Consider the following 57,671-nt stretch of genomic DNA (forward strand, 5'->3'; position numbering starts at 1 on the left):
TGGATGTTATGGCGGACAGACGAGGGCGTCTGTCCCTACTTTGTTGTGCTACATTCCACAGAACAAATAACCAGTCTACTTGTTAACCCGTCAACCCGTCAACTCGAAGTAATCATAATTTTGAATTTTGAATGATGATTTTTGAATTATCAGAAGAGCCTTTTTATACCAAAACTTCCGCTATTTTCAGATCGAAGGGAGTAGTGATTTTGATGTTCTCACGATTCCCTTCCACCATAGTGACAGCCTGTCCAATGCTTTCAACAACGCTGGCATCATCGGTAAAGCTGGTACTCTCGGGTTGGTTATATGCTTTTTTGAGGAGTTGGATATCAAATACTTGTGGAGTCTGAACCACTCTGTAATCACTTCGCAACACATTCCTTCCCTTATCGGAATCGCCCACAAAGCGCAAGGTGTCTGTTACGGGCAATACAGGAATTACTGCCTTCTCTCTCTCTGCAGTGTCATAACAACGTGAGATAGCCTCGTTTGAGACGAAAGGACGCACACCATCGTGAATACCAACGAGCCCTTCTGTATCATTGGGTATCATTGATAAGCCATTACGGCACGACTGGAAGCGACTGGCACCACCATCCGCAAGCTGGTAATCTTCGGTGAAATGATATTCTTCACAGAGCTGATTCCAATAATCCTGTTGCTCTTTTGGAAGAACGAGGATGACTTTTAAGTGCTCATCATAGGCGTGAAACCTACTGATAGTGTGCATCAGAACAGGCTTACCAGCAATGGGAAGGAATTGTTTCGGCACCTCCGTTCCCATTCGCAAGCCCTTTCCTCCAGCAACGATAATAGCGTATCTTGTCATCTTCTGACGATGTTTTAATGCAGAGCAATGAGTTCGTTGATCAACATACCCTCCCTGATTTCATTTGCTTTCTCAACTGATACGAGTTGTTCTAAGAGCTTGAAACCATAAACGAAAGCAGCAGCAGGGCCTTTACCTGTTGTTACATTGCCATCAATAGTGCATAATTCCTTGGTGTATTCTGCACCAGTAAGAAACTTCTCAAAGCCTGGATAGCATGTAGCACGCTTGCCCTTGAGGATTCCCAAAGCACCGAGAACCATCGGTCCAGCACAGATTGCGCCCACACGTTTACCACTCTCCACCTGATGAAGCAGTGCTTTTCCAACACGCGCATCGTCCTTCAAGTTCTGTGCACCAGGCATTCCACCAGGTATCAAGAGCATATCTGCATCATCAATAACGCCTAAGTCTTCTATTTGTAAGTCGGCTTTCACCATCACCCCATGCGATGATTCAACGAACGGGGAGCCCGTTATGCTCACAGTCTTAACCTCCACGCCACCTCGACGTAGGATATCTACAGGTGCTAATGCCTCTACCTCTTCGAAACCATTAGCCAGAAACTCATACACTTTAGCCATAATTTATTTCGTATTTAAGTCTACAAATCCAATTAAAAACCTTACTTTTGCAGAAGTAAAGTACTTGCAAATATACTAATTATTCGTCGTTTAGTACCGTTTGCAAGGCTAAAAGATATTTAAAAGGTATGTTTTTATGACTGAGAGGAAACTGAGCTTTGCCGTTTTTGGTAGTGCTTCTAAAGCTTTAGAGTCTATTCGGATAAACGAAATGTTGGGCTATTTGGCTCAACACGAGGCTGATATTTATATAGAGCAAGGCTTCTTTCATGCTTTAGAGAATAAACTCCAGGAGGATTTAAAGATAGCTGGTGTCTTTGAGGGGGTGAACTTTGATGTTGATTATGTTATCTCTCTTGGAGGCGATGGGACGTTTTTAAAGGCGGCAAGTAAGGTTGGTCCGAAGCGAACACCTATCATTGGAGTGAACATGGGACGCTTGGGATTCCTTGCAAATGTGGTTCCTGATGAGGCTCGATCTATCTTAGATGATGTCTTTGCAGGTGATGTTGAGATAGAGGAACGTGCCGTTATGCAATTAGAAGCACTTGGCGAACCATTGGAGGGATGCCCATACGCACTGAATGATATTGCGATCTTGAAAAGAGATAACGCTGCGATGATTTCTATTAAGGCAACTGTTAATGGTGAATACCTCACCACTTATCTTGCAGATGGGCTTGTTATCAGTACGCCAACAGGCTCGACAGCTTACTCATTGTCCGTCGGTGGACCTATTATAGTCCCTCAATCGGACATCTTTAGCATGACACCTGTTGCGCCACACAGCCTTAATATTCGTCCAATCGTTATCAGCGACAATTCCGAGATAACCTTAGAAGTAGAGAGCCGAAGCCATAACTTCTTGGCAGCAGTTGATGGTCGGTCAGAGAAACTATGTGAGGGTGTAACGCTAAAGATAAGTAAAGCCTCTCATAAGGTGCGTATCGTAAAGCGAAAGGAACAGCATTTCTTCTCTACACTACGCGAGAAGCTCATGTGGGGAGCAGATGCTCGTAAGTTCTAGATGAGGCTTGGCTGTAAGAGAATACCACAGCATTTGCTCCAGTAAAGATTACTAGATTAATCACAGCAAACGAAAGATAATGTAATGATTGATACGATAAGAAGACTCTTCCAGATACCCAATACACATTATACCACTAAAGAGATATTCAGGTGGCTATGGATCGCTTGGCGTGGAAATCGACGTCAGGCAGTACTCAATGCGGTGATTGGTCTGCTCAGTGTGGGCGTTTCTTTGGCTACAGTATGGGCTGTCCAAAATGCCATTGATGTTGCTTCACATGTCAAGCCGGGCAGCATTTACGTCGCAGTTAGTATTATGGGAGCCTTGATACTATGCGATTTTGGATTAAACATTGCCTCTGTCTGGGTGCGTAACCTGCTGGGAATAAAGGCGCAGAATAGGATGCAACAGAACATGTTAGACCGTATCTTGCATTCAGAGTGGCATGGTCGGGAGCGTCATCACAGTGGGGATGTGTTGAACCGGTTGGAGTTTGACGTTGCTAATGTCGTCACTTTCCTCACCGAAACGATCCCTAGTTCCATCTCAACATTGGCTATGTTCCTCGGAGCTTTCTGTTACCTCTTAACGATGGATTGGCGACTTGCACTCTTGATTGTCGTCATCATACCATTGTTTGTATTGGTTAGTAAGGTCTATGTTCGTCAAATGAGACGACTCACAAGGGAGGTTCGTAACTCTGATTCTAAGGTACAAAGTGTACTCCAAGAGACCATCCAACACCGCATGTTAATTAAGACTCTTGAGAGCGACGAGATGATAGTTGGCAAGTTAGAAGGTACACAGAAAGAACTGCGACAAAAGGTTATTAGCAAGACAAAGTTCTCTGTTTTCTCTAACTTAGTATTGAACTTTGGTTTCGCATTTGGGTATCTTGTCGCCTTCACATGGGCGGCTATTCGTATGTCACTTCATACATTGTCATTTGGCGGAATGACGGCTTTCTTGCAGTTAGTGAATAAGATTCAAAGCCCTGCCCGACAACTAACAAAGCTTGTCCCAGCCTTTGTCTCTGTCTTTACAGCAGCCGAACGACTGATGGAACTAGAGGAGAATCCACTCGAAGAACAGGGCAATCCGATAGAGTTATCATCGCCTTGCGGCATCCGATTGAAGGGTATTAACTATCGTTACGAGGATGGTGATCGAGAGATACTAAGGGACTTGAACTTCGATTTCTACCCTTGTTCGTGTACCGCCATATTAGGTGAAACGGGAGCAGGAAAGACTACTCTCATCAGGATGTTACTAGCATTATTGAAGCCAACAAAGGGCAAGGTCGAGATTTATAATGCGCAGGAAAGTAGAGAACTATCCCCTCTCATGCGTACAAACTTCGTCTATGTACCACAGGGGAACACGCTCTTGAGTGGTACAATACGTGAGAACCTCCTACTTGGAAAGGTAGATGCTACACAAGAAGAGATGGAAGAAGTGTTATGCAAGAGTTGTGCTGATTTCGTGTTCCACTTGCCTCTTGGACTTGATACTCCATGCTCCGAGCAAGGCGGCGGATTGAGTGAAGGACAGGCACAACGCATTGCCATTGCCCGTTCCCTACTGCGTAATCGAAGTATAATGATATTCGATGAGGCCACTTCGGCACTAGACCCTGAGACTGAAAAGAAGCTCCTTAAGAACATACTCTCTACACATGATAAGACGGTGATATTCATCACGCACCGTCCAGCAGTTGTGGAGTATTGCGACCAAACACTGACAATTGAAAAAATACAATAGGTCTTGTGTTATTGAAAATAAGATAGTATATTTGCAACATAACCAACAGAACTAATACAAATAACGTGAAGTAAGAAAACAGCAAGTAGATAAGTAACGATATGAAAAAGATTTTCCTAACAGCTGCATGTGCGTTCTTTATGGCGGTTCCAGCTGCTCTCGCACAAACAAATGATACCATTCAAGCTGCAATAGACTTGGATGCAAAGTATGCAACTAACATGTTGAAGCCGGGTACGAAAGCCCCAGAGTTTACCTTGAGAACCTATGATGGTAGGGATATCAAGCTGAGCCAGTACCGAGGAAGTTATGTTGTTTTAGACTTCTGGGCGAGTTGGTGCCCTGATTGTCGGCGTGATATTCCAGCCATGAAAGCACTTTATGAGCAGTTCCGCGACTATGGTGTGCAATTCGTTGGTATCTCTTTTGATACCGACCGAGAGGCTTGGGCAAAGACATACTGGAATCGTTATCAGATGAATTGGACGCAGGTGAGCGAACTGAAGAAGTTTAGGAAGAATACAGTTATCGACAAGTTATATAAGATTGATTGGATTCCTTCGATGTACCTCATCGACCCTAACGGCAAAGTAGTTATGGGAACGGTAGAGATCAACAAGTTAAAAGCGAAGCTGGAGTCCATCAACTTGCAACCAAAAGTTAGTAAGGCGGATGTTCTCCCGACGTTTGAAGGAGGGCAGGAAGCCATCGCCAACTATTTTGCACGTAATCAGCACCACAACATTCAGGCTATTCGTTCGAAGGTACATGCCGAAATGACCGTCTTATTTAACGTCGAAATGGATGGTTCCGTGACGGGTGCTCGTGTCGTAGATGTTAAGAATGTGCAGGGTACAAGTAAGCATTTTATGAAGTTGGATGCGGCTAAGCAGAAGCAAGTACTTGCTAATTGCGTAGAGTTCTACAAGGAACAAGCGATCCGATTAACCAATCGCATGGTGGGATGGAAGCCCGCTATGCAGGACGACCGCCCTATACAAGCACGCGTAACTGTGCCTATCATCTTTCAACCCTAACGGCTTTTCAATTCAAGATACAAGCCTCACCCCAAGCTCCTCGCCTACAGAGAGGGGCTTTTTTTACCCTTATCTCACCAGTTAAAAGGCGTAGAGTAAGGATTAATAAAAATCATTTTCTATTCTTACTAATACTCATCTCGTATCTTCTTAACCACAATCTTGGTCTTTAAAAGAGCCTTTTTGGAATCTTCCTGAAGTCTTACAGAAATATTACAAAGGGCTTGTAATACTATTACAGAAGCCTTGGAGAAGTATTACAGAAGCCTTGTAATAATCCTGGAGAGCATTCAGTGCCTCAAAGATTGTCGTGAACCCTGATGGAGCTATCGCTTAATAGCAACTTAAAGGACGATTATTTGGAGGCAAACACATTATTGTGTATCTTTGCAACAGAGGTTACATCAAGCATTTCCGCTATATTCCTAACCTCGAAGTTATTAATTGGATGGATAGGTAACTGCCGTTATTAATAGAATAAAACAGATGAGGAAGCCCGTTTATTTATGTATTGTAATAGCCTTGATAGGCATTAGCTGTTCCAAAGGAAACCGAGTGTTGACGGCGAAGAATACGTCAGAAGCGTATGACTCCGTCGTTATTGAGTCACTTCCAGGCTTTGTTTCCAATCCTAAATACATTGCTTGGATAGTCGATAAACAGGGTCGTTCGTGTAAGTATATACAACATCATGTATCGGGAGAGGGCAAGGTGATAAACACAACAGACATAGTTCAGGTTAGTGACGAGCGCAGTTTCCGAGTCAAAGAACTCGTGGATGACATGTACGTCACAGGCTCTGCTAAGGATGTGATAGCCGTTAAGAATAACGATTTTTGTACTGATAAAGGGAGCTTATTTGTGACTATCTATTATCCAGGAAAGAATATTCGTCATGAGTACGAATGGGGTAAGACGGGTGTAAAATACTCCCCCGAGTTCAAAGAATTAGTACAGTTAATAGGTCTGCAAAAGTTTGAGTCGAACAAAGAAGATAAATAAACAAACAGCGAGAAGAGCTTGATTGCCTTCTCGCTGTTTATTGTTTATGGGTTTAGAAACTGAGTATCATCGTCTGACGATGCCCCAGTGGAATGTCCTTTGTGAGGTCGATTGTCTTGCCAGTTGTGATGTCTGTGGCTGTAGTATGTCGACCTATCACTTCTGCATAACGTGCTACCTCCACCTTATTATCAGCCTTCTTGCCATTGAGAATGGTGAGAACAGTCTTGCCATCAAGCTGTCTTGCGAGCACATAAACACCATGCCAAGGGATGAATTGGGTTTGTTTTCCCTTGCTAATCACCTCATTGTTTTGTCGCCAATGTAGTATTCTTGAAGTCCAATCGAACATGGCGTTCTCTGCAGTTGTGCGCCCTTCACGTGTGAACTTATCGACTTTATCACCTGGAAAACCACCTGGGAAGTCCTTACGAACATTGCCATCTGTAATCTCCTTCGTACCATTCATGAGTACTTCCGTACCATAGTAAAGTTGCGGAATACGGTTCATTGTGAGCAACAAAGCGTAAGCCTGCTTCAGAGCCGTTGTGTCCTTGCCATTGCCAAGGAACCTGTCTGTATCGTGATTCTCGATGAATGCCATCACAGAAGATGGGTTTGTATAGAGGTAATCATAGCACAATGAGTTGTAAATACGGTTCAGTCCCTTCCACCAATCATCGGTTTCTTCGTTCTTCGCAAGCGTTAGCTTATCAAAGAAAGAGAAGTCCATCACCGTCTTCAGATGGCTGTTAATATCAGAGAGCTTGCTATCCTTCTGCCAAGCAGCTGTGTAAGCAGGTTCTGTAACCCATATTTCTCCAACGGTATTGAAGTTTGGGTATTCCGCATCCAATGCCTTCATCCATTCAGCCATAGCCTTTCGATCAGCGTAAGGATAGGTATCCATGCGTATTCCATCTATACCCACTGTCTCTATCCACCACATTGAGTTCTGGATAAGATACTTGATAACGTGAGGGTTGCGTTGGTTCAGATCGGGCATGGAAGCGACAAACCAGCCATCAACAGTCTCCCTCATGTCCACCTTACTAGCGTATGGATCGAGCACAGGAGTTAACTTATAGCTTGTTTGCAAACCATAGTTTGGATAATTAAACCAGTCCTTTGAGGGCATATCTCGATTCCATGTGTGATAGTCACCACAATGGTTAAAGATCATATCCATGACTACTTTCAGTCCTTTCTGATGACATTCAGCAATGAGTTTCTTGTACTCATCGTTTGTACCAAAGCGTGGATCCACCTTATAATAATCGGTTGTTGCATAGCCATGATACGTACTATTCTTCCCGTTATCGGCTGGTCTATCGTTCTCCAAAACGGGTGTGAACCATAGAGCTGTTACTCCTAAACGAGTGAAATAATCGAGATGCTGACGTATACCTTCTAGGTCTCCTCCATGTCTGAGGCTCGGTTCGTTGCGGTCGCAAAGTTGGTCTTGCATACCCTTAACAACGTCATTCTTCGGATTACCATTTGCGAATCTGTCAGGCATGAGCATATAGAGAACATCCGAGTTATCGAATCCCTTGTGGTCAGCACTAGCCATAGAACGAGCCAAAAGTTGGTACTTTCGTTTGATAACTTTACCATCCTTGCCCTTAAATGATAGCGTCATCTCACCTGGTTTAGCGTCTTTTAGATTGAGATAAACCAGTAAGTAATTAGGCGAATCAAGTCTAACAAGTGAGTCAATGCGCACGTTCTGATAATCAGTCGATACGTCAGAGAACTTGATACCCTTACCATAAACCATCAACTGAAGTGTTGGATCTTTCATACCGACAAACCAGTTCTCTGGTTCAATACGTGTGATATCCACTTTCGATACCGATTGACTTTTAGGTACGGATGTACTGTTATGAGCTGTCATAGCTGTTGGAACGATGAATAAAGAGAATAAGAATAAGCTGCTCCATAGCCTTCTTGCGGAACAAAGAGCTGCTTTGTTGATTGTTTGTTTTAGGTTCATTGTTATTCGGAAAGCTCCCCAATCCATTGGAAGGATGGGGAGACTTGTTGAAAAGTTATACTTTTACTTCTTCTTACTAGCCTCTTTTTGCTATCTATTTAACCCTTGTAAGGAAGGGAGGAGACGCGTTTAATCATGTAAGATCAAGGCCGATTGCGCATCAACCATTACTTCTCCGCCTTCCATCTGACCAAGTCCTGCTTCGTTGATATCGCCATTTGCACATACAATCGTGTAGTTCCCTTTAGGGATGTTGACGGTTCTTAGACTTGGATTAGCATTGAGTATGACGTAAATATTGTTCCACTTATCACCACCGGCATGGTCTTTTAGACGGAAAGCAACCAGGCAGTCCTGTACTGGAAGGAACTCCAAATGCTTGCGAACAAGGTCTGCATTGCCTAAACGGAAGGCTGGGTGGTTCTTACGAAGTCGGATGAGACGACTGTAATATTGGAACACTTGTGGGTAAGCAGTTAGGTTATTCCAATCCAAGTGATTGATACTGTCAGGTGAATTAAACGAATTGTGGACACCCTTCTTATCGCGTAACATCTCCTCACCAGATAGCATGAAAGGTACGCCTTGAGATGTGAATACAGCCGTTTGAGCCAATTCGTCCAATCTAATTAACGCATCCTTATCATATACCACTTCGGGTATTGAGGCCTTTAAACGGTCTACTAAGCACAAGTCGTCATGGCAGCTTACGTAAGAGATCATCTGTGTTGGCTCTATTGCGTATGGTTTCTTCGAATAGTTCACCTTGTTGTAATCAACCTGCGGGTGGGCTATCATACCTGCAATACCAGCCTTTATGCTCTCTTCCAAACCTTTCACACCACCCAAGAAGCCTGCTTGGTGATCATCAGAGAATGGTCCGCGCAAAGCGTCGCGGATATCATCAGAGAACGCTGCAATGCCTGGCATTTGTGGAATAGCAGCCTTCATCGCCAGCTTGTCATGCGGATAAGCACAAGTTCCAGCACTCCATCCCTCGCCATAAACGAATATCTCGGGGTCAATAGCATTGAGTTCTTGACGGATATCATTCATAGTTTGAATGTCATGAACGCCCATGAGGTCTACACGGAAGCCATCGATGTGATACTCTTTGACCCAGTATTTCATTGACTCAAGCATAAACTCGTGCATAAGTGACTTCTCACTTGCCGTCTCGTTACCACAACCTGAACCATCCGAAGGCGTTCCGTCAGCCTTATAACGATAGTAGGCTTTAGGGAAGGTACGCTCGAAGTTGCTGTTAGCAAGGTCGTAAGTGTGATTATAAACAACGTCAAGTATCACCCTAATACCGGCTTTGTGCAATGCTTGTACCATCTGTTTGAACTCCATGATACGACGAGTTGGCAGACTGGCATCGTATGAGTAACTCCCTTCGGGGACGTTATAATTCAACGGATCATAGCCCCAGTTGTATTGAGGAACATCTGGTTTCGACTCGTCAATAGAGGCAAAGTCGAAGGAAGGAAGAATGTGAATAGCATTCACACCCAACTTCTTTAGATAGTCAATAGCCTTTTGCTCCGTCAGAGCAAGGTACTTCCCTTTGTTTACAAGACCAGATGACTTATCTATAGAAAAGTCCCGATGATGTAGCTCATATATAATAAGGTCGGCTGGACTCTTCGTCGGAACGCGTCTATCCGAGTCCCATCCAACAGGGTTAGTGTCCCTCATGTCCACCACAGCTCCACGACTACCATTGCATCCAACAGCCTTTGCGAAGACACCAGGAGTTTCTCCCTTACCAATATCAAAGGTATAGAATTTCCCTTTTAAGTCGCCTTTCACGACCACTGACCATGTATTATCACCACTCTGCGTGAGCTTCAACTTCTTATAAGCCTTACCACCAAGTCCCTCATCATATAGCCTTAGTACAGGTTTTGATGGTGCATTGAGACGGAAGGTTGTAGCCGATGGTGTGTAAGACACCTCATCGAATCTCTCTTGTGCAGCTGCACCTTGTGAGAGTATTAAGGCAGCGATAGAAGCAGCCAAATAATACTTTATCTTCATTGTTATGTTAGTCTTCTTAATGAATAGTTATAGATGGTTTTATTGATAATAGGCGATTATAACCACTTGTCAAAGCATCATAATCGCCTAATAGAATTATCTTCCAGCTTGGTTAATCAAGTCAATTACTTGTCCATTAAAGTCCTTGTTCTTCATTAACTCTTCGATACTTACATGCATACGATAGCGCCAGTAGTGCTTAGGATTAGCCGGGATGTTAATGCGTTCGGCGTCAGGATCAGCCAACCGGAGCGTTTCATCAATACTCATCCAGTCTTGAATGCCTAAGATGCAGAGCATACTTGGTGATGTCAAATGGCGACTAACGATGTCACGAGCAAGCCATCCAGGTAATGGGTGAGGTGCTGGTCCACCACGATGAAGCATACTATTGAAGTAATCCTGCGCCCTTGCCCAGTCTTCATCCCACCATTGTCGAAGTGTAGCCATGTCATGTGTGGAGATAGTACTTACACTTCTGTAGGGGTTCTGACCCAAGTGTCCGAATCGAACATGCGGGTCTTTCGGCATACTCTGTATCTCCAAACTAAGGATACGAAGCTCATTCATTACCCAGGCAACGCAATCAGGCACCATACCTAAGTCTTCGGCACATACCAACATACGTGTTGCATTCACCAACTTAGGCAACTTCTTCATTGCTTCCTGATACCAGAACTGGTTATTGCGACGATAATAATAATCATTATAAAGCCTGTTGAATACTGCTTTATCACTATCGTAAAGACTCTCATAGATGAATGCGAACTGCACACTAATGCGTGGATGGAAGCGGTTAGGATCCTTATGATCACGCACAAAGAGCACATCGCTAATCAGAGAATACAGACCGTCACGTATCCAAACATCAGTATCTGAGGTCTTACCAGCAAATGCCTTTTCTACCTTACGTTGCGTATCGAAGGCTGGACGCATCTTGTATCTGTCACCCCAAATATGCTCAACATACTTTTGACGAACCTCATCTGCATGCTCTCTAAATACACGATCTAATATCCAATCAGTGATGAATGGCTCGGTAAATAACTCCTCTTGCCAGTGTAAACCATAGCCCTCAATCTCCTCACGACTCATGCCGAGCGATGGAGCAAACTGTCCTAACAAACCATGAACAGAGCTTATTGGAATCTCCCATATACGGAAGAAGCCTAAGACATGATCGATTCGGTAAGCATCAAAATACTTCGACATGTTCTGGAAGCGACGTATCCACCACTTGCAGCCATCGCTTATCATCTCCTCCCAGTTGTATGTTGGAAAGCCCCAATTCTGCCCATTTACAGAGAAATCATCAGGTGGCGCGCCTGCCTGACCATTAAGGTTGAAGTATCGAGGTTGCGCCCACACGTCACATCCGTAACGGTTTACTCCGATAGGAATATCGCCTTTCAGGATCACTTTATGCGCCTGTGCATACTCGTGGACAGCCTTTAGTTGACTGCTAAGGATATATTGTACGTAATAGAAGAAAGCAACCTCCTTGTATGCTTTCTCCTTTGGTGATGATAGCTGTTTACGCTCTGCTTCATCCCATTGGTTATGGTCGGACCAACGTGAGAAGTCAGCTGTTCCATTCTTATCACGCATGTAGCAATATTGAGCATACGGCACTAACCAGCTCTCTGTTTCGATGAAGAAGGCTTTAAAAGCATCACTCGTGAGCACCTTCTGACCCTCTTGTTCGAATAGTAAACGTAGATATTCTGTCTTCGCGTCATTGACTCTTTCATAGTCAATCTGCGGTAAGGCGTTAAGTTCTTTACGCAAGGCTTCGAACTTATCACGCTGCTCTTTATCCTTTAAAGCAGGTAAGGCGTTGAGATCAACATACTGCGGATGAAGTGCAAAGATGGATATACAGCTATAAGGATAGGAATCCGTCCATGTGTGAGTGATGGTTGTATCGTTGATCGGAAGAATCTGTAGCGCACGTTGTTGCGTCAGACTTACCCAGTCAATCATCTTCTTTAGGTCGCCAAAGTCGCCTATTCCGAAGCTATACTCCGAACGAAGAGAGAAGACAGGGACTAATGTTCCGGCTATGCGAACGGCTGGAAGTGGGAAAAAAGCCTCATCCAACTCATAGACCATGACGTCTCCTTCATCCATAGGGGGCAACTCCACAACGCGATTATCGCTGTATTCCCATACGATAGCATCGTTATCTGCTTTGTTTTTAATGAAGAACTTCACTTCTAAATGGCTGCTTGCCAACTTTGCACCATCAATAGTTACCATCCACTCATTGATGTTGTGCTGTGTCATCTTCAGTGCTTTCTTTTCGTTCCAAGCGCCTAATGCTGGTTCAGCACCAATGAGATAGAGTTGATCATCAGCCCTCAACTGTGGTGCACGCACCTTGAGTGTGACCGATTTATTGAAGTTGTTGAGCTTAACCTTCTCTTGTTTCTTGCCAACAACACAATCAGCAATAGCAGAAGAGTATAGGTATGCATCCTCTGGAATATCACTCCAGTGGTCATAAACACAATAGTTTAAACCGCGTTCAGCATCGAAGTTCAATTGATGACACATGACGCTCCATTCCTTTCGCTCCTCGTTATCGCCACGAAGAACACTATAGAAGTAATCAATCTGCGTCCCCGGCTTCACGTCCTTACGCACTTCTACGCTCCAATGATAGCCGTCTAAGGTGTGCATCCTGTACTGTGAGGTCTCATTCACCCCGTTATGTCTCCCTGTAATTATGCTCAAGACAAGTTCTTGACCATAGTAGGTTTGATAGTTTATGTTAAACTGTATGTTCATAGAGTTGGGTAGTTATTTTTCGTCAAAGTTAATAATAATAATGTGAATAAGCAATAGCTCTTTGCATGATTTATATCAATTTGTGCGTAATCGTTTGCATTCTGCATACGAGGGAATGCTTAAGTTAATCAGAAGTAATAATAATCTTGAATTGAGAAGGTGCTTTCTTTGATTTAAAGAGGGCGTTTCTTCACCTCAAAGAGAGCCTCTCTTCACATCAAGGAAAGGCTCTCTTTGTTTGTAAACGATACTATCTACTCCCCTTTTCATTCGAAGAGGGGTTTGTTATGAGGCTGTTTGTGGTTTGTTGTGAGGCATTTACTAAGGTCTGTTCCTATGCTTTCTGTCTTAAAGGAATATTATTGTGGAAGCGGAGGTAAGGGCTAATACAAAGTAAAAAGGCATATCGGAATGCTTTCCGATACACCTTTTTGATTTAGAGAGAGTTATAAAAAAGTAATGTATTTGTTATTCACTTGCACGATGCTCTTTGATGACTGTCACCGAGAGAGCACCTAAGACTAAGGCAACTCCTGCTACAATCATCATGTGACTCTGCTCAGAGCCAACCATGTGAAGCAATAAGCCGCCCACTGCGGCAGCGATGATTTGAGGAATGCAGATCGTTCCGTTAAACAGACCTAAGTATGCGCCCATGTGTCCATAACCCTCCAGTGCGTTTGTAACAAAGGTGAATGGCATAGCAAGCATTGCTGCCCATGCACATCCAATGAGGATGAATGGGATGAACATAACGTACTGGTTGTGTATATAAGCAGCCATGACGAAACCGATACCACCGAGTATGAGCGATAAAGCATACGCCAATTTGCGGTTCTTGAATTGTGGGAGTACAGTTGCCCAAACGACTGATCCAATGGCTTGGATCGCGAAGAGGATGCCCACCCAATTACCTGCTTCCTGATAGCCAGCTGTTGTTGTGGCATCATGTGCAAGCATATCGACGTTCCAGCAGTTTGCTGCTACAGTGCCATTGGTGTATGTCCACATGTACATAAAGGCGAACCAACAGAAGAATTGAACCAATCCAACCTTCCAAAAGGTGGCTGGTGCGTTCTTTAATAAGGTTATCCAGCCCGCTTTCTGTTCGTTTTCTGGATTCTTCAAACTATGATATTCGGCATATTCCTCCGGTGGCATCTCCTTGACTTTGGCTGTTGTATAGATGACACAAAGGATGAGTATGGCTGCACCAATATAGAAGGAGTAGACAACGGAATCGGGGATTACACCCAAAGGAGCCTGATTTGAGATACCAAGGAATGTGAATAAGAAAGGGAAAACATAGCCAGCTATGGAGCCAGCGTTGCATAAGAAGGATTGAATAGAGTAGGCGAGTGTCTTTTGCTTCTCGTTTACCATGTCACCAACAAGCATCTTGAAAGGTTGCATTGCCATGTTGATACTTGTGTCAAGGAACATCAATGAGAGTAGACCAAAGACCATTGCAGTGGATACCGCCATACCCAATGAACCTGCATTAGGCAATAGACACATTACTAAGACGGCTACAGCTGCACCAATGAAGAGGTATGGAATGCGGCGTCCGAAGCGTGTCCATGTCTTGTCGGATAAGGTTCCAACGATGGGCTGAACGATGATTCCCATCAGAGGAGGGAGTATCCAAAAGTAGCTGAGCTTATGTGGATCAGCTCCAAGTGTAGCAAAGATACGAGAGATGTTAGCACTCTGAAGGGCGTAGGCAATCTGTACTCCAAAGAAACCGAAGCTCAGATTCCATAGCTGCCAGAAACTTAAATTAGGTTTTTGTTTCATTACTTATATTCTTTATTAAGCCTCCTTAATAGCTCCAAGGGAGTTTCCTGTAGAGGCAGACCTTGTTTTCTTATTTCGTAGTACCTCTTACTATTAACCTTGTACGTACCACCCTCTTCTCTATGCGGCTCTTGGGTATAACCCCTTCTACCTGATCAATGAGGATATTTGCAGCCTCTTCGCCTACACGCATACCGCGTTGTTCCACTGTTGTTAACATCGGATCGCAAGCAATGGCACGCTCTCCATTGGTAAAACCACAGATAGATATATCTTCTGGAATACGATACCCCATGCGTTTGCAAGAGTAGAGTATGCCAATGGCTGTATCATCATTGACAGCGAAGAAAGCATCAGGAGGATTGGATAAAGACATTACGTCAGGTGTTATAGACTCTGCATCAGCACGATTGTCACAAGTTCTTATCAAGTGTTCATCAGGCTTCATTCCATGCTTCAAGAGGGCATCTTTATAACCATTATATCGGTTTTTTCCAATCTCCATGGTTAGCGATGTCCCATAATAAGCAATGTGTTTACAACCTGTATCTATAAGGTGTGACACGGCAGCGTATGCCCCCATGTAATCGTCAACGACAACTCTACTGGCATTGACACCCGTGCAGATGCGATCGAAGAAGACGAGAGGTAGACCTTGGCTGATGAGCTTTTGGAAGTGATCATACTTCAATGTGTTCTTCGCTTGAGACACGATAATACCGCAAACCTTATTCTCGTGGAAGGCTTTACATATCCTTACCTCGTTCTCATACTTCTCTTTACTTTGTGCAACCATCAATTGGTAACCTCTTGCAGAGGCTTCCTCTTCGATGCCGGAAAGGATAGATGAGAAATAGAAGTGGGATAATTGAGGGATAATAACACCTATTATCTTTAGTGGTTGAACCTTGCTTTTGCGCAAGCTCTCGGCTATGATGTTTGGAAAAAAGTTGTGTTCGCGAGCATAAGCCTTAATCTCTTCGCGCTTCTCAGCCGATATCCTTGGGCTGTCTTTGAGGGCGCGAGAGACAGTAGCAACCGATACTCCTAAGTCTCGGGCTATATCTTTCATTGTTATGCTGGGCAGATTGTTCATCTGAATTAATAGATGTTCTTGATCCTTATAGATTTACTTCTGTAGCGCAAATATACATATTTTTCACAATTCCTTTGACCTATATCAATTTATTTATAGCCTTTTTATGTGCGCAAACGTTTGCGCAGTTTAAATAACATATTTAATACCCAAAAAGTGTGAAAGTCGTCTTTCTCGTTTAACTTTGCACTTACTAAATCTTCAGAATCGGCTATTAACCGACCTTGATGACGCTGAACATATATACTTTAATCAATTTATAACACTTTAATTAACAAAAAGATGAAGCAGGTAAAATGCAAGTTTCCTGTTAAGGTAATGGGGCTCTTCGCTGGTCTCTGCCTTTCAGTTAGTGCTTTTGCACAGTCTACTACTGTCACAGGACAGGTGAAAGATGCTTCAGGTGAGCCTGTTATTGGTGCCTCTGTTCTTATTAATGGAACTACAAATGGTACTGTAACGGATCTTGATGGTAACTTCTCTGTCAATGTGCAACCTGGTGCTACACTTACAATCTCTTACATTGGTTATCAAAAGCAGCAGGTTGCTGCATCCAATGGAATGGTCATTACATTGAAAGATGACCAAGCTCAACAGATGAATGAGGTAGTTGTTATTGGTTATGGTGCCGTTAAGAAGAGCGACTTAACGGGTTCTGTAACAGCTCTGAAGCCTGATGGCAAGAATAAAGGACTTGTTGTCAATGCGCAGGATATGCTCTCTGGTAAGGTTGCCGGTGTGAGTGTCACGAATGATGGTGGTACTCCTGGTGGTGGTTCAACCATTCGTATTCGTGGTGGTTCGTCTTTGAATGCATCTAACAATCCGTTGATTGTCATTGATGGTGTGGCTATGGACCAGACAGGTATTAAAGGTGTATCAAACCCATTGTCACTTGTTAACCCACAAGACATTGAATCATTTAACGTCTTGAAAGACGCTTCCGCTACTGCTATCTATGGTTCTCGTGGTTCGAATGGTGTTATCATCATTACGACAAAGAAAGGTCGTCGTGGAACACAGATATCTTATAATGGTAGCTTTACTGTTAGTACGAATTCAAAGAACTTAGACGTTTTGTCGGCTGATGAATATCGTAAACTTATAACAGAGAAGTTCGGTACGGCATTGTACACACTGGACTCTAATGGTAACAAAGTTCCTACTGCTTATGCTCGTTTGGGTAAGGCAAATACTAACTGGCAAGACGAGATCTTCCGTACAGCATTTAGTCATGATCATAACGTAGCAGTGTCTGGTCAGGCTGCAAACTGGTTACCTTATCGTGTTAGTGCAGGCTATACAAACCAGCAGGGAATCATTAAGACCTCTAACTTCGAGCGTTTCACTGGTGCTTTCACATTGAGTCCTTCTCTCTTGAATGACCATTTGAAGTTGACGTTGAATGCAAAAGGTATGTGGACAAAGAACCGCTATGCTGATGGTGAAGCGATAAAGGCTGCACGTCAGTTCGACCCTACACAGCCTGTTCGTGCAACTGGATTTGATAACTTCGGAGGTTATTATCAGTGGTTGGACGATGGTACTGCGCTCAATGACCCTACTTGGCCACAGACTTACTACTCATTGGCTACTAAGAATCCAGTGTCTATCCTCAATTTAAGGAACGAACGCGCCATTAGTCGCGACTTCTTAGGTAGTGCTGATGTAGACTATAAGGTACATGGTTTTGAAGACCTCCGTTTACACGTTACTGCTGGTATTGATATTGCCAAAGGACGTCAGACAAAAGATATTGATCCTGCTTCTCCACAGGCTATTTACTATGGTTCACATGGTTGGGAATCACAGTTGAAGCGCAATATGCAGCTTTCTGCTTATGCTCAATATTATCATGACTTTAACGACAAGGCTAAGAATCACTTTGATATCATGGCTGGTTATGAGTGGGCACACTTCTGGCATAATACGCACAACTCATATTGGAGCTTCTATCCAAAGACTAATAACGATGCAACACTTGCCGGTAAAGAGCGCAATCGTACGAAGTATGACTTCGCAACAGAGAACTACCTCGTATCTTTCTTCGGTCGTGCTAACTGGTCGTTGATGGATGGTCGCTACATGGTAACAGCTACTGTTCGTGATGATGGTTCGTCTCGTTTCAAAGATCACTGGGCTGTATTCCCATCATTCGCATTTGCTTGGCGTATGAATGAAGAGAATATGTTGAAGCAGATTGATTGGTTATCTGACTTGAAGTTGCGCCTTAGCTGGGGTATGACAGGTCAGCAAGAAGGTATCGGAGATTATAACTACTTCGCCGTTTATGAGATGAATACAGGTAACGATTCTTACTATCCTGTCTATGGTGATGGTACGTTAGCTCGACCAAAGGCATTCGATCCGAATCTGAAGTGGGAGACGACCACCTCTTATAATATAGGTCTAGATTGGGGTATCCTCAAGCAGCGTCTTAGCGGTACAGTTGATTGGTACTATCGTAAGACAAGTGACCTCCTTAACAGTGCAACTGTGTCTGCTGGATCTAACTTCCGCAATCAGGTTATGAGCAACATCGGCTCTATGTTTAACACAGGTGTTGAAGCAAGTATCCACTGGTTAGCCGTTAATACCAAGCTATTCAACTGGACAATGGATTACAACCTCACCTATAATTATAATAAGATCACTAATCTTAACGGTGGCAATGATGCGAACTACTTCGTTCCAACAGGTGGTATCTCTGCTGGTACAGGTGGTAACATTCAGGCACAGCATGTAGGTAACGCTGTCAACTCCTTCCATGTATTCCAACAGGTATATGATAAGAATGGAAAGCCATTAGAGGGTGTAGTTGTAGACCGCAACGGTGATGGTAAGATCACAGATGCTGATAAGTACTATTATAAGGCACCTGCTGCTCCTGTAACAATGGGCTTTGCTTCTCGCTTTGAGTATCGTAATTGGGATCTCGGTTTCGCACTCCGTGCAAGTCTTGGTAACTATGTTTACAATGATGCTTTCGCAAGTGTTGCAAACATGTCAAACTCTGAGTTGTATTCAAAGAGTAAGTTTCTTGTAAACCGTCCATCGGATGTCTTGGCTGATAACTGGCTCACAACAGAGACAAAGTCTATACAGACTGATTACTGGGTACGGAATGCTTCATTCCTAAAGATGGATAATATTACCCTTGGTTACAGCTTCGCTAACCTTCTCAAGCAGGGTAATTGGAATGGTATCTCCGGTCGTGTTTACGGTACAGTGAACAATGTCTTCTGTCTTACTAAGTATAAGGGACTTGATCCAGAGGTGTTTAATGGTATTGACAATAACCTCTATCCGCGTCCAATATCATTCATCTTGGGTCTGAATTTAAACTTCTAATCCATTTAAAGAGTAGTTACAATGAATACAAACATTAAATATATATTCTCTGCAGCAGCCTTTATGCTGTCTGTAGGACTTACCTCTTGTACAGGTGATTTGGATGTTAATCCAATTGATCCAAACCTAAAGACAAAGGTTAATACAAAGGCTGAAAGCGCCTTAAACAAGTGTTATGCTACTATCGCAATGGCTGGTAATGGAGGAGCTAATGGTGATTGTGATGTCGATGGTATAGATGGTGGTACGAGTGGTTACGTTCGTCAGTTGTTCAATACACAGGAACTTACAACGGATGAAGCCATCTGTGCTTGGGGTGGTGATGAGGGTATTCTCAACTTCAACTTCAATACTTACGATGCTTCACATCCTATGTTGAAAGGTTTCTATAACCGTCTTTACGCAGGCATTACTTACTGTAATCAGTATCTTGCCGACTATGGCGACTATAACGAAACGATGTCTGCTGAGGCTCGATTCCTCCGTGCTTTGAACTATTATTACCTATTGGATGAGTTCGGTAACGTGCCATTTACGACAGCAATATCGTCTAGTAATCCTGTTCGTATCAAACGTGCTGATCTTTACAAGTGGCTTATTGACGAATTAAAGACCAATGTTGAGCCTAAATTGAGCGCGCCTCAACCAAAGACATCATCTACTGCTGGCTATGGTCGTGTTGATAAGGCAGCTGCGTGGATGCTCTTGGCTCGTCTCTACATGAATGCTGAGGTATATACAGGTACAGCTGACTGGGCTAATGCTAAGCTATATGCAAAGAAGGTCATCGACTCTCCTTACAAGCTCTACACAACTAAGAAAGGACAGTGGAGTGCCTATCAACAGCTCTTCATGGGCGATAATGGCGAGAATGGAGCATCTGTTGAGGCTATCTTCCCAATCCTCCAAGATGGTAAGACAACTACCTCTTACGGTACAACGCTTTACCTCATGGCTGGCTCAAACGACAACAGCGAGCACATAAAGGATGCCACAACAAAGGGCAACAACACAACTGCAGGATGGGGTGGTAACCGTATGCGCCATGACTTAGTGCTGAAGTTCTTCCCTAATGATGACGCTCCTAATATTGGTGCATACGCTATGCCTGCTGCTGCCGATGATGATCGTGCGCTCTTCGATGGTGATGGTAGAAACGTAGATAATGGTAATAATGAAACTGATGTGAAAGTGTTTACCAACGGATTTGCCGTTTGTAAGTTCACTAACTTTAAGACGGATGGTTCTGCCGGACATGACTCTAATTTCCCTGATACCGACTTCTTCCTCATGCGTGCTGCTGAAGCTTATCTGATATATGCCGAGGCTGATGCCCGTATGAACGGTGGAACGACAACAACCGATGGTACACAATACATCAACGCACTACGTAGTCGTGCGCACGCTACCACTCACACCGCTTATTCTCTGCGTCAGATCTGTGACGAATGGAGCCGTGAGTTCTACTTCGAGGGTCTCCGTCGCACAACACTCATACGTTTCGGTTACTTTGGAGGTGACGTTAACTATAACTGGAGTTGGAAGGGCGGCGTAAAGAACGGTCGTAACTTTGATGCTCACCTCAATCTCTTCCCAATTCCTTCATCTGACTTGACAGCTAACGGAAATCTTGTTCAGAACCAAGGATATAATTAAAGTGTATGCCAATACTTAGCTGATGGTGCACACCAGAGGCTAAGTATTGGATAGAAAGAAGATTGAACTATCGAATAGAACATAAATGATTAAATGATAATTAATATGAAATCAATAATAAAGTCATCATTGTTATTGTGTGCAGGTGTAGCATTGTTCTCTGCTTGTGACAAGGACTTGGATCATAATCCAACCCTTCAAACACCAAAGACATTTAAGCTGAATACTCCTGCTTACGCTGCACAGACAGTTGACCTAAAGGTTGCTGATAAGTTGAACTTCACTTGGTCACAGCCAGAATACGGTGCTCCAATAGCAGCCGAGTATGGTATGCAATTCTCAACTACCAATAAGTGGACTAAATCAGTCGATAAGGTGGTTGATATGGATACTGAACGTGGCGACTACGCGCCTGTTGGTACACCAACAGGAACATGTAGCACGTCGGTTAGCGCAGCCGACCTTGCGACCGCAATAGAGAAGATGGAGCGTTATGAAGAGGGTCATGTGCCAGCAAGCCAAGACCTCTATGCGCGCGTTTACTCAATTGTTAAGGGTGATACCATCTATTCAAATGCCGTTAAGGTTAGCGTTACTCCTTATTATGTTGAGCTATCTGATGCTCCTGTTGAGACCTGGTATCTCGTTGGTGGTAACTTCGGTGATGGCTCTTGGGGCAATAGTCAGGTTGTACCTTTGCTCCCACAGGAAGGTCAGGAGTATGACAAGAAGACTGGTAAGGGCGTTATCTCTTGGACTGGTTACCTGTCAACAGCAGGCTTCAAGTTGAAGAAGAACCCTGCAAATTGGGATGATGGTCAGGTTGGTCAGGGCGCAAGCTTTGGTGATTTCAAATATAACGATGGCGGCTCATCAGATATTAAAGTACCAACAGCAGGCTACTATACGATTACATTCGATACAAAGAATCCTAAGTTGAAGATTGTACCTTACACTGGTGCAGCACCTACTGTCTATACTTCAATGGCATTGCCTGGCAAGCACGATGGATGGACTGTTGCTGGTGGTACACCAATGACTGCAGAGACTTCTGTTGTTGAGAACCACGATTGGAAGGCTACTGTGACATTCACTGAGAAGTCAACAGGTGCTGATGGTGAGGGTTGTAAGTTTGCTGCTAATGGTACTTGGGATGTGAATTGGGGTGCTGAAAACTTCCCATACGGCGTTGCTACTAAGGGTGGTAAGAATGTTCGTAACTTGAAGGGAACGTACACTGTTTACTTCAACGACATCACTGGTCAGTATTCTTTCGTAAAACAATAATAAATAAAAGATACCTTTTAGTGGGTGTGTGCCAATGGGCATAGCCTTGGGGCGCACCCTCTACTTAATAACAAGAATCGATATGAAGAAGATATTAATCTTAGCAAGTGTCGCACTGCTCCTTGCTTCTTGTGGTAGCAATGAATATGAAGAGTGGACTAAGCCACAGTATAGTCCAGAGGAGACGGCCAGTTCTGTGAAGTTCACAGTAGCCGAAGCACCCGCAATCGACTTTAATACTGTGACAGCCGACTCTGTTCTGCTCTTTACTCCATCAGTGGTTTCAACTGATGCCGTAGCTGCACAAACCTTGACTGCCGTACTTTCTAATAACAACAAGACGGCAACCTTAAATGTTAGCAATGCAGGAAAGGTAAAGAGTTCAGAACTTGTTTCTGCCATAGAGACCCTTTATGGTAAGAATGGCGATCAGCATGAAGTAGCCATAGCCGTAACCAATAAGATTAAATTACAGCGTGGCGAGGGCTATAGTCTGTCGCAGAATGTAAAGGCAAAGGTCACTTGCGTTGCTCCTGCTTTCACCCAGTATCTCTATATGTCGGGCGATGCTAATGGTTGGTCATTCAGCAATCCGCTCTATAGCCCAGCTGCCGATGGCAAGTACACAGGCTTTATGTATCTCAATCAGAACGGCTTTAAGTTTGCTACCCAACAGAATTGGGATGGTACTGACTATGGTCAGGATCTTGTAGAGAAGGGTGCTAACATCGTTATGACTGAGCCTGCTGGTTTCTATAAGGTAGACCTTGATTTGACCTCACAAACCATTACTTACACCGCAATCAATAGTGTTGGTATCATTGGTTCTGCCACTCCTAACGGTTGGAGCAGTGACCAAGCAATGACTTACAATGCGGCTCAAAAGTGTTGGGAACTTGATAACGTAACCCTGACAACAGGCGAGATGAAGTTCCGTGCGAATAGCGATTGGGTGTTAGACTGGGGCGGTTCATTGGATAACATCACCTTTAAGGGCGGTAATATCAATGTAACAGCTGGCAAGTACAACATCAAGTTGTATCTCTCTTGTGACAGCAAGTCACACTGCACCATGGAGCTTGTTCCATAGACGTTGAATACCTAATTATATATTTCGGGTGCGTTAGTTCTATCTTGACTAACGCACCTTTTTCATGCTCCTTGTGTGCATCTGCCCTCGTGATAAGTGTGTTTCATTCCTGTTTCATTCTATGAAACTCACCGTTTCAATACATGGAACGCATGGTTTCAATACATGGAACGCAGGGTTTCATCCTATGGAACGCATCGTCTCAGGCTCTGAAACGCACAGTCTCAAGCCTATGAAACATAGAGTTTCAAGTATGTGAGACACAGAGTATCATGCGCTGATACACACCGTCTCACGGCGTGAAAATCCCATTACCATACGCTGATAATGTCTATTATATGAGTTCTGCTTGGCTACAATCTGGACTTCTCTGCATTGCCAGCACCCGTACCTTTGTATTTGCTTCGCTTAGCATTAAAGTTGTAAGTGACGGTCAGTGAGACAGCGCGGGAGTAGTTGTAGCAATCTTTGTCTAATGTTGTTCCATAGCCATGAAGCGTCCATCGCTCACGTTCGGACTTGAAGATATCGTCAGCCGAGATTGTGAATATGAGTTTTTCGTTGCAGAATGACTTGCGAAGAAATATATTGGTCTTTGCGAATCCATTGATTGTTTGGAATCCATCGTACAGCTTCGTGCGTGCTCTGAAGTATATGCTTGCTATGAAAGACTTACTGAAAGCAAACGTGTTGTTTAATGAGAAGATGAAACAAGGGCTGTTCTTCACTAATGTTCCATCGTCTGATGGTGCGTGGAAACACTGCTGCATGTAATGAAACTGTGCTGTTGGATGATATAACCCGAACTTAGGAGAAGCTGAGATACTTGCATAAAGGTTCTCAGAATGGTCGTAGTTGTAGGTTGAAGAGAATGAGATAGCCTGATTATTGTATAGTTTATGAGTCCAGAACATCACGTCTTTGTAGTATTTATAGCCTATAGATAGACTCAACCAACGATATATCCCGTTTATTTCTACGTTGTGTATCTGTTCAGGATGCAGTTCCGGATTACCCCCTTCATAGGCATAACGATTGTTATACTGTATGAAGTTGCGCAGAGTACGGTAGCTTGGACGATGGATTTTGTTGCTATAATTGAGTTGAAAGCTCCACTTCTCGTGATTCCATGATAGTGAGAAGGAGGGAAAGAGATTGCTGTAATGTTTACTGGCATCGTCTTGTTTCACTCCAAAAGAGTAATAGTTGGAGGTTACATGCTCATATCTTAGTCCTGTGTTAAGTATGAAATTGCCGAAAGAATGGGTATATTCAGTGAATAGCGCATGATACCTTCCCTTGATATTGGTCTCTGATGCCGCTACAATCTGCTCTTTGTTATTGAAATCTCCACGTGAGTTTGTGCTGGAAAGTTCCGTTCCCCAGTATATATTTCCGCCCCATAACGGGTGACTAAGAACCAGTTTCCCTGCCCAGAGGTTGCTGTGTTGGTTACCCGTGGAGTGTACTTCACGATTAGGGAACTCGTTGGAGTGTTCCGATTGGGCGTGTCTTTCTTTTGTGCCTATACTCATGTAAGAAGCATTGAAGTCTATGCTAAGTTTTCCAAGCCGTCCCACATAATACAAGTCTGCCTGATGTCGAGCAGGAACACGCACTTCCACGTCTCCTTTCTGTGCTATTGTTCCTTCTAAAGTACCATTCTTATAGATGTTTTGGTTGTTATTTATAGACCCATCCATGTGATAGTCGGTGTAATAACGATAAGCTCCACCGATGGTATTGCTATCATTTACCAAGTAAGAAGCACCAATATTTTCGGAAAAGATATTATGGTTACCCTCGTATCTGATATGTTGTTGCGTCTCAATATCCTCTCTACTGGTATGTATTTGAGAGCAGAGATAATTCTTCTCTTGGTCTTTATAGTTCATCCAAGTGAGGTTATTGAAAAGCTCCCAGTGCTTAGTTCTATAGGTAAACTTGGTTGCCTCCGAACCTGTCCACTTCCCATTGTATTCTATCCGAGTATCATTGCGAAAGCTAAGACCGTTAGCTTGCCTGCGAATAGTCTTGATTCGGATGACAGACTGTACTTGTGCATCGTATTGCGCACCGGGACTTGTAATGACTTCTACACTCTTTATGTTGTCAGACTTTAGTTCCGTAAGTTCTTTCATATCGCTTATTCTGCGATTATTGAGGTATATAAGCGGTGTACCCTTGGCAAACACCTGCACATTATCACCATTGGTTGTGACACGAGGGAGCTGTCCTAAGACATCCATAGCTGTTCCTAATTTCGATAAAAGGGAATTTTCAACGTTGATACTCATCCCTCCACTGGTCTGTTTGTATAGTGGACGGGATGTTTTAATGGTCACTTCCTTCAGTTTTAAGGCATCGGGTTGAAGCTGAATGATACCTGCTTGCTCTGTTGAAAAGGTACGATAGACTGGTTTATAACCCACGTAACTAATGCGGGCGATGACCTTTGATGGCTCAAATGGTACTACGAAGACACCACTTTCATTGCTAACTCCACCTGATATAGCAGTGGAGTCGACAACAGACAATAGTAGAACATTAGCGTAAGGCACTGGCTGTCCGGTCTCATCAATGACCTTTCCTGTCAGATGTCGCCTTGTCTTGTGTGTACATTCCACCATGATAACGTCTCCGCGACGTGTCATTCGGATGGGATAGAAGCCTATGAGTTGTTCAATAGCATCTGGAACACTCTTGTTCCTGATGTTAGTAGTGATGCGGAAGTCCTCTAAGTCGTTGTAAATGAAGTTCACGGTGTATCGGTTTTGCAGGTGGTTTAACTCCTTCAACGCCTGCGCCATGGATACATTATTATATTGTCGACTGATACGTTGGGCTGATACTCCATGCGAGCTGATGAGGAGTAGCAGAATAATAAGATATCTTTCCATAGCTTTACTCTATTGTTAATGTGTTATCAGAATAGCTAACTTTTACGCGGTCAAAGGCATTCAGCAGTTCAATATTCTGTTGAAGACTACCCTGTCTATCCCATTTGAAGTAGAGACGGATGTGTGTTGATACTGGATTTAGCACTTTCACGTCGATATGATAATATGCTGCCATAGCATCAACGATGGTCTTCAAAGATGTATCCTCAAACACAATAGGTTGCAGAGGAATACTATCTGTCTTGTGAAGGAGTACTCGGTTAAGGCTGTCTGAAACTGCTTTGCGTTCTGCCTGCGCCTTCTTTATAGAGTCTGTAGCCGTTATATGAGGAGTTTTTGGGTGTGTTTCAACCTCCTCTTTACTACCAAAGAAAGGTAGAATACCCAACTGAACTGTAGCAGCAAACGCCAAGCCTGATATAAAGATGATACCGATAGTAGATGCCGCAATCCGCTTCCAGTTGCGTCTTTGTGGTATAGAATGTTCTATCGCAAAGCGTTCCCACTCGGCATTAACGTCTATGTCCTCATCCTCATGACGTTTCATAGCACGTTTAGTCATAGCCAGATAGGATGCAAACGAGCTTATCTCCTCATCTGCAAGCAGTGCTTCTATCTCTTTCGTGGTGTATTTCTCAGGATGATCCAGCATGTTGAGGAATATCCTTTGTTTCTCTTCTGATTGCTTGTTGTTCATTGTCTTGCTTGGTTAAGTTGCCTTTTAATGATGTTAATAGCCTCTGAAAGATGGTGATACACAGTTACTCTGCTCACGCCTAAGTCATCGGCAATGCGCTGAAAGGGTAGTCCTTGCACATGACGTAGGCGCAGAATCTGACGACGAATAGGCGGCTCTAAATGTTCAATGAGTAGCATTAGGCGGTCAAGTAGGGTTTCGTCATCTTCGGAGAGAATAGTCTCTGCATCATTCAAAAGTAGTTTTGAGGTCCTTTCTCGTATGTCTTTATGTGCAATAATATTCAGACAACGATTGCGAACAGCCCTTATCAAATAGCCTTCCTCCGTCTCTGGAAGCAGTATTATACCCTCTTCAAAGACCTTGGCAAACACGTCACTCACCACGTCTTTACATTCATCTTGATCGTAGAGAATCCCTTTTGCCACCCGATACATCGGTTGGTAATAACGCTTGAAAAGCCTTTCTATGTCAGTATTTTCATGTATCATACACTATTCTTACAGCTCAGAAGGTGGAAATGTAAAGCTTGACAATGATTTTTATTGTATTAGATTACAAAGATAACAATTATACTTTAATAAGCTGTTTACTATCAAGAAAAACGTTAAAGTACGCTATTTGTATGTCATAAAGACTTATCTTTCCTCTTCAATGATAGTCTCTTTCATTAGTGGTATATATTGTTTGTTTAAGTTTCAGTCTATGAAACTTATTATCTCAATAAATGGAACGTAGAGTTTCAGTATATGGAACGCAGGGTTTCAATACATGGAACGCACAGTCTCAATGCCTGAAACTCTCATTACTATGCACTGGTAGTGCTTGAAAGTGTATTATCTTGAATCAGAATGAGCGTATCGTAGGGTGGAGGAAAGGAAGACGTGGGGGTGTGATAGCCGTTAGTTGTGGTTGTGACCATACCCTGTTCGAAGTGCAAACGTTTGCATGAAAAAAAGAGTAAACCGTAAGCTGTATAGTAAGATAATGTGTTGTAAATCACTAACTTTGTGCTCATTGACAAGAATTAACTAAAAATTGAAATCTACATGAAACGTATTTTGACAAGTTTATGTGCCTCTTTATGTTGCATCTGTGCGATGGCACAAGGTTGGCCAAGCAGTTATGGCGGTGTGATGTTACAAGGTTTTTATTGGGATTCGTTTGATGATTCGCAGTGGACAGTGCTTGAAAAGAAAGCCGACGACCTATCGGGTTACTTCGACCTTGTATGGGTTCCGCAGAGTGGTAAGGCTGCTGGCTCGAAGTCGATGGGCTATGATCCGCTCTATTATTTCAATCAGAACTCATCGTTCGGTACGGAGGCAGAACTCAAGAGTATGATTCGTACCTTCAAAGAGAAGCATATTGGGACGATTGCCGATGTAGTGATTAATCATCACGGAACGAATAATGGATGGTTTGGATTCCCTGCCGAGACATATAAAGGAGTTACTTATCAGCACCAGTCTACTGATGTCTGCGCTAATGATGATCGCGAAAAAGCGGGCGAACAGGCTCGGAAAGAGGGCGTGCAGTTGAGTCGGAACAATGATGAAGGACAGGATTGGGATGGTATGCGCGACCTTGATCACAATAGTCAGAACGTACAAACGATTGTCAAAGCATACGAAGATTACTTGCTCAATGACCTTGGTTATGCTGGTTTCCGATATGATATGGTGAAGGGATTTGGCGCTTCTCATGTTGGTGATTATAATACTGCAGCAGGCGTGAAGTACTCTGTTGGCGAGTATTGGGACGGCAATGCGAATACGGTAAAGGCATGGATTGATGGTACGGGAAAGCGTAGTGCTGCTTTCGATTTCGCCTTCCGTTATTCCGTTCGTGATGCTATCAATAGTCAGAATTGGGCTGTATTAGGCAACAATTATACTACGGGGTTGAATGTTGATAATGGTGATTACAAGCGTTATTCAGTGACTTTCGTTGAAAACCATGATGTTGAGTATCGCTCTGCTTCAGAACAACAAGACCCTATCCGAAGGGATACGTTGGCTGCTAATGCCTATCTTTTAGCTATGCCAGGAACGCCTTGTGTGTTCTATAAACATTATCTTGCTTATCCAAAAGAGATAAAGGCTATGATTGACGCACGCAAGTTGGCAGGGATTACTAACGAGAGTGCGTATCAGATGTATCGCTCTTCAAAGGATTATTATGCCAATGTTGTGAAGGGAGAGAAGGGCGATTTGCTTGTCGTTGTGGGTAAAGGTGCGAACCAACTGGTTGTTCCTTCTTCACGTTATAAAAAGCTGTTGAGTGGTTATCACTATGCTTATTATCTTGCACGAGAGGCTGAATTGCCATGGGCGGATAAGGCTAATGGAAGTTATGAAAGTGAGAACTTGAAGGTTAAACTGGTGGCTGTTTCTGCTGATGATAACGCTCGATTGGTTTATACCTTAGATGGTTCAACACCGACGGTAGGTAGTCGGAAAGTGGCAAATGGTACTGAAATCACATTGCCTGAGGGGAAGACTATATTAAAGGTGGCAGTGTTGTCGAATGGTAAAGTAGGGGAGCAGGTGCTCACACGCACGTATATGGTGAAGCAGCCAGCGCCTTTCGTACCTCAAACTATCCGTGTTTACGTGAATACGGAGCAGGTGGGTTGGAACGATTATGTGAATATTCACTCTTGGGGTGGTACTCATGTCGGAACGTCTTGGCCGGGTGGTAAGGTGACAAATAAGGCTACAGTGAATGGCAAGACATGGTTCTGTAAGGAATACACACTCAATAAGGCGAATGATTATGTCAACTTTGTTTTTAACATAGGAACGGCTACAACGGCTGCTAATAGCCAGACCCTTGATATTGAACGAGTGAATAAAACCTCTTACTTTGTGGTTACAAGTACGAAAGAAGATGGAAAATATAAGGTGAATGATGTGACTTTTAGCGTGACAAAGATTGATAATGTACGTGGTAAAGAAGCACCAGCCAGCACCGATAACCATTATTACACCCTGTCTGGGCAACGCCTTTCTAAAGTGCCAACACAGGCTGGTATCTATATTCACAATGGTAAGAAGGTTATTATAAGATAGATAGATTAGGTTTTAGTTCATACTTTTAATTAATGTAGAAGTAATGGTTTTAGGTTTAAGTTTTTATGTTTGAATGGTTCAAAACAATATGTTTACTTAGATAACAAGTTTTGAATGACAATAAGCGAGGGCGTTCACAGTGGTGTTCGCCTTCCTTTCTTTTTATATTGTAAGTCGAATAGCACTTCTCTTATCCCTGCTTCTTTCTCCATTAGTCAGTACTAACTGTTAAATAATGTAAGGCTTGTAATATTTACAAAGGATAGTTTCTTTTCTTCCAACAAATACTCTTAAATTTGCATCCGAACATTAATTAATAATTTATTATGGCGACAAGAAACGATGTATATAAGTGCCCAGAGACGGGTAGTTTAGTAGAAGTATTGGTTGGTGGAGAGTGCGAGTTAGGTAACTTGCAACCAGTTAAAGAGAACACAACCGATGCTGCCACCGAGAAGCATGTACCAGTGGTTGAGAAGATCGAAGGCGGTTATCGTGTTACAGTTGGTGAGGTTGAGCACCCAATGACAGAGGCTCATTCCATCCAATGGATCGAATTGATTACCGAAAACAACGAAGTCCTCCGTAAGTATCTAACTCCAACAGACAAGCCTGTGGCAGTCTTCAAGACAGATGCTAAGGAGGTTTACGCACGTGAATATTGCAACCTTCATGGTCTTTGGAGATCAAAGTAAGTAAGAGCTTTAGCAGACATCAATAACTAAAGAGGGTACATAGACACCTTAATCAGGGTCTTATGTGCCCTCTCTCTTTATGGGCTATGGGTAAACTCGCTGTGTTATGGTGTTTAGGTAGGGGCTAATTCCCCTCTTTAAGAATAGTATGTGATTGTTAAGGCTTTGTTTTTAATAAACGAAAAAAGGAAGTTCTGTAATTGAGAACTTCCTTTTCTATGCGCTCCAGGATGGGCTTGAACCAACGACCCCCTGATTAACAGTCAGGTGCTCTAACCAACTGAGCTACTGAAGCAGTGCTTGTTTCTTGTAAGCGGTTGCAAAGGTAGTATGTTTATTTGTAACTACCAAATGTTTTGAGAAGATTTTTTAATTAAAGAGGAAAATCCTTTATTTTATCCTCGATATTATGTGTTTTCGATTATAATAATGTACTTTTGTTCCGTAGATAACCGCATAACTTACAAACAAAACATAAGTAATGAGAAAACTGTTTATAGTATTTAGTCTCTGTATTCTTACTTTCGGTGGTGCTGCGATGGCACAGAATAATACCGAAAAGGATCATAATTTTAAAGTAGCAAAGAATCTTGAGACCTTCTCCGCCATATATAAATACCTTGACTTGATGTATGTTGACACCCTCAATGCAGATGAGGTTGTAGGCAATGGTATTAATTATATGCTTCATTCGTTGGACCCTTATACGGTGTATTACCCTGCAGATAAGGTGAAAGATCTCGACTTGATGATATCAGGTAAGTATGCTGGTATCGGTGCAATAATACGTTATAACTTTGCTATAAAGAATACGATTATTGATCAGCCATACGAGAATATGCCTGCTGCAGAGGCTGGATTGAAGAAGGGCGATATTATTCTTGCTATCGGCGACTCGTCTATGGTGGGTAAAGATGTATCCTATGTTAGTAACAGGCTACGTGGTGATGCGGGCTCACGGTTCGTCCTCACGATAAAGAGACCATCAACGGGAAAGAAGATGAAGTTTAAGATTACGCGTCGTTCCATCCAATTACCAGCAGTGCCATACTATGGCTTGCAGGATAATGGTGTGGGCTATTTAAATCTCAACTCTTTCACAACTGATTGTTCAAAGGACGTTCGTCGCGCCTTTCTTGATATGAAAAAACAAGGTATGAAGTCGCTTGTCTTCGACCTTCGTAATAATGGTGGTGGAAGTCTGCAAGAGGCTATCAATATCGTAAACATGTTTGTTCCGAAGGGTATCACATTGGTGAAGACCGTTGGAAAGATGGAACGCGCGAATAAGGAATACAAGACAACTGTAGAGCCAATAGATACAGTTATGCCAATAGTTGTTTTAGTGAGTGATGAGACCGCAAGTGCCAGTGAGATTACAAGTGGCAGTTTACAAGACTTGGATCGGGCTGTTGTTCTCGGTACACGAACATACGGTAAGGGACTCGTTCAGGTATCAATGGATCTCCCTTATAATGCCAACTTAAAGTTGACAACCAGCAAGTATTACATCCCTAGTGGGCGTTGCATCCAAGCTATCAATTATAAGCACTCTAATGGTGGATACACCGAACATGTGCCTGACTCATTGACACATGTGTTCCACACAGCCAATGGACGAGAGGTTAGAGATGGTGGAGGTATTAAGCCAGATATCGAAGTACAACCTGACTCTCTACCTAATATTGCATTCTATCTCACCGCTTCTGGACGTGATTCAACCGAGGTTATGTTGAACTGGGAATTGAAGTATTTGAGAACACATCCTACAATAGCTCCAGCTAAGAGCTTCGTTATCTCTGATGTAGATTACGCTGACTTCAAACAGGCAGTACTAAAGAGTGGCTTCAAATATGACCGTGAAAGCAAGAAGTATTTAGAGGGTCTTGTGAAGCTCGCAAGGTTTGAAGGCTATTATGATGATGCTAAACCAGAATTCGATGCACTGGAGAAAAAGCTCAATCATAACATTGCTAAGGATCTTGATTACAACAAGCAAACCTTAAAACAGTTGTTGACAAGTGATCTTGTTGCTGCTTATTACTATCAGAGGGGGGCAATGGAAAATGGCTTGCAGTTCGACAAACAATGGAAAAAGGCAGTAGAGTTATTGAATGATCCAGCTGCATATAAGAGAGTGTTACAGCCTTTAGTTGATTCTAAAAAGACTACCGAGACAAAATAAGGAATAATCGTCATAGGCAATAGACGATAGTTTTAAAAAGATTGAAGATACTCTCTGATGTTATCAAGGAGTATCTTTTTTGTTATAGATAGGCGTTCTTATTCTTATAAAAGGGCGTTGGAAAGCTGAAAAATTAGTCTATTTTTATTTGATAAATAATGGATTTAATACTAATTTTTAGTCTATTTTCCTATTTTAAACAGCATCTTTTCAGAATTAGGTATATGTTCTTAAGAGGATTTGGAAGGCTTATCACAAAGATAATAAAGCGTGTGTTGGGAGGCAGGCGTATGGAGTTAGGCTTGTGTGATAGCGATGGTTGCCAATTACGTATATAATATGTATTAGAGCTACTTATACTTTAAGAAAATGCAGAAAACATTTGGCTTGTGTCGAATTTATTTGTAACTTTGCACACGTTCAGAGGAATGAGGGGCTTTCGATAGCTCCTCATTTTTCATATTAAAACGCTTATGATAGATAAAAACGTTGTAAAAAGTCTCGTTGACGAGTGGCTGGAAGGTAAGGAATACTTCCTGGTTGACATTCAAATAAGTCCTGATGACAAGATTGTTGTTGAAATTGATCATGCCGATGGGGTATGGATTGAGGATTGTGTAGAGCTGAGTAAGTATATAGAGGATCGCCTTTCACGTGATGAGGAAGACTATGAGTTAGAGGTAGGTTCTGCTGGTCTTGGTCAGCCATTCAAGGTTCCACAGCAGTATCAGAACTTCATTGGAAAGGAAGTTGAGGTGCTGGATAAGGACGGGAAGAAGGTTAAAGGCGTTTTGAAGAGCGTTGATGGCAATGATTTCGTCGTTGCTGTTAATGAGAAAGTACAAGTGGAAGGTAAGAAGCGTCCAGTGAAAATGGATGTAGACCATGCGTACAAGATGGATGAAGTAAAGTATACAAAATATATAATAAGTTTCAAGTAAAGGCTATGGCAGCAAGAAAAGTAGAAGAAGAGCGTCCGAATATGATCGAGACCTTTAAGGAGTTTAAAGACACCAAGAGCATCGATCGCACAACACTTGTGAGTGTTTTGGAAGAGAGCTTCCGTAATGTTCTCGCAAAGATATTCGGTAGCGATGAAAACTTCGACGTGATTGTTAACCCAGACAAGGGCGACTTTGAGATTCATCGTAACCGTGTAGTAGTGGCTGACGGCGAGGTTAAAGACGAGAATAAAGAGATTAGTCTGACGGATGCACGTAAGATAGAAGCCGATTACGAAGTCGGTGAGGATGTTAGTGAGGAGGTTGATTTTAATAAGTTTGGGCGCCGTGCTATCTTGAATCTACGCCAAACATTGGCTTCAAAGATCCTTGAATTGGAGCATGATTCACTATATAATAAATATAAGGATCGCGTTGGGCAGATTATTTCCGGTGAGGTTTATCAAACATGGAAACGTGAGGTTTTGCTTGTTGATGACGAGAATAACGAGTTGATCTTACCAAAGGGTGAGCAGATACCACGTGATCAGTATCGTAAGGGTGAGACCATTCGTGCGGTGATTCTGCGCGTTGATAACGAGAATAACAACCCAAAGATTATCCTCTCACGTACAGCACCTGAATTCTTGGAGCGACTTTTGGAGGCAGAAGTTCCTGAAATAGCAGAAGGCTTGATAGCCATTCGTAAGATTGCTCGTATGCCTGGTGAACGTGCTAAGATAGCTGTTGAAAGTTTTGACGATCGCATTGATCCTGTTGGTGCTTGCGTTGGTGTACGTGGTAGTCGTGTACATGGTATTGTTCGTGAGTTATGCAACGAGAACCTCGATGTCATCAATTGGACTGCCAATACTAAGCTCTTCATCCAACGTGCATTGGCTCCTGCTAAGGTTAGCAGTTTGACCATTGACGAGGAAAATAAGAAGGCGGAGGTTTACTTGCAACCAGAGGAAGTGAGCTTGGCAATCGGTCGTGGTGGTATGAATATCAAGTTGGCTAGTATGCTGACAGGTTATACTATTGATGTGTTCCGTGAGCTTGATGAACAGAATGCAGAGGAGGATATCTATTTGGATGAGTTCTCTGATGAGATTGATCAGTGGGTTATCGATGCCATTAAAGGCATTGGTCTTGATACCGCACGACAGGTATTGAATGCTCCACGTGAGATGTTAATTGAGAAAGCTGACTTAGAGGAAGAGACTGTTGATAATGTCTTGAACATATTGAAGTCAGAGTTTGAACAGTAAAAGGTGATTGGTTGGTGGGTGATGGCTGTTGATGTATAGCTAACGGGTGTGACTATATTCAACTCCATGTTCGGAACCCCTCTCTACCAAAAGGCAATACAACAACCAACAACTAGCACCCAACACCGAATAAAATAAAGTTAATGAGCATCAGATTAAACAAAGCAATTCGCGAATTGAATATAGGACTTCAGACGGCAGTGGAGTTCTTGGAGAAGAAACAAGAGTTGGGGGAAGTTAAGAGTGACTTGAACTTCAAACTCAGTGATGAGCAGTATAATGCCCTTGTCGGAGCCTTTAAGAACGATAAAGAGGTGAAGAATGATGCAGCTAAACTTTTCCAGAAGAAGCCTAAAGAGAAGAAGTCTGCAACTGACCATAGGGCTGAAACGCTCCTAAAGGCTAATCGTCCGCAGTATAAACCAGTCGGAAAAATAGATCTTGAACAGCTTAATAAGCCGGTCAATAAGTCTTCTGTTGCTCCTACTGAAAAAAAGTCTGACCCTGTAGTTGCTACTGCCGTGAGTCAAGCACAGGATAAGAAAGAGGCTGAAAAGGCTGTGAAAACCGAGAAGGTGGATAAGCCTGTAGTTAATGATAAGCCAGCCGAAAAGAAAGAGACGGTGAAGTCTGAAATATCTGTTAAGCCTAAGATGGAGAATCCTGTAAATACTTCTAAAGAGAAAAAGGTCGTTGACACAAAGGGTGTGAATACGTCTAAGGTGGAGAAGAAGCATGATGAGCCAAAGAAAGAAGTGAAAGCTGAAGTAAAGGCAGAGCCTGCTTCGACAACATCAAATACAACTACAAATTCTGAAGTAGTGGAGGATAAGAATGATAACGGACTGTTCCAGACCAAGAATGAGAAGAAGATGCTCAATACACCAAAGGTGAATGTATTGGGGAAGATAGATCTCAGTACGCTGAATCAGAGCACTCGTCCTAAGAAGAAGAGTAAGGAAGAACGTCGTAAAGAGCGTGAAGAGAAGGCTGGTCAGAATAATGGTCAGGGCAAGAAGAAACGTGTTCGTATTAATAAGGAACGTGTTGACATCAATGCTGCAGCTAATCAGCAGCAGAACCAGAATGGTAAGAAAGGTGGTAATAACGGCGGTAACAAGAATGGTGGAAAGAAGAATCGCAATCGTAATCAGAAACCTTTAGAGGTGGATGATGAGGCTGTAGCACGTCAGGTAAAGGAGACTCTTGCTCGTTTAACAAGTAAGAGCCAGAATAAGAAAGGTGCTAAATACCGTAAGGAAAAGCGTGATGCAGTACAGGAACGTCTCAATGCCGAGGCTAAAGCAGAGCGTAAGGAAAGTAAGATATTGAAGTTGACAGAGTTTGTTACCGTATCTGAGTTGGCTACAATGATGAATATCCCAGTAACAAATGTCATATCAACGTTGATGTCTGTAGGTATTATGGTTTCTATTAACCAGCGTTTGGACGCAGAGACTATCAACCTTGTTGCTGATGAGTTTGGCTTCAAGACAGAGTATGTCAGTGCAGAAGTACAGGAAGCTGTAAGCGAGGAGGTAGATGATGAGAACGACCTCGTTTCACGTGCTCCTATCGTTACTGTCATGGGACATGTAGATCATGGTAAGACATCGTTGCTTGACCATATCCGTAATACCAATGTGATTGCTGGTGAAGCCGGTGGTATTACCCAGCACATTGGCGCCTATAGTGTGACATTGGAGAATGGTCGGAAGGTTACTTTCCTTGATACTCCGGGTCACGAAGCATTTACTGCTATGCGTGCTCGTGGTGCACAAGTAACGGATATTGCTATTATCATCATCGCTGCTGACGACTCTGTGATGCCTACGACAAAGGAGGCTATTGCTCATGCGCAAGCAGCTGGTGTGCCAATGGTGTTTGCTATTAATAAGATTGATAAACCAGGAGCTAATCCTGATAAGATACGTGAGGACTTATCACAGATGAATCTACTTGTTGAAGAGTGGGGTGGTAAGTATCAGTGTCAGGAGATCAGTGCTAAGAAGGGATTAGGTGTTAATGAACTTCTTGATAAGGTACTGCTTGAAGCTGATATGATGGATCTCAAGGCTAATCCTAACCGTAAGGCAACAGGTACGATTATCGAATCATCTCTCGATAAGGGGCGTGGTTATGTTAGTACGGTACTTGTTTCTAATGGTACGTTGAAGATTGGTGATAATGTCATCGCTGGTACTTCTTGGGGTCGTATTAAGGCTATGTTCAATGAACGTAACCAACGCATTGAGAGTGCGGGACCAGCAGAACCAGCTATTATTCTTGGTCTGAATGGTGCACCAACAGCAGGTGATACTTTCCATGTGATGGAGACTGAGCAGGAGGCACGTGAGATTGCTAACAAGCGTGAGCAGCTTCAGCGTGAGCAAGGCTTGCGTACACAGACTCGTCTTACATTGTCTGATATCTCTCACCGAATCGCTCGTGGTGAGTTCCATGAGATGAATATTATCGTGAAGGGTGATACCGATGGTTCTATCGAGGCATTGTCTGACTCATTCATCAAGCTGTCAACAGAGAAGGTGAAGGTGAATGTTATCAGCAAGGCAGTAGGGCAGATTTCAGAGAATGATGTGATGTTAGCATCTGCTTCTGATGCTGTCATTGTTGGTTTTCAGGTTCGTCCTTCTGCTGATGCACGCCGTTTGGCTGACCGTGAAGGTGTTGAAATCAATACTTACTCTGTCATCTATGACGCTATTGATGATGTGAAGTCAACGATGGTCGGTATGCTTGACAAGGTGAAGAAGGAAATTGTCACTGGTCAGTTTGAGGTGAAACAAGTGTTCAAGATATCCAAGGTTGGAACGGTTGCTGGTGGTATGGTTACCGAAGGTAAGGTTCACAGCAAGGATAAAGGTCGAGTCGTTCGTGATGGTATCGTAATCCATACGGCTCCTATTGATGCCCTCAAGCGTTATAAGGACGATGTGAAGGAAGTCGCAACAGGACTTGAATGTGGTATATCACTTGTTAATTACAACGACTTGCAAGTTGGTGATATCATCGAAACCTTCACGGAGATTGAGGTAGAACAGAAATTATAATAAAATAAAAAGAACCGTCTTTTCTCCATCAAAGGAGTAAAGACGGTTCTTTCTTTTTGGTAACAAATGTTGCTATTGTACTAGTGGCACGTAATTTGTCTACCTATACCATACATATATATTAGTATTGAGTTACAAATGTCAGAGAATAAAAATAATGAATTCGTAAAGAAGGTTGCAGAGCAAAAGTACGAGTTTGGCTTTACAACCGACATACATACGGAGGTCATACCAAAGGGTCTGAACGAGGATATCGTTCGACTTATTTCGCAGAAGAAAGGGGAACCGGAGTGGCTCCTCGATTTTCGTTTGAAGGCTTTCCATTACTGGGAAGCTCTCCCGATACCAACGTGGGGGCACTTACATTTGCCTGATTTGCATTTGCAAGATATCTCCTATTATGCTGATCCGTTGGCGAAGAAGCCTAAGAATAAGGAGATTGACCCAGAGTTAGAGAAGACTTTCGATAAGTTAGGTATTCCTTTGGAAGAGCGATTAGCACTGAGTGGGACGGCTGTTGATGCCATCATGGACTCCGTATCAGTGAAGACAACCTTTAAGAAGCAGTTAGCAGAGAAAGGAATCATCTTCTGTTCTATTGGTGAAGCAGTCAAAGAACATCCAGACTTGGTGCGTAAATACCTTGGAAGTGTTGTTCCTTATCGTGACAACTACTCTGCAGCGCTCAATTCTGCGGTCTTTAGTGATGGCTCTTTTGTGTATATACCGAAAGGAGTTCGTTGTCCGATGGAGCTTAGTTCGTACTTCCGCATCAATGCTATCAATACTGGTCAGTTCGAACGTACACTGATTGTGGCTGATGATGATTCGTATGTCAGCTATCTTGAGGGCTGTACCGCGCCTATGCGTGATGAGAACCAGTTGCATGCTGCAGTAGTTGAAATCGTTGTGTTAGATAATGCAGAGGTAAAATACTCTACTGTTCAGAACTGGTATCCAGGTGATGAGAATGGTAAGGGTGGTGTCTTGAATCTTGTTACAAAGCGTGGCGAGCTTCGTGGTGTAAACTCAAAACTGTCATGGACACAGGTAGAGACAGGTTCGGCTATTACTTGGAAGTATCCTTCTTGTGTGTTGAAGGGTGATAACTCACAGGCAGAGTTCTATTCTGTTGCTGTAACCAATAACTACCAAGAGGCTGATACTGGTACGAAGATGATTCACATGGGTAAGAATACGAAGAGTACAATCATCTCGAAAGGTATCTCTGCCGGACATAGTCAGAACTCTTATCGTGGCTTGGTTCGTGCTACAGCCAATGCGGAGAACGCTCGTAACTACTCAAGTTGTGACTCTCTTCTCTTAGGTTCTGACTGCGGTGCACATACATTCCCTTATATGGACATCCACAACGATACTGCTATTGTTGAGCATGAAGCAACCACTTCGAAGATTAGTGAGGACCAACTCTTCTACTGTAATCAGCGTGGTATACCAACAGAGGATGCCGTTGGTTTGATTGTCAATGGTTATGCGAAGGACGTTCTCAACAAACTTCCAATGGAGTTTGCTGTTGAGGCACAGAAACTTCTCTCTGTAACACTTGAAGGAACAGTAGGATAATATAACTGAACAAAGCATATGCGAAAGGTCATTCTTATCACGTCTGGCTTGCTGCTTACAACAATACTTCAAGCCCAGTCATGGCAGATAAAACCGTGGCAGAAGTATTTGATTGATGAGCAAGTGAAGCAAGATACGGCGATTACATGCCGGTCAGTGATGGGGTTACCGTATACACCCAAGCCCTTTGATACTCGCCTCTATCGTACAGTTACGGGCTCGGAGATGATAGGCAACTTACCACGTTACAAGAAGAAGTCGAAGTCTATCTTTGGTGATAGCAACCCTTCTCAGTCCGTATTTGCCGAGCAAGATGCAGCTACTGAGCGTGCTCGTATGGTAGAGGGCGATCATGATTCTGGATTCGGTTTCTTCTCTGCTATTTTGTCAACTGTCGCTGATATAATAGATTACAATCTTAAAGTAAAGAATAAATAATATGTTAGAAGTAAGAAACCTGCATGCTACCATCGCAGGAAAAGAAATATTAAAAGGTATCAACCTCACGATAAAAGATGGTGAGGTACATGCTATCATGGGACCTAATGGTTCGGGTAAATCAACGCTGAGTGCCGTACTGACGGGTAATCCTCTCTATGAGGTGACCGATGGTATGGCTATTTTTAATGGCAAAAACCTATTGGAGATGAAGCCAGAAGACCGCTCTCACGAGGGTTTGTTCCTCTCTTTCCAATATCCTGTTGAGATACCAGGCGTGAGTATGACCAACTTCATGAAGGCTGCTATTAATGCGAAACGTGCCTATGAAGGATTAGATCCAATGAAGGCTGCTGAGTTTATGGCACTCATGCGTGAGAAACGTCAGTTGGTGGGGATGGACTCCACACTCTCTCGTCGCAGTGTAAACGAAGGTTTTTCGGGTGGTGAGAAGAAGCGTAATGAAATCTTCCAGATGGCAATGTTAGAACCAAAACTCAGTATTTTGGATGAGACGGACTCCGGTCTTGACGTTGATGCTATGCGCATTGTAGCTGATGGCGTTAACAAGATGCATACTGATAAAACCTCATACATCGTCATCACGCACTATGAGCGACTGCTTGATATGATCAAACCAGACGTTGTTCACGTGCTTTATAAAGGTCGTATCGTGAAGACGGCAGGTCCAGAATTGGCGAAGGAGATTGAACAACGCGGTTACGATTGGATAAAGGAAGAAGTGGATAACGACTGATAACGTCGTGTAAGAAAAAGTATTTACATAATGGAGCGAGTAGGAAAAGAGTTAGTAGAAAGTTGAAATTGTCTTATAAGAGAATTTTGATTGTCTGTAATATAATGGTTTTCAGTGAGTTATAAAACTACTATTTAGGTTGTAATAAACGGTAAAAAGGATTACAAACAACTGCTCTTTCACTGCTTCAAAACTTCTTAAAACAAACATGCAAAGCGAAAAACAATATATAGACCTCTATACAGAGGCGCAGCAAATCATAAAGGATCATGCTGCTCCTGTGATGAATGAGGTGCGCGATAAGGCTTTTGACGATTTCCGTCGGCTGGGCTTTCCATCAAAGAAGGTGGAACGCTATAAGTACACGGACATGCAAAAGCTATTCGAACCAGATTATGGTTTGAATCTCAACAGGCTTGAAATACCCGTTGATCCATACGAGACATTCAAGTGTGATGTGCCCAATCTCAGTACTTCTCTTTACTTTATAGTTAACGATCAGTTCTATACAAAGGCTCTCCCAAAGGCAAAACTCAATGATGGAGTTGTCATTGACAGTTTGAATCATGTGGCTATTGAGCATCCAGAATTGGTGAGTAAGTATTATGGAAAGCTGGCTGACACTGAGAAAGATGCTGTTACGGCACTGAATACGATGTTAGCACAGGACGGACTCTTTATCTATGTGCCTAAGAATGTGCAACTTGATCGTACGGTGCAGGTGATAAATATCCTCCGTTCAGATGTTGACTTGATGGTCAATCGGCGTGTACTCATTGTGCTCGAAGAAGGTGCTAAGGCGCAATTCCTCTTCTGTGACCACGCAGCTGACGACCGAAACTTCCTTGCAACACAAGTGATTGAAGCCTTTGTGGGCGATAATGCGAACCTGGAACTGAACTGTATGGAAGAGACACATGCTAAGAATGTTCGTGTTTCGAATGTTTATATCGAACAGCAACGCAATTCACGTGCAAGTCATAACGTCATAACACTACACAATGGAGTAACCCGAAACATGCTCGACCTTGTCTTTAAGGGTGAGGGCAGCGAGTGTTTCTGCAATGGTTGTGTGATTGCTGACAAGAATCAGCATGTTGATAACAACACGCTTATCGACCATCAAGTACCTCATTGCACAAGCAACGAACTCTATAAGTACGTACTCGACGAGAATGCCGTGGGTGCTTTCGCAGGTCGTGTACTCGTTCGTAAGGGCGCACAGAAGACACTCTCACAAGAGAATAACCGTAACCTCTGTGCCAGCAAGACTGCCCGAATGTTCACGCAGCCAATGCTTGAGATTTATGCTGATGATGTTCAGTGTAATCATGGCTCAACAGTTGGGCAGCTCAATGATGCCGCTCTCTTCTATATGGAGCAACGTGGTATCGACAGGAAAGAAGCTAAACTCCTCCTTGAGTTTGCCTTTATCAATGAAGTCATCGACAAGATGGAACTCGAACCACTGCGCGACCGCCTCCATCATTTGGTAGAGAAGCGCTTCCGTGGGGAACTAGATAAGTGCGAAGGGTGCAACTTGTGTAAGTAAATACCCACCCCTTACCCTCCCGAAGGGAGGGAGATTGATATGATAGTGAGGGTGAGGGAGCTCTAAGGTATTATTTCCGAAAGAACTTATCAAACTTCTCTTCTGTTGAAAACGAGTAGGAAGTTGAGTATTAGAAATTATATAACAATAATAACATATCCTTCTCCCTTCCCTTGAAGAGGGATAGTTTTGCGTCTCAAGAGACTATATAGCAATAATAACATATCCATCTCCTTTCCCTTGAAGAGGGATAGTTTTGCGTCTCAAGAGACTATATGGCAATAACAACATATCCATCTCCCTCGCTTGAAGAGGGATAGTTTTGCGTCTCAAGAGACTATATGGCAATAACAACATATCCATCTCCCTCGCTTGAAGAAGGATTGTTTTGCGTCTCAAGAGACTATATAGCAATAATAACATATCCATCTCCCTCCCTTGAAGAGGAATAGTTTTGAGTCTCAAGAGACTATATAGCAATAATAACATATCCATCTCCCCTCCCTTCGGGAGGGGTTGGGGGTGGGTTTCCGAGTATCTTTATGTACGATATTAATAAAGTTAGAGAAGACTTCCCGATACTCTCTCGCACCGTTTATGACAAGCCGCTGGTTTACTTTGATAATGGTGCTACCACACAGAAACCACTCTGTGTACTGGATGCTATGCGTGAAGAGTATCTTAATGTGAATGCAAATGTGCATCGTGGGGTACACTGGATGTCGCAACAAGCAACCGACTTACACGAAGCTGCACGCGAAACAGTAAAGAAGTTCATTAATGCTCGTTCCACTACAGAGGTTGTCTTCACACGTGGAACGACAGAGAGTTTGAATCTCGTTGCCTCCAGTTTCACTGAAGGTTGTATGCGAGAGGGCGATGAGGTGATTGTTTCTGTCATGGAACACCACTCTAACATCGTTCCTTGGCAGTTACAGGAACAGCGCAAAGGGATTGTTCTTAAGGTTATTCCGATGACCGATGAGGGAGTTCTCGACCTACATGCTTATGAGAAACTCTTCTCGAAACGCACGAAATTGGTCAGTGTAACGCAGGTAAGTAACGTTCTCGGAAGCATCAATCCAGTAAAGGAAATGATCCGAATAGCCCATGAATGCGATGTACCCGTTATGGTTGATGGTGCGCAGAGCGTACCTCATTTCGCTGTTGATGTGCAAGACTTAGATTGTGACTTCCTTGCTTTCAGTGGGCATAAGGTCTATGGTCCGACGGGCGTAGGCGTTCTTTATGGTAAAGAGAAGTGGCTCGATAAGATGCCTCCATACCAAGGTGGTGGCGAGATGATAGAACATGTTAGCTTTGGAAAGACCACTTTTGAGCGTCCACCATTGAAGTTTGAAGCTGGAACCCCCGACTATATAGCTACTCACGGACTTGCCAAAGCCCTCGATTATGTATCCGCTTTGGGGATGGATAACATCTTTCAACACGAACAGAAACTTACCCACTACGCCCTTCAGAGGCTTCGTGAGATTGATGGAATGCACATTTATGGACATCACCAAGACGCTGGAGACGCTGTTATTAGCTTCAACGTTGGTGATATCCATCACATGGATTTAGGTACTCTCCTCGATCAACTCGGTATTGCGGTACGCACTGGTCATCATTGCGCACAGCCTTTGATGGATCGTTTGGGCGTCCTTGGTACAGTGAGGGCATCCTTCGGATTGTACAATACATGCGGAGAAGTCGATGCTTTAGTAGCAGGATTAAAGCGAGTGGTAATGATGTTTTAGCATTTACGTGCGTTCTATTTATGATATAGAAAATAGAGACATTTCCTCCAACTAAACATCCTTTCGTCATTCATTGTAGGTATGAAGACGAATAAGGATAGGTGTCATAAGGGGCAAAATCTCTATTTCAGTATTCAAAGTTTATCCTCTCTTGCACATCCACAGGCTTCTTATGAACCATAAGATAGCGATAATATGCAGCCAGATAGACATCATTATGGGGAATGCTGATAGAACAAATGCAATTTGAGCTTGCGTTATGTACGCTGCTTGTTGGCTGCTCACCTCCCGCTCAAGGATAGCACTATAATAATTGCGAAGCCATTCTGCAGGAGCATGTAGCCACACATTCATATCTTTAAAAAGTCGACTTAGGTCGTTGTAAGATGTGTTCTGCTCGGTGAAAGTCATTTCTTTTTTCATATCGTTTTGCTTTAGTTTGTTGCTATATATAATATATAAGGTGTAAGAACCATTTTTGGTTTACGCTTGCAAAAGTAAGATTGATACGTGCAAAGGATGTTCACTCACTTAAAAACATTTGTTATATACACTTAAAATGAAAGGTTCTTTAACTATTAAGACGTACTATTCATGTTGAAAAGTCATTATTATGAAGGGTTGATAGAGGCTGGCTGCGATGAAGCAGGTAGGGGATGCCTTGCTGGAAGTGTGTATGCAGCGGCAGTCATCTTGCCTACTAACTACAAAAACGACCTACTGAACGATTCCAAGAAGTTGTCAGCTAAAAAGCGATATGCTCTTCGCAAGATCATTGAACGTGATGCCCTTGCATGGGCTGTGGGTATTGTTACACCCGAAGAGATAGACAAGATAAACATTCTCAACGCGTCCTTCCTTGCCATGCATCGTGCTTTAGATCAACTCAAGATGTGTCCCGAAGCCATTATCGTTGATGGTAACCGCTTCACTCCCTATCAAGATTTACCATTTACCACCATCGTAAAGGGTGATGGAAAGTATCTTTCTATAGCCGCTGCATCCATCCTTGCCAAGACATATCGCGATGATTACATGCTCTCACTGGCTGAGAAATACCCCCAATATGACTGGCAGTCGAATATGGGATACCCCACTAAGAAGCACCGGGAGGCCATCCGTCAATACGGAATAACGCCATTTCATCGCAAAAGTTACAATCTCTTAGGAGATGAACAATTATCATTTGATTTCTAAAATAACGTACCTTCATCATGAGATTTGATAAACTAAAGAAGCAGTTAGAACTTATCATCCTCTTATCGAATGGTAGTAACTATTCAGTACAAGACCTATGTGAACGCATGGACTTGTCCCGTCGCAATCTCTATTACCTACTCGACTTCATTAAGCATGCGGGTTTTATCGTATTCAAACATGATGGTTGTTATCATATCGACCGTCGCTCCCCCTTCTTTGTACAGCTCTTTCAGAGTATTCAATTGAGTGATACGGATGTAAAGACTATCCATAGCTTGTTGATGATGGCTGGTAATGACAGCGTAATGGTCAATCAACTCCGGCAGAGAATGGAGAATGCTTACAACTTCTCAATCGTTACTAATTCCCCAATTCATCGACAGATGGAGTCCAATCTAAAGGTTTTGAAGAAGGCAATGGAGCGAAAACACATGGTGAAACTATTAGACTATTCCAGTCCACATAGCCATACTGTCAAGGACAGAATAGTTGAGCCTTTTCTCCTTCTGCATAACAATGAAGATGTAAGATGCTATGAGTTGCTGTCAGGAGAGAACAAGACTTTCAAGTTATCGCGCATGGGGAGTGTTGAAGAACTTGATGCTTCGTGGTTGCATGAGAACCTACATCGGAAAATATTCACCGATATCTTCATGTTTAGTGGAGAAGTCCAGTATCGCGTTAAGTTACTTCTTGGGCAGTTATCACATAATCTTTTCATCGAAGAGTACCCTCAAGGAGCCTACTTACTGGTACAAAAATCAGATGATTCGTGGCTTCTTGATATTGAAGTATGCGATTATCGCGGGCTCGGTCGATTTGTTATTGGACTCTTTAAGGATATTCGGATTATAGAAGGAGATGGTTTTAAAGAATATATGAGAGGTGAGATCAAAAGCCTCGCCCTTAATTTCTCTCTTTCAGAAAAGGAAGTGCAGGATAAGAGTAAATCGAAAGATTCAAAGTGAGGAAACGCCCGATTAAATCGATAATAACAGGTATTCAGGATTTAAAACAGTCATAATATGACACGTAAGATTTTATTAGTTTTATTATTATTCATCGCCCTGACCATCCAAGCCCAGCAGCCTCATTGGGTGGGAACATGGGCTTGTGCGCCCCAAACAGTAGATAAATCATTCATGCCTTACAACAATCAGATGACCAATCGATCTGTTCGTCAGGTGGTGAAAGTGAGTATCGGAGGTAATGTTATTCGTTTGCAGCTTAGCAACGAACTCTCTTCTGAACCCGTAGAGATTACGAGTGTCTATATCGCGAAAGCAGGAAATGGACCAGAGATATACAAGACCTCTGCGAAGTATCTACAGTTTGGTAAGAAGCGTCAGGTGGTTATTCCTGCAGGAAAAGCCGTCTTTTCAGATGCTTTGAAGTTCAAGTTACAACCCTTGGAGCGCGTTTCCATCACCATTAACTACCTAAAAGCTCCGAAGGAACCAACCGTTCACATGGGGTCACGCACCACCTCTTATATACTTCGTGGAGTGACCAATTCTTACACAGACTTTACAACTGCTTTTAAAGAAGACCATTGGTTTAATATCTCTGCTATCGATGTTCTTGATGCGACAGCATCGAGTATAGCCATCCTTGGTAATAGTATTACTGATGGAAAGGGAAGTACTACCAATGCTCAAGATCGTTGGCCCGATTTCCTTTCAGCTGCGCTGAATAACGGTGCAGGTTTCAATCTCTTTAAGGTGGGAAAGACGGGTATCTTGAATTTAGGAATTGGTAACAACCGCATCTTGTCAGTAGGTTTGGGTGCACCGGGAAAGGAACGATTCGATCGTGATATACTTGCCCAAAGAGGCTTACGAGCCATTATCATCTTTGAAGCCATTAATGATATTGGAACGTCAACCAACCCTGATGAGACCGCACGAAAGCTCGTTGAGACCTATCAAGTGATGATAAAGAAGGCTCGTCAACGTGGTTTGAAGGTTTATATGGGTACGATAACTCCATTCCGTGGATGCCGTGGTTATTTCACAGAAGAGCGTGAGAAGGCACGTAAAATAGTCAATTCATGGATTCGAACAACGCATGAAATCGATGGATTCATAGATTTTGATGCCCTTATGCGTGACCCTTCTGCCCCTGAACAATTACGTCGTGAATGGCAAATTGGCGATTGGTTGCATCCTAATCCAGCAGGTTATAAGCAGATGGGAGAGTACGCGGCAAGGTTCTTGATGTAGTGATTAGTTTTGCTCAAGTTTCTTTCTTAGCCTACTCTTAATCGATCTTATAGCTTGCGATGTACAGCAGAATGCTTGTGCTTTTAGCTCATCTTCTATTCCATAATGCTCCATTACGTAATAGAAACACTCCTTAGGTGTGAGTGCAAAGCGTGGGTTGTTGAGGATATAAGACAGTTCGTAATCATAGTTGGGCATAATTATATTGAGGGCTTGTTGCTCTCTTTTGCCCATCTGTGATAAGTTCCCTCCTTTCAAGATGGTATGTAAGGTGTCGATTCCGAGTTTAATTTGTTCGATGGAATCGGACGTTTTTATATTTTTACTATGAGCTTTGATAGAATCCCGAAGTTGGTTGAGTTCATTGAGTTTGTTATCTATTTCTACCTTCATCTCATCTATCGTGGCATCTTTTCGACGTAATGTTAGTTGGATATTATGCTCTGTTTCCTGTTGTTGTAGACGATAGAACCGAAGTTGTTGACGCATCCGACGACGAAACCATATAGTAATTCCGATAGAAACAAGGATGAGTGCAAGAAGGAGATAAGCAATGTAAAGTTTCAACTCGAGTGCTTTGCGCTGTGCTAAGGCTACCTCGTAGAGGTCTTGCAGTTGTACTATTTCAACGTCTTTGCCTGGTGATATGGCGACAATCTGGTGCTTCTTGATGTGTTGACACATCTCTTCTATGCGCTTCTCTTGGTCTTTTCGGATTCGAGGTTTGTACTTCTCCGCCTTTAGCAAGCTGTTAAGAGCAGAATCCCGTTTACCCATTTGGTTGTAAACAAAGGCTTTCTCTATGTCAATATCCGCCATCCTGTGGCTTTGTTTCACGTCATTAGCATGTCGAGCAGCATGTTTCAAGTAATCTAAAGCCAGTTTGTACGCTCCATCTTGTGCGTTGATTTGAGCAATGCGATAGTAAGTGAGAAACTTTAGAGAGTCTTCCGTAACGTTGAAAAGGCGTTTTTCTGCAGCTTTCAGTTGGTACATTGCCTTGTGTAAATCATGTCTTTTCGTATAGATTTTAGCACTGTCAAGGCGCATTTGGGTAATCCCGTTATCCGTTGCAGGATAATGCGGGAGCTTCCTTTGGCTGCATGATAACAACGACAAAAGGCTGATAGACCATAAAAGAAACCTTTTCTTCATGTGTACAAAGGTAGACAATTAATGTGGAAATGGCAAGTTTGCTAAGATTGAGAACGGTCATTTTGTGTCAAAGTGTGGTTGGTGAGTCTTGTAAGTAGTTGTAAATTAGGTGTCTTTTTCTTATCTTTGTGTCAACAACAAGAGTGCTATTGCATTGAAGAAGAATGCTTCTTACCTTTGCATTGACGATTAGTTCCAATGATTGTCATCTGCATTTCATAAACCCGCAGCGGTGTGATTGCGTTTAAGCACTGGTGCGGGTTTTGAATAGAAAAGGTTTCGGAGACCTCCCCAAACACCTCCAAAAAGTGGATGTAGCCTATCGGAAGATAGTTAGAATACAATAGCTTGATTTCCAAGATATTGCTTTGGAAAAGAGAAGAGGTGCTTTCTTCGATGTGAGAAGGGCGTTTCCTTGATGTGAAGAGAGGCTCTCTTTGAATGGAGAAGAGGCTTTCCTTTAATTCAAAATTATGATTAGTTTGAGTAAACGAGTATAGGAGTAGACAAGTAAACGAGTTATTAGTTCGATGGAATATAGTGTTGCAAGTAGGGACAGACGCCCTCGACTGTCCGCATAAGAGGACGTATTTCACAAAGATGTAAGGCGGCTCGGGGTTCCAGACGAGGGCGTCTGTTCCTACTTTAGAGCCATCTCCTTCTTTTTATTTAGGGGTCAATCAGAAGTAAAGAAATAATGAATAAGAATATTTAAAACAATAAGATTATGATGAAGAAATTGTTTTTTGCGTTTTTAATCAGCTTTTTTATGTTTGGAAATGCTACTGCCCAGCATCGTAAAAGAACGATGAAACCGAAGAAAAATGTCCCTTCTGGACCTACATGGCGTTATATGTGTGCAGATCCTTCGCAGGAGTTTTTAGACAAGATAAAGCCTGCGAAGAGTGATACAAACAAAGTTGATACCTGCAAACAAGTGCTAACAGAGAAGAAGGATAGTATTAAAAACTTTGTTTGTGAGCTCGGTCCGAGACCTTTCTTTCCTGGTGATTTACCAGAATTCATCGCTAAGAACTTGCGTTATCCACCTATTCTTGCAAATATGTGTGTACAAGGTCGTGTTATTATTGGGTTCTTTGTTGATGTTGACGGGACATGCAGTAATTTCAAAGTAGTGCGTTCCGTTTATCCTATTTTAGATGAAGAAGCACTGCGTGTAGCCAAGTTAATGCCTAAATGGAAGTGGACTTCAAAGCCTAAGAAAGGTATGCCTCTTTATATACCCGTTGGTTTCCGAATGTAAAGGTGTTGTTTTTGAAGCTGGATGATAATGTTTAGTCGTATTAAAGAACATTGTTAAACCGCTCTTAATTCATCGATTGAAAACCAAAAATCAGTGGGCTTTATGCTATCATCTTAGACTTTTATAGTATCTTTGCAAAAGATAGACAGCGATTGACAAATTGGGTATGTGTACTCTTGGTTATCGTTGGCACTATCTTGGCAAGACGTAGATAATAGTGTAAAATATAAAGGTAAAATTATGGCAAAGAAAGCTTTATTGATGATCCTCGATGGTTGGGGTAACGGAAAGCATGGTAAAGGTGATGTGATTTATAATACTCCTACACCTTACTTAGACTACTTGAACGCTGTTAGTGCACACTCTCAGTTACAGGCATCAGGCGAAGATGTAGGTCTTCCTGCTGGTCAGATGGGTAACTCTGAGGTAGGTCATTTGAATATAGGTGCTGGTCGTATCGTTTATCAAGACTTGGTTAAGATTAACAAGGCATGCCAGACAGGAGACATCCTAAAGAACCCTGGTATTGTTGAAGCATATAGTTATGCACAGAAAACAGGTAAGAAACTACACTTGATGGGGCTTACTTCAACTGGTGGTGTACACTCTTCTTTAGATCACCTATTCAAACTCATTGAGATAGGAAAGGAGTATAATCTAAAGGACGTGTACGTTCATTGTTTTATGGATGGTCGTGATACAGACCCAAAGAGTGGTGCTGGTTTTATCGCAGACATTCAAAAGGTGTGTGACAGCAACGGTGCTCATGTCGCTTCAATCGTGGGTCGTTTCTATGCAATGGATCGTGACAAGCGTTGGAATCGTGTGAAGGAAGCATACGACCTACTCGTTGAGGGCAAGGGAGTTCAGGCTACTGACATGGTGAAAGCCGTTGAAGATAGTTATGCTGCAGATGTTACTGACGAGTTTATCAAGCCTATCAATAACTCTTCTGTAGATGGAACAATCAAAGAAGGTGATGTTGTTATCTTCATAAACTTCCGTAACGACCGTGCCAAAGAGTTGACACAAGTGTTGACACAGCAGGATATGCCAGAGGAAGGTATGCATACAATCAAGGACTTGCAGTACTATTGTATGACACCATACGATGCTAACTTCAAGGGTGTACATGTACTCTTCCCTAAGGAGAATGTGATGGATACGTTAGGAGAATACCTCAGTCGTCTTGGTAAGCGTCAGCTTCATACAGCCGAGACAGAGAAGTATGCGCACGTAACCTTCTTCTTCAATGGTGGTAGAGAACAGCCTTATGAGGGTGAAGATCGCATTCTTGTTCCTTCTCCAAAGGTTGCAACCTACGACTTAAAGCCTGAGATGAGTGCTTTCGAAGTGAAAGATAAGCTTGTTGGAGCTATCAATACACAGGAGTACGACTTCATTGTTGTGAACTTTGCTAATGGTGATATGGTAGGTCACACGGGTGTTTATCATGCTATCGCAAAGGCTGTTTGGGCGGTTGATCATTGTGTAAAGGAGGTTATCGAGGCTGCTAAGGCTAACGATTATGAGGCTATTATTATTGCAGACCATGGTAATGCTGATAACGCAATTAACCCTGATGGTACGCCAAATACAGCTCACTCATTGAATCCAGTACCATTCATCTACGTTACTGATAATAACTCTGCAACAGTGAAGGATGGTCGTTTGGCTGACGTAGCACCTTCTATCCTTCATATCATGGGCTTGGAACAACCTTCAGATATGACAGGTGAGAACCTAATCACTGATTAATTCAACTTGAATTAAGCTAAAATTAATATAGAGGAAGTCGTGTCGAAAGGCACGACTTTTTGTTATCTCAGAACTTTGTAGTACTTTTGCAGGTAAAGAGTTAAAGCTATGCAAGTAAAGATAGAACCCTCGTGGGGCGTAAAACTCGGTGGTGAGTTTGAGAAACCTTACTTCCAACAACTGAGCGAACAGGTGAAGCAGGAGTATAAACATTATGCGTGTTATCCTCCAGGTAAGCTGATTTTTAATGCTTTTGACCTCTGTCCTTTCGATAAGGTTAAGGTTGTTATCCTTGGACAAGACCCTTATCATGAGCCCGGACAAGCAATGGGCTTGAGTTTCTCAGTACCTGATGGTGTGCGACTTCCACCTTCTTTAGTGAATATATATAAGGAGATTGAAAGCGACTTAGGCATTCCTGTAAAGACTTCTGGTGACTTAACTCGTTGGGAAGAGCAGGGCGTTCTCTTATTGAATGCCACGTTAACTGTTCGTGCGCACATGGCTAATAGTCATCAAGGATTAGGGTGGGGCGCGTTCACGGATGCGGCTATTAAAGCTCTTAGTGATGGGCGGGAACATCTGGTATTTATGCTTTGGGGAAGTTTTGCTCGTAGTAAGAAAGCATTGATCGACACGCATAAACACTTTATTCTTGAGAGTGTTCATCCCTCTCCTTTATCGGCTAATAGGGGTGGATGGTTTGGTCAACACCAGTTCTCCCGTTGTAACCAATACTTAGAAGCACATGGTATTGAACCCATAAGATGGTAGTTGGGAAGGCTGTAGATGTAATAGTTTAAGGTAAGAATAAGTTGATGGGTAATACATACGAACATATATTCATGGTGGGAAACGTCTTAGTTTCTCCTGATATCATAAACGTCAAGTTCTGTTGTGATTTAGATAAGTGTCATGGTCAATGTTGTATAGATGGCGATGCTGGAGCACCAGTGACTCTGGATGAGACAATGGCTATTGAGAATGTGTTAGATACTGTTTGGGGAGATTTGTCAGCATCAGCTCAAGCCGTTATAGATAAGCAAGGCGTTGCTTATACAGATGTGGAAGGCGACTTAGTAACGAGTATTGTCGGTGGAAAGGATTGTGTTTTCACCTGTTATGACAAGGGATGTTGCCTCTGTGCATTGGAACGTTCGTATCGAAAAGGGGATGTTGATTTTGTGAAACCTATCTCTTGTTCGCTATATCCTATCCGTGTGAAGGAGTTTGAGAATGGTACTTGTGGTATCAATTATCACCATTGGAAGATCTGTGCAGATGCTCGAAAGAAAGGAGAAGAACTGAATCTTCCCCTTTATAAGTTCCTAAAAGAGCCACTTACACGGCGTTTTGGAACTGAATGGTATGGTGAGTTATGTGAGGTTGCGCGTCTGTTGACAAGTGAAAAGTAGACAAGTAAACCTGTTACTTGTATTAGGTAATTTCTCTAACGATACCAGTATTAACTCGTCAACTTATTAACTTGTACACTAATCAACTCTTCCTAAACTGTGAAGGGCTCATTCCTATATGCTCTTTGAAGTATTTACCCATAAAGCTTTGATTAGCGAAATGAAGTTCGTCGGCTATTTCCTTTATGCTCATCGTGCTATTTTTTAGCATGACACAAAGCTCACGTACTACATACGAATCGATCCAATCGCTGGGTGTTCGTTTACTGATTGTTCGAATCGTCTCGGATAGATACTTCGAAGTAATACATAGATTCTTAGCATACCAACTGACACGACGCTCATGTCGGAAGTTCTTTTCAACCATTTGAATGAAGTCTCTAAAGATTACTTCTGCTCGTGTTTGCCCTTCTGTTTCCAGTTGTTGGAACTGATAGATAATGTTACTCATGTCGTAAATGAGGGCTTTTAGCATTGTCATCACAAGTTCCTTGCGGAAACGATGTTGGGTATCTATGATTTTCTCTTTGATATGGCAGATGTAATTCTCCAGTTCCTTCGTTTGATGCTTATCTAAATGAAAGACTGGATGAGTACGTGCGAAGAGGAAGAGAGCAGACAATTCATGGATGCCACTAACAATGTTGTTGAAGAAATTATACGACAAAAGAATGGCAATACCTTTGCAGTCTGGGGATAGCTGATAGTCTCCGACAACTTGTCCTTCACTAATAATAATGACATCTCCTTCGCTTACTTCATGCTTATGAGTATCTACTGTGTATTGCGCTTTACCGTCAGTACAGAGTGCCAGAAATAGACTTTTCATGCGAGAAGATCTCGAAGGGAGGGGCACTTTTGCCATATCCTCGAACAATATCAGGTCATTGTCTATATATTTCCCTGCTGGATAAACGTATTTTGCATGGGCTACGTTGACCTCAGCTAGCTTTATTTGATTACTCATGACACCTTATTTTTATTTACAAGATGAGAACTTAATAATCCCGCCTTGCCTTAGTTTCATTCTTGAAGACTTATTGTTATAAGTGATGTTGACGTCTACATCTGTAGCGGCTTTTATTTGTAAAGACGTTACAAGTTTGTTTTCCCACTTCATGTCGATGGTTAAACCGCCACGCGTTCTTATACCTTTTATCTCTCCATTCGCCCACACATCGGGTAAAGCGGGGAGGAGGTGGATGTTGTAAATAGGCTTCTTAGCCGTCATATCAACCGAACTTTGCACCAGCATTTCACACACTCCAGCAGTACCACCGAAGTTGCCATCAATTTGGAAAGGTGGGTGAGCATCGAAGAGGTTAGGGTAGGTTCCACCATGATGCACGGCATCCTTTCCATGATACCCTTCGGGTGAGACGTATGAAAGAAGATTTTGGTAAATCTTGTAAGCATGGTTCCCATCACCCAATCGTGCCCATAGATTAATTCTCCATCCAGTGCTCCATCCTGTACTCTCATCGCCTTTCTGAATGAGTGTTTGGCGTGCTGCGGCTAAGATTGTGGAATCTTTCGTTTGCTTGGCTAGCGCCTGTAAGTGCATACCTGGATATAATCCTATTAGGTGCGACTGGTGCCTGTGATGTATATCATAGTCCTTCCAATCGTAATACCATTCGTTTAAGTCGCCTTGAGAACCTACAGTATAAGGATGCAAGCGATGCAGTTTATCATCCATCTCTTTGTCAGGCTTCAAACCAAGAGACTTACGTGCTTGCTGCATATTCATGAATAATTCACGGATAATGGCTAGGTCAGCCGTACCACCATAACAGGTTGTTCCGTGGTAACCCTTATCTGTTACATATTCGTTCTCAGGGCTAGTACTAGGTGCTGTAATCAGTTCGTTTGGCTTGTTGGGATTGGTAACCAACCAGTGTTGGAAGAACTTGCTAGAGCCTTCCATAAGTGGGTATATGGTGTTTTGAAGTAACTGCTTGTCTTGTGAATATAGGTAATGATCCCAAAGCGCATTGACTAACCAGGCACCACCGAGGTTCCAGTTTGCCCATTCGGGACTTTCCTTTCCCTCTCCAACGGGAGAAGTCTTGCACCAAGGGTCGCTATTATGAGCAGCACACCAGCCCTCGTTTATGCCATAGAAGTTGCGTGCAGTGTGCTTACCAGTTGCCGACAAACCTTTGACAAAGCCAATCAACGGTTGGATAGTTTCTGACATATTAGCTGGATCGGCAGGCCAATAATTTTCTTCGAGGTTAATGTTCATCGTGTAATTTCCACGCCATGGTGAGAATAGGTGCGGTGTCCATAATCCTTGAAGATTGGCAGGGATATTCGGAGTACGTGAACAAGAGATGAGGAGATAGCGTCCAAATTGGAAATAGAGAGTCTCCAAATAGCGTTGTGCAGCCTCTGGGAGTGGTGATGTTGATGATGAATAGCGACGCAGGAGTTGATCCGTTGGCAGATTGTTCGTATATTCCTTATTTCCTAATTGTAATTTAACACGATTATAAATCTGCTGATATTCCTTTATATGTCGGTCTTTGAATTCATTATATGTGAAGTTTTGTGTGTGCCAAGCAGCATTGACAGCGTTGTCTATATAGCTTGCTCCATCCTTGACGGGATGCTTGTCGAAACCATTAAAACTCGTGGCATTGACAATGTATATGGTAGCATTATCAGCATTGGTTAGTGTGAGAGTGCTATCAGAAGCTATTACCTTTCCACCTTGAGGTAATAATCTTACGATCGTGCAAGCGTGTATGCTCTCTGTCTCTGAACCTGTTGTATGCCCCGTCATTGTTAACTGATTATTCGTTGCTTTAACCTTATGCGGAGTCTGTGCCGTCAGTTGGATGCGGAGGTTTATGGCTCCTGCTTGATTAGCTTTAATGTGTATGGCTATAAGACTATCACGATGAGTTGCGAAATATTCACGTGTGATTTGAATACCATTCTGTTGGTAGCTTATATGCGCCAAAGCACTATCTAGGTTCAGTTCTCTATAATAATTAGAGACTGCACCCGTGTTTAGATTAATAATATTCAATGTTCCTAGTGGTTGATAAGAGGCTGATTGTTCGCCTTGAACAAAGTGTTGTAAGGAGTCAGCGGTGCGATAATCTTCAGCAAATAGAGCCTTTCTTATCTCTGGAATCCATTTAGCTTTACCCAATCCTTCGTTTGGATCAACAGGTTTTCCTGTCCAATAAGTGATATCATTCAGGTAGATTGTGTCCTTTTGAGTACCACCATAAACCAATGCACCTAACTTGCCATTACCTAGAGGAAGACTCTCTTCAAAGAAATGAGCAGGTTGGTTATACCATAATCGCATTGCCGGTTGTTGTGCCTTAACACTGACAAAAATTGCTAATAAGTATATACTGAATATGATTCGTTTCATTGTTTAGGTTGTTATTGGGTAAAAGAAAGACTCCCCTCCTTATCTCATGAGGAGGGGAGTAATATTTATTTATTGTTTATAATAACTTATGCATCGATATTAGCGTAAGTTGCATTTTTCTCAATAAACTCTCTACGTGGCTCGACATCATCTCCCATCAGCATTGAGAAGATTTCATCAGCATCCGCAGCATTCTCTATCGTTACTTGCTTCAATAGGCGTGTCTTTGGATCCATTGTTGTTTCCCAGAGCTGTTCAGGGTTCATCTCACCAAGACCTTTATAACGTTGTGTATGGATGGTTTTACCATCTTCTACTCCATTACCATATTTGTCCAGGAAGGCTTGTCGCTGCTGTTCGGTGTAGCAATATTCGCTTACCTTCTTGTAAGTACACTTATAGAGAGGTGGGGTGGCAATGTACAAATGACCTTGCTCGATAACCTTCGGCATATAACGATAGAATAGCGTCATAATCAGCGTGTCAATGTGTGAACCATCGACATCGGCATCGGTCATGATGATAATCTTATCGTAACGGAGCTTATCAGTATTCGCTTCGAAGTCACTTTCATTCTCTACTCCAAATCGAACACCAATCGATTGAATGATATTCATAACAGATTCTGCCTCGAATACGCGGTGTCGTTGAACTTTCTCAACATTCAGAATCTTACCACGGAGTGGCAAAATGGCTTGTGTGTAACGATCACGACCTTGCTTTGCAGAGCCACCAGCAGAGTCGCCCTCTACAAGGAATATCTCGCAGTCCTTGGGATCTTTGTTGGAACAATCGGCTAGCTTACCAGGTAGACCGCCACCACTCATCACGTTCTTACGCTGTACACTCTCACGTGCTTTGCGTGCTGCTACACGTGCAGTAGCTGCTAAGATAACCTTGTTGCATATCATCTTAGCCTCGTTAGGGTGCTCCTCCAGGTAATCAGAGAGAGCCTCGCCAACTGCTTGCTGTACTGCACCTGCTAC

Annotated in this window: 41 protein-coding genes and 1 tRNA gene (1 of these 42 cut by a window edge); 26 read left to right on the plus strand and 16 right to left on the minus strand. The window is 42.8% G+C overall.

Annotated elements, in window-relative coordinates; translation table 11 throughout:
• Nucleotides 1–163: 163 nt before the first annotated feature.
• Together D464_RS0106765 and D464_RS0106770 are read right to left on the minus strand one after the other, a co-directional pair.
• Nucleotides 164–832, minus strand: coding sequence for a 2-C-methyl-D-erythritol 4-phosphate cytidylyltransferase (locus D464_RS0106765; protein ID WP_018910731.1), 669 nt, complete (start codon nt 830–832; stop codon nt 164–166).
• 14 nt (nt 833–846) lie between these two features.
• Entirely contained in the window at nt 847–1,416 is a 570-nt protein-coding gene (locus tag D464_RS0106770) for a DJ-1 family glyoxalase III (protein WP_018910732.1), read from the minus strand.
• Between the two features lie 136 nt (nt 1,417–1,552).
• Here D464_RS0106770 and D464_RS0106775 point away from each other — a divergent pair, with 136 nt between their 5' ends.
• The 4 genes from D464_RS0106775 (at nt 1,553) to D464_RS0106790 (ending at nt 6,246) form a co-directional block, all read left to right on the plus strand.
• The gene (locus tag D464_RS0106775; RefSeq protein ID WP_018910733.1) at nt 1,553–2,443 is read left to right on the plus strand and encodes an NAD kinase; all 891 of its coding nucleotides are present in this window, start codon (nt 1,553–1,555) and stop codon (nt 2,441–2,443) included.
• An 84-nt stretch (nt 2,444–2,527) separates the two neighbouring features.
• Complete coding sequence (locus D464_RS0106780) at nt 2,528–4,207, plus strand: ABC transporter ATP-binding protein (protein ID WP_018910734.1); 1,680 nt, start codon at nt 2,528–2,530, stop codon at nt 4,205–4,207.
• Between the two features lie 101 nt (nt 4,208–4,308).
• Nucleotides 4,309–5,244, plus strand: a complete 936-nt coding sequence (locus D464_RS0106785; RefSeq protein WP_024985752.1) for a redoxin domain-containing protein — start codon at nt 4,309–4,311, stop codon at nt 5,242–5,244.
• Between the two features lie 486 nt (nt 5,245–5,730).
• Nucleotides 5,731–6,246, plus strand: a complete 516-nt coding sequence (locus D464_RS0106790) for a hypothetical protein (RefSeq protein WP_004382881.1) — start codon at nt 5,731–5,733, stop codon at nt 6,244–6,246.
• 52 nt (nt 6,247–6,298) lie between these two features.
• Here the strand turns inward: D464_RS0106790 and D464_RS0106795 are convergent, their stop codons facing one another.
• From D464_RS0106795 to D464_RS0106815, 5 genes are all read right to left on the minus strand, one after another.
• Complete coding sequence (locus tag D464_RS0106795; RefSeq protein WP_394357748.1) at nt 6,299–8,242, minus strand: glycoside hydrolase family 13 protein; 1,944 nt, start codon at nt 8,240–8,242, stop codon at nt 6,299–6,301.
• A gap of 129 nt (nt 8,243–8,371) precedes the next feature.
• Nucleotides 8,372–10,285, minus strand: coding sequence for a type I pullulanase (pulA, locus tag D464_RS0106800; RefSeq protein WP_004382879.1), 1,914 nt, complete (start codon nt 10,283–10,285; stop codon nt 8,372–8,374).
• 96 nt (nt 10,286–10,381) lie between these two features.
• Nucleotides 10,382–13,075, minus strand: a complete 2,694-nt coding sequence (locus tag D464_RS0106805) for a 4-alpha-glucanotransferase (protein WP_004382878.1) — start codon at nt 13,073–13,075, stop codon at nt 10,382–10,384.
• 468 nt (nt 13,076–13,543) lie between these two features.
• The gene (locus D464_RS0106810) at nt 13,544–14,872 is read right to left on the minus strand and encodes an SLC45 family MFS transporter (protein ID WP_004382877.1); all 1,329 of its coding nucleotides are present in this window, start codon (nt 14,870–14,872) and stop codon (nt 13,544–13,546) included.
• A gap of 70 nt (nt 14,873–14,942) precedes the next feature.
• Nucleotides 14,943–15,968, minus strand: coding sequence for a LacI family DNA-binding transcriptional regulator (locus tag D464_RS0106815; protein WP_018910737.1), 1,026 nt, complete (start codon nt 15,966–15,968; stop codon nt 14,943–14,945).
• A gap of 282 nt (nt 15,969–16,250) precedes the next feature.
• On the opposite strand from D464_RS0106815, the gene D464_RS0106820 reads away from it, so the two are divergent.
• The 4 genes from D464_RS0106820 (at nt 16,251) to D464_RS0106835 (ending at nt 23,352) form a co-directional block, all read left to right on the plus strand.
• Nucleotides 16,251–19,319 (plus strand): SusC/RagA family TonB-linked outer membrane protein, encoded by a 3,069-nt coding sequence (locus D464_RS0106820; RefSeq protein ID WP_018910738.1) that lies wholly within the window; start codon nt 16,251–16,253, stop codon nt 19,317–19,319.
• Between the two features lie 21 nt (nt 19,320–19,340).
• Complete coding sequence (locus tag D464_RS0106825; RefSeq protein WP_018910739.1) at nt 19,341–20,975, plus strand: RagB/SusD family nutrient uptake outer membrane protein; 1,635 nt, start codon at nt 19,341–19,343, stop codon at nt 20,973–20,975.
• Nucleotides 20,976–21,080: 105 nt separating this feature from the next.
• Nucleotides 21,081–22,262, plus strand: coding sequence for a SusE domain-containing protein (locus D464_RS0106830; protein ID WP_024985753.1), 1,182 nt, complete (start codon nt 21,081–21,083; stop codon nt 22,260–22,262).
• A gap of 82 nt (nt 22,263–22,344) precedes the next feature.
• A complete protein-coding gene (locus D464_RS0106835) occupies nt 22,345–23,352 on the plus strand; it encodes a SusF/SusE family outer membrane protein (protein WP_024985754.1) in 1,008 nt (335 codons plus the stop codon).
• A gap of 353 nt (nt 23,353–23,705) precedes the next feature.
• Here the strand turns inward: D464_RS0106835 and D464_RS0106840 are convergent, their stop codons facing one another.
• Genes D464_RS0106840 through D464_RS0106850 form a run of 3 tightly spaced genes read right to left on the minus strand, consistent with a single transcriptional unit; the run spans nt 23,706 to nt 27,440 of the window.
• Nucleotides 23,706–26,252 (minus strand): outer membrane beta-barrel family protein, encoded by a 2,547-nt coding sequence (locus D464_RS0106840; RefSeq protein WP_018910742.1) that lies wholly within the window; start codon nt 26,250–26,252, stop codon nt 23,706–23,708.
• Nucleotides 26,253–26,256: 4 nt separating this feature from the next.
• Complete coding sequence (locus tag D464_RS0106845; protein ID WP_018910743.1) at nt 26,257–26,949, minus strand: DUF4974 domain-containing protein; 693 nt, start codon at nt 26,947–26,949, stop codon at nt 26,257–26,259.
• Nucleotides 26,946–27,440 carry a sigma-70 family RNA polymerase sigma factor gene (locus tag D464_RS0106850; protein WP_018910744.1) on the minus strand — a complete coding sequence of 165 codons (495 nt, stop codon included), beginning with the start codon at nt 27,438–27,440 and terminating at the stop codon, nt 26,946–26,948. Before D464_RS0106850 ends, D464_RS0106845 begins: the two co-directional genes overlap by 4 nt.
• A gap of 558 nt (nt 27,441–27,998) precedes the next feature.
• Between D464_RS0106850 and D464_RS0106855 the strand changes: the two genes are divergently transcribed.
• Nucleotides 27,999–30,023: an alpha-amylase family glycosyl hydrolase gene (locus D464_RS0106855; protein ID WP_024985755.1), complete on the plus strand. Its 2,025-nt coding sequence runs from the start codon at nt 27,999–28,001 to the stop codon at nt 30,021–30,023.
• A gap of 326 nt (nt 30,024–30,349) precedes the next feature.
• Entirely contained in the window at nt 30,350–30,718 is a 369-nt protein-coding gene (locus D464_RS0106860; RefSeq protein WP_018910746.1) for a desulfoferrodoxin family protein, read from the plus strand.
• Between the two features lie 221 nt (nt 30,719–30,939).
• Here the strand turns inward: D464_RS0106860 and D464_RS0106865 are convergent.
• Nucleotides 30,940–31,013 (minus strand) — tRNA-Asn (locus tag D464_RS0106865).
• 186 nt (nt 31,014–31,199) lie between these two features.
• Here D464_RS0106865 and D464_RS0106870 point away from each other — a divergent pair.
• From D464_RS0106870 to D464_RS0106915, 9 genes are all read left to right on the plus strand, one after another.
• On the plus strand, nt 31,200–32,903 hold the full coding sequence (locus D464_RS0106870; RefSeq protein ID WP_018910747.1) for a S41 family peptidase: 1,704 nt from the start codon (nt 31,200–31,202) through the stop codon (nt 32,901–32,903).
• A gap of 473 nt (nt 32,904–33,376) precedes the next feature.
• Nucleotides 33,377–33,844, plus strand: a complete 468-nt coding sequence (gene rimP, locus D464_RS0106875; protein WP_018910748.1) for a ribosome assembly cofactor RimP — start codon at nt 33,377–33,379, stop codon at nt 33,842–33,844.
• Between the two features lie 5 nt (nt 33,845–33,849).
• A complete protein-coding gene (nusA, locus tag D464_RS0106880) occupies nt 33,850–35,115 on the plus strand; it encodes a transcription termination factor NusA (RefSeq protein WP_004382866.1) in 1,266 nt (421 codons plus the stop codon).
• A 143-nt stretch (nt 35,116–35,258) separates the two neighbouring features.
• Nucleotides 35,259–38,186 (plus strand): translation initiation factor IF-2, encoded by a 2,928-nt coding sequence (infB, locus tag D464_RS0106885; protein ID WP_018910749.1) that lies wholly within the window; start codon nt 35,259–35,261, stop codon nt 38,184–38,186.
• Nucleotides 38,187–38,324: 138 nt separating this feature from the next.
• Nucleotides 38,325–39,770: a Fe-S cluster assembly protein SufB gene (gene sufB / locus D464_RS0106890; protein ID WP_018910750.1), complete on the plus strand. Its 1,446-nt coding sequence runs from the start codon at nt 38,325–38,327 to the stop codon at nt 39,768–39,770.
• A gap of 18 nt (nt 39,771–39,788) precedes the next feature.
• Nucleotides 39,789–40,208: a hypothetical protein gene (locus D464_RS0106895; RefSeq protein ID WP_018910751.1), complete on the plus strand. Its 420-nt coding sequence runs from the start codon at nt 39,789–39,791 to the stop codon at nt 40,206–40,208.
• 1 nt (nt 40,209) lies between these two features.
• Nucleotides 40,210–40,965 (plus strand): Fe-S cluster assembly ATPase SufC, encoded by a 756-nt coding sequence (gene sufC / locus D464_RS0106900; RefSeq protein ID WP_004382862.1) that lies wholly within the window; start codon nt 40,210–40,212, stop codon nt 40,963–40,965.
• 208 nt (nt 40,966–41,173) lie between these two features.
• Entirely contained in the window at nt 41,174–42,517 is a 1,344-nt protein-coding gene (sufD, locus tag D464_RS0106905; protein ID WP_018910752.1) for a Fe-S cluster assembly protein SufD, read from the plus strand.
• A gap of 542 nt (nt 42,518–43,059) precedes the next feature.
• On the plus strand, nt 43,060–44,277 hold the full coding sequence (locus D464_RS0106915; protein ID WP_018910754.1) for an aminotransferase class V-fold PLP-dependent enzyme: 1,218 nt from the start codon (nt 43,060–43,062) through the stop codon (nt 44,275–44,277).
• A 141-nt stretch (nt 44,278–44,418) separates the two neighbouring features.
• On the opposite strand, the gene D464_RS0106920 is transcribed toward D464_RS0106915, so the two are convergent.
• A complete protein-coding gene (locus D464_RS0106920) occupies nt 44,419–44,700 on the minus strand; it encodes a hypothetical protein (RefSeq protein WP_018910755.1) in 282 nt (93 codons plus the stop codon).
• A 171-nt stretch (nt 44,701–44,871) separates the two neighbouring features.
• On the opposite strand from D464_RS0106920, the gene D464_RS0106925 reads away from it, so the two are divergent.
• Genes D464_RS0106925 through D464_RS0106935 form a run of 3 tightly spaced genes read left to right on the plus strand, consistent with a single transcriptional unit; the run spans nt 44,872 to nt 47,699 of the window.
• Complete coding sequence (locus D464_RS0106925) at nt 44,872–45,474, plus strand: ribonuclease HII (RefSeq protein WP_018910756.1); 603 nt, start codon at nt 44,872–44,874, stop codon at nt 45,472–45,474.
• Between the two features lie 17 nt (nt 45,475–45,491).
• Nucleotides 45,492–46,445, plus strand: a complete 954-nt coding sequence (locus D464_RS0106930; RefSeq protein ID WP_018910757.1) for a helix-turn-helix transcriptional regulator — start codon at nt 45,492–45,494, stop codon at nt 46,443–46,445.
• A gap of 57 nt (nt 46,446–46,502) precedes the next feature.
• Nucleotides 46,503–47,699, plus strand: a complete 1,197-nt coding sequence (locus D464_RS0106935) for an SGNH/GDSL hydrolase family protein (RefSeq protein ID WP_018910758.1) — start codon at nt 46,503–46,505, stop codon at nt 47,697–47,699.
• Nucleotides 47,700–47,702: 3 nt separating this feature from the next.
• On the opposite strand, the gene D464_RS0106940 is transcribed toward D464_RS0106935, so the two are convergent.
• Nucleotides 47,703–48,854, minus strand: a complete 1,152-nt coding sequence (locus D464_RS0106940) for a YfgM family protein (protein WP_026284653.1) — start codon at nt 48,852–48,854, stop codon at nt 47,703–47,705.
• Between the two features lie 808 nt (nt 48,855–49,662).
• On the opposite strand from D464_RS0106940, the gene D464_RS0106945 reads away from it, so the two are divergent.
• The 4 genes from D464_RS0106945 to D464_RS0106960 all read left to right on the plus strand — a co-directional run bounded on the left by D464_RS0106945 (nt 49,663) and on the right by D464_RS0106960 (nt 53,291).
• A complete protein-coding gene (locus D464_RS0106945) occupies nt 49,663–50,118 on the plus strand; it encodes an energy transducer TonB (protein ID WP_238309065.1) in 456 nt (151 codons plus the stop codon).
• Nucleotides 50,119–50,358: 240 nt separating this feature from the next.
• Nucleotides 50,359–51,876 (plus strand): 2,3-bisphosphoglycerate-independent phosphoglycerate mutase, encoded by a 1,518-nt coding sequence (gpmI, locus tag D464_RS0106950; protein WP_024985758.1) that lies wholly within the window; start codon nt 50,359–50,361, stop codon nt 51,874–51,876.
• 108 nt (nt 51,877–51,984) lie between these two features.
• On the plus strand, nt 51,985–52,650 hold the full coding sequence (gene ung / locus D464_RS0106955; protein WP_018910762.1) for a uracil-DNA glycosylase: 666 nt from the start codon (nt 51,985–51,987) through the stop codon (nt 52,648–52,650).
• A 44-nt stretch (nt 52,651–52,694) separates the two neighbouring features.
• Nucleotides 52,695–53,291 (plus strand): DUF3109 family protein, encoded by a 597-nt coding sequence (locus D464_RS0106960; RefSeq protein WP_018910763.1) that lies wholly within the window; start codon nt 52,695–52,697, stop codon nt 53,289–53,291.
• Between the two features lie 82 nt (nt 53,292–53,373).
• Here D464_RS0106960 and D464_RS0106965 read toward each other — a convergent pair whose 3' ends face one another.
• The 3 genes from D464_RS0106965 to gyrB form a co-directional block, all read right to left on the minus strand.
• Entirely contained in the window at nt 53,374–54,258 is an 885-nt protein-coding gene (locus D464_RS0106965) for a helix-turn-helix domain-containing protein (RefSeq protein ID WP_018910764.1), read from the minus strand.
• 12 nt (nt 54,259–54,270) lie between these two features.
• The gene (locus D464_RS0106970) at nt 54,271–56,685 is read right to left on the minus strand and encodes a glycoside hydrolase family 95 protein (protein WP_018910765.1); all 2,415 of its coding nucleotides are present in this window, start codon (nt 56,683–56,685) and stop codon (nt 54,271–54,273) included.
• Between the two features lie 86 nt (nt 56,686–56,771).
• Nucleotides 56,772–57,671, minus strand: the 3' end of a protein-coding gene (gene gyrB, locus D464_RS0106975; protein ID WP_018910766.1) for a DNA topoisomerase (ATP-hydrolyzing) subunit B. The gene runs 1,074 nt beyond the window's last position; only the last 900 of its 1,974 coding nucleotides appear in the window; its start codon lies beyond the right edge, outside the window — the gene reads right to left on this strand; its stop codon occupies nt 56,772–56,774.

This window comes from Prevotella veroralis DSM 19559 = JCM 6290 (genome assembly GCF_000377625.1).
GTDB classification, from domain to species: domain Bacteria; phylum Bacteroidota; class Bacteroidia; order Bacteroidales; family Bacteroidaceae; genus Prevotella; species Prevotella veroralis.

Bases quoted from the DNA above. Each gene is read 5' to 3' on its own strand.
- D464_RS0106765 (WP_018910731.1), bottom strand. From the start codon at position 832: ATGACAAGATACGCTATTATCGTTGCTGGAGGAAAGGGCTTGCGAATG.
- D464_RS0106770 (WP_018910732.1), bottom strand. From the start codon at position 1,416: ATGGCTAAAGTGTATGAGTTTCTGGCTAATGGTTTCGAAGAGGTAGAG.
- D464_RS0106775 (WP_018910733.1), top strand. From the start codon at position 1,553: ATGACTGAGAGGAAACTGAGCTTTGCCGTTTTTGGTAGTGCTTCTAAA.
- D464_RS0106780 (WP_018910734.1), top strand. From the start codon at position 2,528: ATGATTGATACGATAAGAAGACTCTTCCAGATACCCAATACACATTAT.
- D464_RS0106785 (WP_024985752.1), top strand. From the start codon at position 4,309: ATGAAAAAGATTTTCCTAACAGCTGCATGTGCGTTCTTTATGGCGGTT.
- D464_RS0106790 (WP_004382881.1), top strand. From the start codon at position 5,731: ATGAGGAAGCCCGTTTATTTATGTATTGTAATAGCCTTGATAGGCATT.
- D464_RS0106795 (WP_394357748.1), bottom strand. From the start codon at position 8,242: ATGAACCTAAAACAAACAATCAACAAAGCAGCTCTTTGTTCCGCAAGA.
- pulA (WP_004382879.1), bottom strand. From the start codon at position 10,285: ATGAAGATAAAGTATTATTTGGCTGCTTCTATCGCTGCCTTAATACTC.
- D464_RS0106805 (WP_004382878.1), bottom strand. From the start codon at position 13,075: ATGAACATACAGTTTAACATAAACTATCAAACCTACTATGGTCAAGAA.
- D464_RS0106810 (WP_004382877.1), bottom strand. From the start codon at position 14,872: ATGAAACAAAAACCTAATTTAAGTTTCTGGCAGCTATGGAATCTGAGC.
- D464_RS0106815 (WP_018910737.1), bottom strand. From the start codon at position 15,968: ATGAACAATCTGCCCAGCATAACAATGAAAGATATAGCCCGAGACTTA.
- D464_RS0106820 (WP_018910738.1), top strand. From the start codon at position 16,251: ATGAAGCAGGTAAAATGCAAGTTTCCTGTTAAGGTAATGGGGCTCTTC.
- D464_RS0106825 (WP_018910739.1), top strand. From the start codon at position 19,341: ATGAATACAAACATTAAATATATATTCTCTGCAGCAGCCTTTATGCTG.
- D464_RS0106830 (WP_024985753.1), top strand. From the start codon at position 21,081: ATGAAATCAATAATAAAGTCATCATTGTTATTGTGTGCAGGTGTAGCA.
- D464_RS0106835 (WP_024985754.1), top strand. From the start codon at position 22,345: ATGAAGAAGATATTAATCTTAGCAAGTGTCGCACTGCTCCTTGCTTCT.
- D464_RS0106840 (WP_018910742.1), bottom strand. From the start codon at position 26,252: ATGGAAAGATATCTTATTATTCTGCTACTCCTCATCAGCTCGCATGGA.
- D464_RS0106845 (WP_018910743.1), bottom strand. From the start codon at position 26,949: ATGAACAACAAGCAATCAGAAGAGAAACAAAGGATATTCCTCAACATG.
- D464_RS0106850 (WP_018910744.1), bottom strand. From the start codon at position 27,440: ATGATACATGAAAATACTGACATAGAAAGGCTTTTCAAGCGTTATTAC.
- D464_RS0106855 (WP_024985755.1), top strand. From the start codon at position 27,999: ATGAAACGTATTTTGACAAGTTTATGTGCCTCTTTATGTTGCATCTGT.
- D464_RS0106860 (WP_018910746.1), top strand. From the start codon at position 30,350: ATGGCGACAAGAAACGATGTATATAAGTGCCCAGAGACGGGTAGTTTA.
- D464_RS0106870 (WP_018910747.1), top strand. From the start codon at position 31,200: ATGAGAAAACTGTTTATAGTATTTAGTCTCTGTATTCTTACTTTCGGT.
- rimP (WP_018910748.1), top strand. From the start codon at position 33,377: ATGATAGATAAAAACGTTGTAAAAAGTCTCGTTGACGAGTGGCTGGAA.
- nusA (WP_004382866.1), top strand. From the start codon at position 33,850: ATGGCAGCAAGAAAAGTAGAAGAAGAGCGTCCGAATATGATCGAGACC.
- infB (WP_018910749.1), top strand. From the start codon at position 35,259: ATGAGCATCAGATTAAACAAAGCAATTCGCGAATTGAATATAGGACTT.
- sufB (WP_018910750.1), top strand. From the start codon at position 38,325: ATGTCAGAGAATAAAAATAATGAATTCGTAAAGAAGGTTGCAGAGCAA.
- D464_RS0106895 (WP_018910751.1), top strand. From the start codon at position 39,789: ATGCGAAAGGTCATTCTTATCACGTCTGGCTTGCTGCTTACAACAATA.
- sufC (WP_004382862.1), top strand. From the start codon at position 40,210: ATGTTAGAAGTAAGAAACCTGCATGCTACCATCGCAGGAAAAGAAATA.
- sufD (WP_018910752.1), top strand. From the start codon at position 41,174: ATGCAAAGCGAAAAACAATATATAGACCTCTATACAGAGGCGCAGCAA.
- D464_RS0106915 (WP_018910754.1), top strand. From the start codon at position 43,060: ATGTACGATATTAATAAAGTTAGAGAAGACTTCCCGATACTCTCTCGC.
- D464_RS0106920 (WP_018910755.1), bottom strand. From the start codon at position 44,700: ATGAAAAAAGAAATGACTTTCACCGAGCAGAACACATCTTACAACGAC.
- D464_RS0106925 (WP_018910756.1), top strand. From the start codon at position 44,872: ATGTTGAAAAGTCATTATTATGAAGGGTTGATAGAGGCTGGCTGCGAT.
- D464_RS0106930 (WP_018910757.1), top strand. From the start codon at position 45,492: ATGAGATTTGATAAACTAAAGAAGCAGTTAGAACTTATCATCCTCTTA.
- D464_RS0106935 (WP_018910758.1), top strand. From the start codon at position 46,503: ATGACACGTAAGATTTTATTAGTTTTATTATTATTCATCGCCCTGACC.
- D464_RS0106940 (WP_026284653.1), bottom strand. From the start codon at position 48,854: ATGAAGAAAAGGTTTCTTTTATGGTCTATCAGCCTTTTGTCGTTGTTA.
- D464_RS0106945 (WP_238309065.1), top strand. From the start codon at position 49,663: ATGAAACCGAAGAAAAATGTCCCTTCTGGACCTACATGGCGTTATATG.
- gpmI (WP_024985758.1), top strand. From the start codon at position 50,359: ATGGCAAAGAAAGCTTTATTGATGATCCTCGATGGTTGGGGTAACGGA.
- ung (WP_018910762.1), top strand. From the start codon at position 51,985: ATGCAAGTAAAGATAGAACCCTCGTGGGGCGTAAAACTCGGTGGTGAG.
- D464_RS0106960 (WP_018910763.1), top strand. From the start codon at position 52,695: ATGGGTAATACATACGAACATATATTCATGGTGGGAAACGTCTTAGTT.
- D464_RS0106965 (WP_018910764.1), bottom strand. From the start codon at position 54,258: ATGAGTAATCAAATAAAGCTAGCTGAGGTCAACGTAGCCCATGCAAAA.
- D464_RS0106970 (WP_018910765.1), bottom strand. From the start codon at position 56,685: ATGAAACGAATCATATTCAGTATATACTTATTAGCAATTTTTGTCAGT.